Raw genomic sequence first — 57671 nt, forward strand, 5'->3', positions numbered from 1 at the left:
GGCGAGTACGTCGTCACCGAGCAGTTGCAGAAGCAGTTCCGCAAGGCGCTCGGTCTGGTCGCCGACGCCGTGCGCACGGGCGACTCGCACGCCGCCTATCTGCACGGTTCGTTCGGCGCCGGTAAGAGCCACTTCCTGACCGTGCTGCACGCGGCGCTCAACAACCACCCGGCGGCGCAGGCCAAGCCCCGCCTCGCTGAAGTCCTGGCCGAGCACCAGGACTGGCTGCCGAGCAGCCGCTTCCTGATGGTGCCCTACCACCTGGTCGGCTCCGCGGACCTGGACTCCGCGCTGCTCGGCGGATACGTGCACACCGTGCGTCGGCTCCACCCCGAAGCGCCGACGCCTGCCGTCTACCGGGCCGATGCGCTGCTCGCCGATGCGCAGCGGCAGCGCGAGTTCCTCGCCGATGACGACAAGTTCCGGCAGTGGCTCGGAGTCGGAGCGCCGACGGCGCGGGCCGCTGTGACGAACGAGGACGATGCCGACGATGTGCCACTGATCGACGCGGGCACGGGCGACATCGCCGTCCCGGTCGACTGGAGCACCGCCGAGCTGGACGAGGCCTTTGCGGCGAAGGCCGGCGATCCAGAACGCGACCGTTTGGTGTCCGCCCTGGTCAGCGGCCCCATGGCGGCGTACGCCCAAGCGGCCCGCGGTGACAAGGACTCCTTCATCCCGCTGGAGAACGGCCTGAAGGTCATCTCACGGCACGCCAAGGACCGCGGCTACGACGGCGTCGTTCTCTTCCTCGACGAGCTGATCCTCTGGCTCCAGGCGCACATGGGGGAGCAGGACTTCGTCCGGGACCAGGTGCAGCGGCTGGTCAAGCTGATCGAGTCCGGCGACGGGGACCGGCCGGTGCCGATCGTGTCGTTCATCTCCCGCCAGCGTGACCTGTCCCAGTTGATCGGTGCGGACGTCGCGGGCGCCGAAGTGCAGAACCTCGAGCAGCAGATCGACTACCTCGCGGGGCGGATCGACGTCGTCGAGCTGGAGGACAGCAACCTCGTCGAGATCATCAAGCACCGGGTCCTCGCCCCGCGGCCCGGTATGGAGCAGGCGCGCGACGACGCGTTCAAGCTCGTCGAGTCCTCCCGGGACGAGGTGCGGCAGGTCCTGCTCGACGCACAAGGCCGCACCGAGGCGAACTGGGACGACTTCCGCACGCTCTACCCCTTGTCGCCCGCCCTGCTCAACGTCCTGGTCGACCTCTCCGGGGCGCTGCAGCGAGAGCGGACCGGTCTCAAGCTCGTACAGGAACTCCTCGGGCGCCGCCTCGACGACCTCAAGCTCGGCGAACTCATCCCGATAGGGGACCTGTGGGACGTCATCGCACAGCGCACCGGCGAGGCGTTCACGGCCAAGCTGAAGGCGGAGGCGGAGACCGCCCGGCGCTTCCACGAGCGGGTACGCGACCACCTCCTGACGAAGTACGGATCGGCCGACGACAAGCGGTTCCAGACCGACGACCGGCTCGTCAAGACGCTGCTTCTCGCCGCCCTCGCCCCGCACGTGCCCGCTCTGTCCCGGCTCACCGGCGGCAAGCTCGCAGCCCTGAACCACGGAACGATCCGGACCCGGGTCGGGGACGCGGGCTCGGTCGCGGTCAAGCGACTCCTCGAGCTGCAGTCGGAGGGCTTCGACGGTGAACTGCGCAGCGAGGGCGACAGCACCGATCCGGTGTTCCATCTGCACCTGTCCGACCTCGATGTCGAACCGCTCCTCGAAGAGGTGCAAGGTGTCGCCGACCAGCTCGGCTACCGGCGTCAGTGGATCAAGGACCAGCTGTGGGCTGCGCTCGGAGTCCCCGACACTCAGGCGTTCGTCTGCATACGGGAGGTCGTGTGGCGCGGGACGAAGCGCACGGCCGAGTTCGTCTTCGGCAATGTCCGCGACCCCCATCTGCCCGACGAGCAGTTCAGGCCGCAGCTGGGCAGCGACCTGAGGATCGTCATCGACTACCCCTTCGACGACGGCGACCACTCGCCGATGGACGACGTACAGCGGGTCGACCGGATGAAGCGGGCCGGAAAGTCCGCCCCCACCGTCGTCTGGCTGTCCGACTTCCTTTCCGAGCAGAAGAGCCGCAACCTCGGACGCCTCCTCAAGATCAACTACCTGCTTGAGCGGGACCGGCTCGAGGAGCACACCGCCACGCGCCCTGCCGACGAACGCGCCCAGATCCGTAACCAGCTCAAGGCGTCCAGGGACAATCTCACCGGTCAGCTCACCGAGGCGCTCCAGCAGGTGTACGGCATCGCCCGGGCCGAGCCCGGCACCACAGGAGCCGAGGTCCCCGAAGGGAAGCACCTGCTCACCCTCCAGCCCGGTTTCACCCGCACCAACCCCGAGGCAGCCGTCAGCTTCGAGGAGAACCTCTACTTTGTCGCGGACGGCATCCTCGCAGCCCGCCACCCCAAGCACCCGGACTTCGACCCGCGCCTCACCCGCAAGGCCATCACCAAAGCAGAGCTGAAGACCACGCTGACATGGATCAACCGGGCCATGGCGGACGGCAGTCGCCGCGTCGTCGTCGACGGACACCAGCTGGCCGGCGTACGGAAGATCGTCCACGCCCTTGGTCTCGGCGAGGTGCACGACGGACCGCTCAACGTCACCAACGACTGGCGGCTGCGGATCAACAAGAAGGCCGCGGAGAACCCTGACGTCGGCCCCGACCTGTCGGTGGAGGACATCCGTACCTGGATCGAGGAGCTCGGGTACACCGGCCTGGACCGCAACGTCAGCAACTTGATCATCGCGACCTACGCCCTGCTCGACGACCGCACCTGGGTCTATCAGACCTCGCCGCTGACCGAGGCCCCCGACCTCGAACGGATCGGGCAGGGGTATGGCCTCAGAGCGGTGGAACTCCCCAGCGAGGAAGAATTCACCACTGCCCTGGGACGCGCGGGGAAGATCTTCGGCAAGACCGTCTCACGGGTGCTGTTCGCCCGGAACGTCGCCAGTCTTGCGGAGAAGGTCCGGAAGGTCGCCGAGGACAATCAGCGGGCGGTCGGCGATGCGCGCACCCTGCTGCAGGACAACGCGGCACGTCTCGGCCTGGCAGGGCCGGGGGGCGCGGACGCCCCGCGCATCAAGTCCATGAAGGCGGCGGCCGATCTCGTCGCGCGCCTGCTGCGCGCCGATTCCCCTGCCGCCCTGGTGAGGGAGCTGGCTGCCGCGGCGTATGACGTCACAGACGGAGAGATCGGGGCAGCGCTTGTTCAGGCCCCCGAAGTGCTCACCGCGCTGCGCTCGCCCGACTGGACGGAGGACCTCGACACGGTCCGCTCCCTCACGAACCGGGGCGACAGCGTCGGTGACCGAGCCGGCCGGCTCCTCGACCAGGTGTCCCGGACCGCAAATGAGCACGAGGAGGAGTCCTCGCTCGTTCCCGTACTGGACGGGCTGCGGGACAGCACGAAGGCGCTGATGCGCGAGGTGGCCCGGCTCGCACAGGCAGCCCCACCCGTCATGCCTCCGGAGCCTACGGTGTCGTCGGAGCGCACGGCTCAGGACGTCAGTCTCACCGAGCATGGGAATCCGCGTGTCCCCACGCCTCCCGTCACGGCACCTCCCACCGACGGTGCGGGCACCGGGTCCGCGCCCGCGCACCCGGGCCTCTCGGATACCTCCCACCCTGTGCATGTGGTGGAACCCAGGCGGCTCGAAGCGACTCTGGCCGCCACGGTCACCCGCATCGAGGACGAGATCCGTACCTTTCTGGTAGCCCATCCTGACAGTCGGGTCCAGGTCACCTGGAAGCCGATCGCCGCCGAGGGCAGCGATAGTGAAGGGACCGGAAACTGATGGCCCCTGCCGCGCCGCGGGTCGGGCGACGCACCGTCGAAGCGCTCCTGACCGCGCACAAGGACAGCCTGCGCGAACGCAGCCTGGTCCTGATCCACGGCCGCTACCTCCCAGGAGCGCCCACCCGGTTCACGACGGCCGTCGAGGATGAGCCCCGCCGCGTGCAAGTCCGGGACGAATCCTCTGTCCTCGGCGTGACGGCCGCCTGGCACGATCACCGGGACACGGCCGGACCGGGCGACGTCCTCGTGGTCACCACCGGGGTCGACGACGAGCAGCTCGGCTGGGACCTGCGCGGGCAGGCCATTCTTCGCCGCACGCTCACCGTCGAGAATGCGGAGGTCGTCACCCAGCGATTCGGCGCCACCGGCCTCGATGTCCGCATGTACGGCATGGAGTGGCTCCTCGAAGCGCTCCTGGAAGCCGAACCCTCCGACACCGGTTGGCCGCGCGTTGGGGGGCTGCTCACCCTTGACACGGCACTGCGTGTCCTGGCCATACAGCGGCTCGGCCTCGGCTCCGGCGAGGGCGGACCCGGGGCTGGTCCCCAGGCGCAGCCGCCCACGCTCGACACCGACACCCTGCTCGCCTGGTCGCGTACGCCGGCGGGCCCACTCCGCTTTGCCGAACTCCCCGTCATCGAACGCACCGAACTGAAGAAGTGGCTCGGCGACACGGCAGGCCCTGCGGCACCAGTGCTTCTCTCCCTCGCGGAAGCCGGACTCGGCCACGACGCCATGGCGCTCGGCGTCCTCGCGGCGGTCTTGAGGGACCCTGCTGTGGCTCCCGACACCGCCCTCACGATCGGCAGCCTCTTCGGCCAGGTCATGCCCCGCCGGGCAGCCCTCAGCGCCTTCACCGACGCGGTGGAAGGGACGCTGACCCGCTGGATCGCCCAGGCCAGGACCAGCCCGGCCGCCCGGCGACAGGTCTTCGCCGTACTGGATCGTGCCGACCAGCTGGCCGAAACAGCAGGCCTGGCCGAGACCCTCACCAGGAGCCGGTTCCTGCCCACCGGATTCGCCGCGCAACTCGGCAGGACCGTCGCCGAAGCACGCCGTTCCTCCACGGCAGGAGAGACGGCGCTCGCCGACCTGGCAGGACACGGCCTTGCCGCGCTCTACCCGGACCGGGTGCAGGTGGCGGAGATGGCGGTGCGCATCGCCCGCTGGCTGGAACAGCCCGAACCGGCCGTGCCCACGGTGGAGAGCGGCATCCGCTCCCAGATCACCGACTGGGGCTGGGCCGACCGCGCGCTCACCCTCCTGTGGGCAGGGGACCCCGGCGGCGATCTGGCCACAGGCCGCGAACTGCAGGGCCTCTACGAGCAGGGCCGGGCGCGCAGAGAACGCCTCGACGAGCAGTTCGCCCGCCACCTCGCGGCCTGGTCCGCGCACGCCACCGCGCACCAGCCGAACGGCGCCCTGGTCATCGAGAACGTACTGGAGACGGCCGTACGTCCGCTGGCCGGTGCGGGAGCGCCCCTGGTCGTCGTACTCGACGGGATGAGCTGCGCGGTCGCCATACAGCTCGGTGAGGAGACGGAGCGCGAAGGCTGGCGGGAGGTCGTGCCGCGACCTGCCGACGGACAGTCGGCAGGCCGGATGGCTGCGGTGTCCATGCTGCCCTCCGTCACCCGGACGAGCCGTGCCTCGCTCCTCACCGGAGAAGCCGTCCAGGGCGGGCAGTCCGTGGAGGCCGCAGGCTTCCGCGACTTCTGGAAGCGGCACCGCAAGGAAGCCGCCCTCTTCCACAAGGCGGACATCGGTGGCGAGACGGGCCACGCCCTTGCCCACGAGCTCATGGGTGCACTCGCTTCCGAGGCGGTCGTCGGCGTGGTCCTGAACACCATCGACGACGCGCTCGACAAGGGACAACAGGGACGTGGTACAACCTGGGGCCTCGACGACATCACCCATCTGCGGGACCTACTGTCCGCGGCCAGGAGCTACGGACGTCCGGTCGTGCTGGTCGCCGACCACGGACACGTCCTGGAGCGGGGCGGCCGCAGCGGGAGCGCGGAGGTGCCGGCAGCCGGAGCAGTCTCGCCGCGCTGGCGTACCGGAGGACCGGCGCAGGACGGAGAGATCGAGATCCGGGGCGACCGGGTTCTCGAAGGAGGCGGAAGTGTTGTTCTGGCGTGGCGTGAGGACATCCGGTACACCGCACGCAAGGCTGGCTACCACGGAGGCGCGTCTCTCGCGGAGGTGACCGTTCCTGTGCTCACCCTGGTCGCCGTCGCCGAGCAGACGCCCAAAGGCTGGGTCGGCCTGCCGCGGGAGCGGTCGACTCCCTCGTGGTGGAGCGAACCCCTGCAGGGAGCCGATCCCGCACGGGAGACGCTTCCCGCAGCCGGGAACGGGGGAGCCGCGGTGGAGACAGTGTCTCGTCAGGACACGCCCGGTACCGAGGCCCGCAAGAGTTCTTCCACGGTCCCCCAAGCCACTGTCGGCTTGGGCAGCGAGGTAGTGGCGAGTGAGGTCTATGCCGCACAGAAGGAATACGTCCGCAAAGCGCCGGAAGCGAAGGTTGTCTCCGCGGTCATCGACGCTCTCGTCGCCGCAGGCGGCACCATGTCCCCGGCGGCACTCGCCGCGGAGATCTCCGCGACCGGACGGGTTCGGCGCAACATTGAGGGATTCGTCGCAACCGTGCAACGACTGCTGAACGTCGAGGGCTACCCCGTCCTCGGATTCGTCGACGCCGGACACGCGGTGAAGCTCGATGTTCCGCTGCTGCGGGAGCAGTTTTTGCCGCAACCGAAGCCGAAGGAGTAACGAGATGTCGCCGTCCGCCCCGGTGAGCGTGGCCAGACGCCGCGAGGTCATCGACGCGCTGCGACGAGGCACCGTACCGCAGGCCGGTCTCGATCTGTTCGCCGTGGGACTCGGACGGTTCGAAAGCTCCCTCGACGAGGACCTCGCCACCGTAACCCGCGGAGGTGCCGCCTTCCACGCGATCCGCGGCGACTACGGTTCCGGCAAGACGTTCTTCGCACGCTGGCTGACCGAGCGCGCCAAGAGGGCCGGCCTGGCCACCGCGGAAGTACAGATCTCTGAGACGGAAACACCTCTGCACCGGCTGGAGACGGTTTACCGAAGGCTCACCGAACGCCTGGCCACCGCCACGCACCAACCCAGCGCACTGCGTGCGGTGATCGACTCCTGGTTCTACACGCTGGAGGAGGAGGTCCTCGACGGCGAGGACCTCGACGAGGAGGACGAGGCGGCGCTCTCCGAGGCCGTGACCGCACTGATGGAGCGACGGCTCTCCGATGTCGCGCGTACCACCCCCGCGTTCGCCGCAGCCCTCCGCGGCTACCGTGGAGCGGTCACGGAGGGGGACGGGGCCACCGCGGAAGCGCTGATCGCCTGGCTCGGCGGACAGAAGTCCGTCGCGGCGTCGGCACGCCGCTCGGCAGGAGTGCGCGGAGACCTCGACCACTTCGCCGCGCTTGGCTTTCTCCAGGGCCTGCTCACCGTGTTGCGGGACTGCGGCCATCCCGGTCTTCTTCTCGTACTCGACGAGATCGAGACACTTCAGCGGGTCCGCGGCGATGTCCGGGAGAAGGGCCTCAACGCACTACGGCAACTCCTCGACGAGATCGACGCGGGCCGGTTCCCCGGGCTTTTTCTCGTCATCACAGGCACCCCTGCCTTCTATGACGGTCAACAGGGCGCGCAGCGGCTGCCCCCGCTGGCCCAGCGCCTGGCCACCGACTTCACCACCGACCCGCGCTTTGACTCGCCGCGCGCGGTGCAACTCCGCCTGCCAGGCTTCGACTTGCCCAGGCTCGGCGAACTCGGCCGGAACGTCCGCGACCTCTACCAGGCAGCAGCGACCCATCCCGACCGGGTGGCCGCACGCGTCGACGACCGTTACGTTGACGAGCTGGCCACAGCTGTCACCGGTGGACTCGGTGGCAAAGTCGGCGTCGCACCGCGCGTCTACCTGCGCAAACTCGTCGCCGACGTCCTCGACAGGGTCGACGAGTTCGAGGACTTCGACCCGCGCGAGCACTATGCACTCACGATCGCGGAGGCCGAACTCAACAGCGCCGAGCGAAACGCCGCGGCCGGGGACGCCGACGACATCGCGCTGGAATTGCCATGAGCGCGGTCGGCGAACTGGAACCGGCGCTCGTCCACCACATCGTCAACACTCTTGGTTGGAAGGGACTGCGGCCACTCCAGGAAGCAGCGGTGGAGCCGTTGTCCCGAGGCGAGGACGCCCTCCTCCTCGCTCCTACCGCCGGTGGGAAGACGGAAGCGGCGTGCTTCCCGCTGCTGTCCCGGATGCACCGCTCCCGGTGGTCCGGCACGTCGGTGCTGTACCTCTGCCCCCTCAAGGCGCTGCTCAACAACCTGCTGCCCAGAGTCGAGACGTACACCTCCTGGCTCGGACGCAGCGCCGCACTCTGGCACGGCGACACCACCTCCGGTACCCGCAGGCGCGTCCTGGCCGGTCGGCCGGATGTCCTGCTCACCACCCCTGAGTCGCTCGAAGCGATGCTGGTGAGCGTCAATGTCGATCACGCGTCGTTCTTTTCGGGGCTCCGGGCGGTAGTGGTCGACGAGGTGCACGCCTTCGCCGGCGACGACCGGGGCTGGCACCTGCTGGCCGTACTGGAGCGACTGCAGCGCGTGGTGGGACGCCCACTCCAGCGCGTCGGGCTCTCGGCGACGGTCGGTAACCCCGGCGAACTTCTCACCTGGCTCCAGGGATCGGGGGCGGGCTCACGCCCCGGACAGGTCGTCGCCCCTCACCTGGACGCGCCGAGGGGTGCATCGAGTGGTGCAACCCCTGTCTCCGTACCGCCCGGGGACATTCAGCTTGACTACGTGGGCTCGCTCGAGAACGCGGCAACTGTCATTAGCACCTTGCACCGCGGTGAGAAACGCCTGGTCTTCTGCGAGTCACGGCGCCTGGTCGAAGAACTGGGATCAGCGCTACGAGGCCGAGGGGTGACCACGTTCCTCTCTCACGCATCGCTCTCGCTCGACGAGCGCAGGCGGGCGGAAGCGGCTTTCGCCGAAGCGCGGGACTGCGTGATCGTGTCGACCAGTACGCTCGAACTCGGCATCGATGTCGGTGACCTAGACCGGGTCGTGCAGATCGACGCCCCGGCGTCGGTCGCGTCCTTCCTGCAACGGATCGGCCGTACCGGGCGCCGCTCCGGGACCTCACGGAACTGTCTCTTCCTCACCCTCGACAGCGCGGGCCTGCTGAGTGCGGCAGGGCTCCTGTTGCAGTGGTCGCGAGGCTGGGTCGAGCCGGTGGTCGCACCTCCCGAGCCGCGGCACATCGTGGCTCAGCAATTGCTTGCCCTCTGCCTCCAGGAGGGCGGCGTCGGAAGCAATCTGTGGCATGACGGGTGGAACGGTCTCGGGCCGTTCGGCCCGTCCGCGCAGCCGATTGCCAAACACCTGGTGGCAGAGGGGTATCTCGATCAAGACGACGGGTTGCTCTTCATCGGCCCGGAGGCCGAACGCCGCTTCGGGAACCGGCACTTCATGGACCTCACCGCGGTATTCACCGCCCCGCCCCAGTTCACCGTCCTGCAGGGCCGGACCGAGATCGGCCGTACCGACCCCAGCCTGCTCACCGAGCACATCGCGGGCCCCCGTCGGCTCCTGCTTGCCGGGCGGAACTGGCAGGTCACCTATATCGACTGGAAACGGAAGCGGTGCTTCGTCGAACCGGTCGACGGAGGTGGCAAAGCCAAATGGAGCGGGGCTGGGTTCGGCCAGGGTGCGTCCTTCCGGCTTGTCCGCGCGGTGCGTGAAGTGCTCCTCGGCACCGACCCCCCGGTGAATCTGACCCGGAGAGCTCAGGGCTGCCTGGAAGAAGCACGGGAGCACTTCATGGAGCAAGTGCATCCAGGAGGAACTCTGATCGTGCGGGAACAAGGAAGAGCAGACCAGCTGCGCTGGTGGACATGGGCCGGACACAGGGCGAATGCCACTCTGGCGGCCACCCTCGGTGGCGTCGCGGTGCCAGGACAGCGTCTCAATGATCACTGGATACGCCTACGGGACGACCTCACTCCGACGGATTGGAGACTGGTCCGACAGGATGTGACGGAGCGCCTGGCTTTGCCGGACATCGACGAGAAGGCCGTCCGAGGTCTGAAATTCGGGGATGCTCTTCCCTCGCGACTGGCCGAGGCGACACTGGCGATCAGACTCGCGGACCTCGAATCTGCGGCTGCTGTGCTGTCCGAGCAAGTGCGCTTCGCCGGAGGGGGCGTCTGAACTGCATGGTGCTGGGATGAAGCTCCCGTGCTGGGATCGTGCTGGGATGACCCCCTCCAGAATCATGTTTCCGCAGGTGGGAGTCCTGCCTTGCGGATTCCGCTTCAACGTCTAGTCACCGATCCGGCAAACACGCAGATCAGAAGGGGTCCGGCCGTTTCACGGCCGGACCTCTGGTCTTTTCCGGCGTCTCTGCCTCTGTCCGCGTGTGTTGCTAACATGAATGTTAGTAACGTCGCTGTTAGTCGAGTCGGGTCGGGTCGAGTCGGGTCGGGTCGGGGGCTGGAGGTCGGTGGGCGTGGTGGACTTCGTGGGACGTCGGCACGAGCTGGCGACGTTGGAGCGGGAGCTTCAGAAGGTGGCGGCGGGGCTCGGCGGGGAGCGGCCCGGGCGGTGCGTGATGCTGCGCGGGCGGCGCCGGGTGGGGAAGTCGCGGCTGGTCGAGCGGTTCGTGGAGCGCTCCGGAGCGCCGTTCCTGTTCTACGCGGCCACGGGTGCGTCACCCGGTGACGATCTGGCCCGGCTGGCCCGGGACGCCCAGGCGTCGACGCTTCCGCTGGCGCGGCTGGTGGCGGCCGCGCGCCCGGAGAGCTGGGACGCCGCCTTCGATGTGCTGGCCGCGGCGCTGCCCTCCGACCGGGCGAGTGTGCTGGTCATCGACGAGGTGCCGTATCTGATGGACGCCGGCGGGGCCTTCGAGGGGATGCTTCAGCGGGCCTGGGACCGGGTGCTGGAGACCAAGCCCGTACTGCTCGTCCTCATCGGCTCGGATCTGTCGATGATGGAGGCGCTGAACAGCTATGGACGCCCCTTCCACCAGCGCGGTCGCGAGATGGTGCTCGGGCCGCTGAACCCCGCGGAGGTGGGGCGGATGCTGGGACTGGAGCCGGCGGCCGCCTTCGACGCCGCGCTCGTCACCGGCGGGCTGCCGCTGATCTGCGCCGAGTGGCCGCAAGGGGCGGGACTGTGGGACTTCCTAGGCGAGGCGCTGAGCGACCCGGTGTCGGCCCTGCTCGTGTCGGCAGAGCGCTCGCTGGCCGCCGAATTCCCCCCGCAGGCGCAGGCACGTACGGTGCTGGCGGCGATCGGCAGCGGCGAGCGGACCTTCACCAACATCGCCCGCGCGGCCGGCGGGATCGGTGCCACGCCACTGCAACGGGCGCTGGAACTGCTCACGGAGAAGCGGATCGTCGCCGCGGAGCTGCCCGTGTCGCTGCGGGCGTCGAAGGACCGCCGCTACCGGGTGACGGATCCCTACCTGCGGTTCTGGCTGCACCAGCTCGGGCCGTCCATGCAGGAGATCGAGCGGGGGCGGGGCGATCTGACCCTGGCACGAATCCGGGAGAACTGGACCACCTGGCGCGGCCGGGCGGTCGAACCGCTCGTCCGCGAGGCGCTGGCCCGGATCCTGCCAGACGACCGGCTCCCGGCGGCCCCCGCGGTGGGCGGCTACTGGACCCGCACCAACGACGTCGAGATCGACATCGTCGGTGCCGACCGCGCCCCCGTCGCAAGGGAGTTGCTCTTCGTCGGCTCCATCAAGTGGCTGGAGCGATCCCCCTTCGACCGACACGACCTGGCAGCTCTCCACCGCCACCGGGCCGCCCTCACCGACGAACCCGTGCCGGTCGTGGCGGTGTCGCGGCGGGGGGTGGACTGCGCGGGACTGGACGCGGCGTACGGGCCTGCTGATCTGCTGGCTGCCTGGCCGTTGTGAGCGGCGGAGCACCTGTGTGCGGGCATCAGGTCGGTGTGGAGCGCCGCGGTGTGTTCTGTTCGGGGACGCCGTCGGCGTGCTGGGTGGTGTGCCAGGCGGATCTGCGCAGGTGACGCTCGGGGTCGCGGATGCCCGCGATCTCGCCGAGACCGATGATGTACGGCCGCAGGTTCCGCTGGAGTTCGCGCAGGGACCGGCGGAACTCCGCGTTGTCGGGCCACGCCGTCTCGTCCTCGTCGGGGTGGGCCTCCTCGAAGGCGCGCAGTCGGGGGTGCCAGGTGGCGAGGAACGGCGCGAGCTCGAAGTTGAGGATGTCCAGGACGAGTTCATGGACGGAGTCGCCCTCGGCCGGCGGAGGCGGGGAACCCTCGGACTCCAGAGGCTCGCGGTACATGTCGAACAGCGTCTTCAAAGACGTCAGGGTCTCGCGCAGATTGCCGCTTCCGTCGTCCAGCGGACGGGTCGCCACGCGTGTCGCGGCCTGGAAGAACATGCGCAGGGCCGCCTGCCGCATGTCCGTGTTGGTCCGGAACGTCATCTCGCTGCCCGGGAGGACGAGCCGCACCTCGGTCAACTGGACCGACTTGCGGTAGACGTCGGCGCCCAGTACCAGGGCGATGCCCACCACACCGCCGACCACGACGGAGAGCAGCTGGCCCCCCGTCTGGCTGATGGAGTACGCGGCGACACCGACGACGCCGCCCACGGCCGCGGCCAGTACCGCCCGCCCGGCCGTACGTACCGCCGCAGCGACGGTCCACCTCCCTCGTACCGTCACCTTTCGCGCCCCTTCCCCAACTCGTAGCGCCTCACCGATAGTTCATGCCTACCGGTGGGGAACCTACCTGGTCAGGTGCCGCGGCGCAGTCGCCCCAGACCGAGGCTCGCCAGCTCGGCGATCTCGCCGGGGGACCGGGAGCCGGTGAGCCGTTCGTTCTCGTCGGCGGTGAGGCCGTTGCGCAGGCCCGCCCAGTCGGGCGCGGCGGTGAACTGCCGCAGCCGGCCGAGACCGTCGAGGAGACGGGGGTCCGGGGGTGTGGCGTCGGACGGCCCGGGGATCTCCGGTGCGCCGTCGACGCCCAGTGCCCCGGCGATGTCGGCGGTGACTCCGCCGTAGCCGGCCGCCGGGTAGACGGGCAGGCCCGCCTCGAGGGCCAGCAGTGCCTCCTCCACGAGCCCCGGCAGAGTCCCCAGGAAGCCGCCGCGCCTGCCGCCGAGGAGCAGGTGCGCGTCCACCTGGCGCATGAGGTGGCGGCGCATGCCGGTCAGAGAGCGACGAGCCGTCTCGGGGTCGGAGTCGGGTACGGGGTCCTCGCCCCGGCCCTCGGCGGGATCCACAGGGTCGCCGTCGATGCTCAGGCACACGATCTCGGCGTACCGGCCGAACCGCTCGCGCTGGTCGGTGAGTTCCGACAACGGCAGCTTGCGATGCTCGGTCCAGGCGAGGGTGTTGAGCAGGGGGCGGGAGGACGGAGCGTGCTCCCGCAGCTCCTCGACCAGGAACCGGGTGTAGCCGCCCTGCCCCAGATTTCCGCCGTAAGCCAGCCCGCCGCCCGCCGAGACGACGAGGCGCGCGAGTTCACCGAGGAGCGTGCGGAAACGGGGCTCCTCCAGACCGAGTCGGTCCAGGTCCGCACTCGCGCCGACCGAGATGCCGATCCGCAGGCCCTTCAGGGCCCCGGGCGGCGGGACATCGGCCGAGGGAACACCAGGCATTGACGGGGCATCAGGCATCTTCGTCCCTCCGTTCTCGCACGCGGTCCCTTCCAGGGGTACCCCCGGGTTCCGAACTGCCGCGCGCGGTGGCCGATTCGTCGTCGTGCCGAAGGAGCACGGCCCGGCGCCCGGCCCCAGAGCGTACGACAGGGAGCCGTGCACCACCCGGTCCCGGTGGCTCGTGGTGATGGCGAGCCCGTCAGCGGCAGCGTTTCTGTGGGTGAGGCAGGAGATTCGCTGGTGGCTCATCCACCGGTCGGTTGACTTCCTGCTGATCGGCTGGACCGACGGCACGCTGGTCTGGGACGCCGAGCGGGCGGCGTTCGACCGCGCGCAGCAGCCGGACGGCGGCGAACCGCATCGGCAGTCGCCGCTCGCGCATGGTCGTGACCGCTGGTGCGAACCGCCGGGCGACGTCCGTCGACCCAGGGGTGGCAGGATGCGGGGACGCGGTGGGAGGGGCGAGAGGGGCGGGGCGTCATGGGGCGGAGCGAGCGGGAGGCGGTGGCCCGGGGCCGGCGGCTGTTCGAGGCGGCGCAGGCCGTCGTGGACGATCACGCGCGGGCCGTCGAGGCCGTACACGCCGCCCTGGCACCGATCCACGACGACCTGGCCCGCACCGAACTGGACGCCATCCCGGTCGCCCGGCTGAAGGACCTCACCGAGGGCCGACTGCGGCTGGGCGAGGTGGAGAAAGGCGGGTTCCGCACGGTCGGGCAGGTCCTGGACGCAGGTTCCTACCGGCTGCGGCAACTGCCCGGCGTCGGACAGCAGACGGCCGACCAGACGGTGGCCGCCGCCCGCCGGATCGCCGACGCCGTGCGCGAGACCATCGCCGTGCACATCGACGTGGACCGGCCGGAGCCCCGCACCACCGCACTGGTCGTAGCACTCAACGTCCTGGTGGAGGCCGGTCCCGAGGCGCGCCGCGCCGTCGACACGGCCGGCACGCTCACCCAGCGGCTCGGACCGCCGCTGGCCGACGCGGCACCGACGTCCGGGCGGCTGCGCATGCTGCTCGCGGGCCGGGCCGGACGGGAACGCGCGCTGACGGCCCTGGCCGAGGTCCGCGCCGTCACCGAGCAGGCCGACCGGGACGAGGTGCCGCAACTGCTCGCCCAGGCCTCGGTCGACCTGCTGCGCCGCCCGGAGTCCGAGGTGGCCGCGCTGGTCGACTTCGAGCTCCGTTCCGCCGAGTACTACGGGCTGCTCGCCGAGCTCTCGGGCCGCGCTCCCGACCCGGCGGCGGCCGAGGGGTTCCTGCCGGACGCGGTGGCCGAGCGGGTCAGGACCCAGACGCTCGACGACACCCACCGCCGGGTCTCCCTGCGCGGCTACCAGGCCTTCGGCACCCGCTTCGCGCTCGCCCAGCGCCGCGTGATCCTCGGCGACGAGATGGGACTCGGCAAGACGATCCAGGCCATCGCCGCGCTCGCGCACCTCGCCGGCGAGGGACAGAGCCACTTCCTGGTCGTCTGCCCGGCCAGCGTGCTCATCAACTGGACCCGGGAGATCGAGAAGCGCAGCGCGCTGCGGGTGACGCCGCTGCACGGCCCGGATCGGCAGGAGGCGTTCGCCGACTGGAAGGGGCGGGGCGGCGTCGCGGTCACCACCTTCGACGCCCTGCGCGGTTTCCCGGTGCCCGGCGGCGGCGAACTGGGCATGCTCGTCGTCGACGAGGCGCACTTCGTGAAGAACCCGCAGACCCGCCGCTCGATGGCGGTCTCCGAGTGGGCGGGGCACTGCGACCGGGTGCTGTTCCTGACCGGTACGCCCATGGAGAACCGCGTCGAGGAGTTCCGCTGCCTGGTGCGGATACTCCAGCCCGAGCTGGCCGAGAGCGTCGACGAGCACGACGGCGTGGCGGGCTCCAAGGCGTTCCGGAAGGCGGTCGCCCCGGTCTATCTGCGCCGCAACCAGCAGGACGTCCTCACCGAACTCCCCGCGCTCCAGCACACGGACGAGTGGGAGGAGCCCAGCGCGGCGGACCAGGAGGCGTACCGCGAGGCCGTGCGAGCCGGCAACTTCATGGCCATGCGCAGGGCGGCGTACGCGCGTCCGGAGCGGTCGGCGAAGCTGGACCGGCTGCGCGAGATCGCCGCCGAGGCCGCCGAGAACGGCCTCAAGGTCGTGGTGTTCTCGGCCTTCCGCGACGTACTGGCAGCGGCACAGAAGGCTCTCGCGGACGGCACGCTTCCGGAGGCAGCGGAGGCAGCGGAGGCAGCGGAGGCAGCGGAGGCAGCGGAGGCAGCAGAGACGGTGGACGCCGACGAGACGGACGCCGACGAGACGGACGCCGACAAGACGGCCCGGCTGTTCGGACCCATCTCCGGCAGCGTGCCGCCCGCGCGGCGGCAGCAGCTCGTCGACGACTTCGCGGCCGCGCCCGGCCACGCCGTGCTGCTCGCGCAGATCGAGGCCGGTGGCGTGGGCCTCAACATGCAGGCCGCCTCCGTCGTCATCCTCTGCGAGCCGCAGCTCAAGCCCACCGTCGAACACCAGGCGGTCGCCCGCGCCCACCGCATGGGCCAGGTCCGCTCGGTCCAGGTGCACCGACTGCTCTGCACGGGTGGCGTGGACGAACGCCTGGTGCGGATGCTGGAGAACAAGTCCCGCCTGTTCGACGCCTACGCCCGCCGCAGCGCGGTCGCCGAGGCCACTCCGGACGCCGTCGACATCTCGGACATCAACCTGGCCCGCCGTATCGTCGAGGAGGAACAGGCACGGCTGGGCACGACACCGGCCAAGACACCGACCAGGACACCGACCGAGCCCGCGGCGGAACGGGCGTGACGGAGAAAGCCGCGCCGCGTACGGCCGTACTGATTACCGCGACCGATCACCGCGGCCGTACCGATCACGACCCTCCCGATCACGGCCCTCCCGCCACCCGCCTGCAAGCCTCCGCATAGGCCCGTACAAGAGGCCGCCGGGCGTCCTCCCGGCGCCAAGCCAGCGCGAAACGGCTCGGCGCGAGCCCCCGTACCGGACGTGTCACCACCCCGCCCAGGGTGATCAGCGGAGCGTTGCCCGTGGCCACCAGGCACACCCCGAGGCCAGCGACCAGCGCCTCGTACGTCTCCTCGGTGCCGGCGATCTCCGCTCCGATGCGGGGTGGCCGCCCGGCCCGTTCCTCCAGGGCCAGCCAGTAGTCCCGCAACGGCCCCGCGCCGGCCGGCAGGGCGAGGAAGGGTTCGTCCAGCAGGTCCGCGAAGTCGATCTCCGGACGGGAGGCGAGGCGGTGGGTCTGCGGGAGGGCGACCAGCCGGGGCTCCTCCGCGACGACCGTCCAGCCGTAGCGCTCGGCGTCCGGCAGCGGCAGCCAGACGAAGGCGATGTCGGCGTCCCCGTCGGCCAGCCCGGCGGTGGGGTCCTCCCAGCTCACCTGCCGCAGCCGCAGCACGGTGTCCGGGTGGGCGGCCGTGAAACGGGAGCGGATCGCGGGCAGCAGGCCGCCCCGGCCGGGGCTGGTGCTCATGCCCACGACCAGCGTGCTCCGCGCCGCCGCCCGGGCGGCCTCCAGCGCCGCCGACCCCTCCGACCAGGCGTCCAACACCCGCCGGGCGTGCGGCAGCAGTGCCTCGCCCGCCGCGGTGAGCGTCACGCCCTGCGGATCGCGGCGGAACAGCTCCACGCCCAGGTGCCGCTCCAGCGCGCGCACCTGCTTGCTGAGCGCGGGCTGCGAGACGTACAGCCGCTCGGCCGCCCGGGTGAAATGCAGTTCCTCGGCCACCGCCACGAAGTAACGCAGGTCCCGTACATGAACGTCCATCGCCATAACCATCGGTTATCAGTACGGGTCTTGGACGGGCAACCGCATTCGGAAGCAGGGTGGTCCGTGCAAGCCCTTGCAAACGACATGTGACGAGGAGCTGTCATGAACAAGGTGTGGCTGATCACGGGCGCGAGCAGCGGTTTCGGCCGTGCCGTCGCGGACGCGGCCCTCGCCGAGGGCGATGTCGTGGTGGGTGCGGTACGGCGTCCCGAGGGCCTGGACGATCTAGTGGCCGCCCACCCCGATCAGGTGGAGGCGCTGCGTCTGGACGTCGGCGACACGGGGGCCGCGGAGGCCGCCGTACGGGATGTGATCGCCCGGCACGGCAGGATCGACGTCCTGGTCAACAACGCGGGCCGCACTCACGTCGGTGCCTTCGAGGAGACCACCGAGCAGGAGCTGCGCGAGCTGTTCGAGGTGCATGTCTTCGGGCCGGCCGCCCTCACCCGGGCCGTGCTGCCGCACATGCGGGAGCGCCGGTCGGGGGCGATCGTGCAGATGAGCAGCATGGGCGGGCAGATGTCCTTCGCGGGCTTCTCGGCGTACAGCGGAACCAAGTTCGCGCTGGAGGGGCTGTCCGAGGGGCTCGCGGACGAGGTCGCCGAGTTCGGCATCAAGGTGCTGATCGTGGAGCCGGGCTCCTTCCGCACCTCGCTGTTCGAGACGGGGCGGGCCGGCACGAGCACGGACAGCGGCCTGTACCCCAAGGTGAGCCGGACCCGCGGGCTTGTCTCCGGCGGCGACGGCACGCAGCCCGGCGACCCGGCGAAGGCGGCGGCGCTCATCCTGGCCGCGCTGGAGGCCGAGGACACCCCGCTGCGGCTGCCGTTGGGCGACGACGGCGTCGACGCGGTCCTCGGCCACCTCGACCAGGTCCGCACGGACGTCGCGGCCTGGGAAAAGCGCACCCGAGCAACAGCCTTCGACAACTGACCCGGCTCGCCTCCAAACAACCGCCCTGCACAGCAGCTCGATCCCGCTGTGCAGGGCGAAGACCTGCCCCGACTCTCCGCGCACTCACCGCCCGGCATACCTGGCGGCGCCTCGCCTGCGCTGAAGGCGCGTCAGGTTCGCCGTGCAGGGCCCTTGTGTAATTCCTGTGGAGCCCTCAATCTTTCGCTGGCGCACAGGTGCGACACAGGAATTTGACATGTTCCTGCCCAAATTCACATTCACATTCCTTCTCGGCCCGTGCTCCCCCCACCGACGCACCACCGATTGAGGAGGATCCCTCAGATGGCAGTGATGCGTAACTCCCGCAGAGACAGCAGGCGAAGACTCGCCGCCCTCAGCCTCACGGCCACGGCGGCGCTCGCCGCGAGCCTCGTCTCCGCGCTCCCCGCAGCGGCCGCCCCCGAGGGCCGCGTCCAGTACGCCGGGGCGGCGAACGCCGTCGCCGACAGCTACATCGTGACGCTCCGGGCGGACCACGCCCGCTCCGGCTCCCAGGCCGGCCGCGCCCTCGTCGAGCGGTACGGCGCCGGCATCGAGCGGACGTACAGGAAGGCCCTGAACGGCTACGCGATCGAGGCCTCCGCGACCGAGGCGAAGCGGCTCGCCGCCGACCCGGCGGTCGCCTCCGTCGTGCAGAACCGCACGTTCAGCATCGACGCCACCCAGACCAACCCGCCCTCCTGGGGTCTGGACCGCATCGACCAGAAGAACCTGCCGCTGAACAGCTCCTACACCTACCCGGACTCCGCCGGGCAGGGTGTGACCGCGTACGTCATCGACACCGGCGTCCGCATCACCCACGGCGACTTCGGCGGCCGTGCCTCCTACGGCTACGACGCCATCGACAACGACAACACCGCCCAGGACGGCAACGGCCACGGCACGCACGTCGCCGGCACGGTCGCGGGCAACGCCTACGGTGTCGCCAAGAAGGCCAAGGTCGTCGGCGTGCGCGTGCTGAACAACTCCGGTTCCGGCACGACCGCCCAGGTCGTCGCCGGCATCGACTGGGTCGCGCAGAACGCCGTCAAGCCGGCCGTCGCCAACATGTCCCTCGGCGGCGGCGCCGACACCGCCCTCGACACGGCCGTGCGCAACGCCATCGCCTCCGGCGTCACCTTCGCCGTCGCGGCCGGCAACGAGACGACCAACGCCTCAACCAGGTCCCCCGCACGCGTCACCGAGGCCATCACGGTCGGCGCGACCACCTCGACCGACGCCAAGGCCAGCTACTCCAACTACGGCTCGGTGCTCGACCTGTTCGCGCCGGGTTCGTCCATCACCTCGGCCTGGAACTCCGGCGACTCGGCGACCAACACCATCTCCGGTACGTCGATGGCGACCCCGCACGTCGCCGGCGCGGCGGCGCTCTACCTCGCCGACCACCCGACCTCGACCCCGGCCCAGGTCTCCTCGGCCCTGACGTCCGCCGCCACCACCGGCGTCGTCACCAGCCCGGGCACCGGCTCGCCCAACCGGCTGCTCTACGTCGGCGGCGGCACGACCACCCCGCCGGGCCCGCGCTTCGAGAACACCGGTGACTACGCCATCGCCGACAACTCCACCGTCGAGTCCCCGGTGACGGTCTCCGGCGTGTCCGGCAACGCCCCCTCGGCCCTGGCCGTCGAGGTCCACATCGTCCACACCTACATCGGCGACCTCCAGGTCCAGCTGATCGCCCCCGACGGAACGGCGTACACGCTGAAGTCGTACGGCACCGGCGGCAGTTCGGACAACATCGACACCACGTACTCGGTGAACGCCTCCTCGGAGGCCGCCAACGGCACGTGGAAGCTCCGCGTCAGCGACAACGCGAACCTGGACACCGGGCGGATCGACGCCTGGGCGCTCCAGTTCTGAGCGGGTAGTGCCGCGCACGGCCGCCAGTTGTGAAGGAGGCGGCCGAACCGGCGATCAGTAGAGCTCCTCGTCCTCGCGGTACGGCTCAGGGTCGCTGACCCAGCCCGCCGCGAGGACCAGGCGTGTGTGGCGGTGCAGGGCGAGGAAGCCGAAGGGGCGGTCGAAGACGGCCCGGACGCTCGTGGTCACCCAGCGGAGCTGCGGTACACCGCCCGCCGGGAAGCCGAACGCCGTCACCGCGGCCGCGCGGAAGCCCACTGCGCCGAACTGCGCCGTGGCGGACTGCCGGGCCGACCCGACGGCCAGCGGGAAGCCGCTGATGCCGGGGAAGTGGCCGCGGCCGACGTCCCTCGCCGTGGTGAGGCCGAAGACGCGGTGCAGCGCGAGCAGGTCGTGGTGCGCGCGCAGGTCGAACGCCGCCGTGGTCACGTCCAGGGTCGGCGGCAGGGGCCGTTCACTGCGCTTCCTCACCACCCGCAGGCCCGGTCCCACCTCCCCGTAGGGCAGCCGCGGCCCCGACACCACGGGAAGCCTGCGCGCCAGGACGTCCACCCCGGCCCTCAGCACCTGCCCCCGCGTCATCCCCTCCTCGCCCAGCAGCAGATGGACGTCGATCGCGTTGTCGCCCAGCACGCGCAGCTCGGTGACGTGCCCCTCGGGCGTGTCTGCGACCCCGACCCGATCCAGCAGCTCGCTCTGCCGGTACAGGCCGACCAGCCGCCGGTCGGCCCACGGTCCGGTCTCCGGCGTCATCGGAAAGTCCCGGAAGCGCCGGAGCCAGTTCGTCCGCATCGCCAGCGCGCTCGCCAGCACCATCTCGGTGTCCGTCTCCAGCGCGACGGGCATCTCCCCGATCAGCCCGCCCGTCCGCTTCGCCGCCCACGCGTCCAACGCCCCCTTGTCGGCCGCCGGATCCCCCGTGAGCACGCCGTGCGCCTCGGCCGGCAGCCCCGCCTCCCAGCGCTCCCGCAGCTGAAGCGTCCGCTTCGTCCAGATCCCGAGCGCCGAGTCCAGCCCCCGCATCGTGCCCGCCGCGCCGAGCAACTCCCGTGCCGCGCCCGCCGCCCCACCCGCCGGGAGGCCGACCGCGTCGGCCAGTTCCGTCCGTGCCGGGCCGTCCGCGCCGTCCGCCAGGAAGGCGAGCAGCGGCCACACGCCCACCGCCGAGAAGACGGTGCCGTCGCCCGCGGCGGGGTCCGACGCCTGCGCCCAGCGCGCGGTCAGCTCGTTCACCGCCCGGATCGTGGCATTCGTAACCGGCATGACAATCCCCCTCGTTCCCCGCTTACCATTCGCCCAGTCGTACGCCCGTTCCCACCGCCTGAACCAGGAGCACGGTACTCGTGTCCATACCTCCGCCTCCCGGACCTCACCAGCCACAAGGGTCCCCGGAGCCGGCCCAGGGGCCGTCCGCGCAGGGGCCGTACGCACCGCCGTCGCCGTACGGCCATGGCGTGCCCGGTGCCCAGGGGCTGTACGCGTACCACCCCTACGGCGCCTACGGCCCGTACGGCCGCCCCGTGCCCGTCAACGGCGTCGCCATCGGTGCCCTCGTCCTCGGCATCCTCTGCTTCGTGCCGGCCGTGGGTCTGGTGCTGGGACTGATAGCGCTGGCGCAGATCAAGAAGCGGGGCGAGCGCGGCAAGGGCATGGCGATCGCCGGCTGCGTCCTGTCCTCCGTCGGACTCGTGCTGTGGGCGCTGGCACTGTCCACGGGCGGTGCCTCCGACTTCTGGGACGGCTTCCGGGAGGCGGCGGGCGGCGAGGGCACCGCCTACTCGCTCGAAACGGGCGACTGCTTCGACTCGCCGGGCGGCGACCTGGAGGGCGAGACCTACGACATCGACGAGGTGCCGTGCTCCGGTGCGCACGAGGCCGAGGTCTTCGCGATCCTCGGGCTGCCCGACAACACCTACCCGTCCTACCCCGGTGACGACGAGATGTCCCGGATCGCGGACGACAAGTGCTTCGGGCTCCAGGACCGTTACGCCATGGACCCCTGGGCCCTGCCGGACGACGCGGCCGTGTACTACTTCGTCCCGTCACGGGAGAGCTGGCGCTTCGGCGACCGCGCGATCACCTGCATGTTCGGCAGTACCAAGGACAACGGCAAGCTGACCGGTTCCCTGCACAACGACGCGTCGATGCTCGACGCCGATCAGGTCGCCTTCCTCACCGCCGTCAACGCCGTCGACGTCACCCTGTACGAGGAACCCGAGGAGTACCCCGAGGAGGACCTGGCGGCCAACCGGGCCTGGGCGAAGGACGTGCACGCCGTCCTCGGCGAACAGATCGACGAACTGCGCGGGCACCGCTGGGAGGGGGACACCGAGCAGCCGGTCACCGACCTGATCGACGAGATGGAGGACGCCCGCAAGGAGTGGGCGAAGGCGGCAGCGGCGAAGGACGCGGACACGTACTACGCGCACTACGACAACGGGTACGAATACATCGACGGCCCCACGACGGTCACCGCGCGCGAGGCTCTGGGCCTGGACACCACCGTGCCGATGTACGAGGACGACTCCTCCGGCGGCGAGGAGAGCGCCGGTGCCGGCGGTATCGATGTCTGAACCGAGGTGTGAGCGCGGCTATAACGGGGAGAAAGTGCCTGCGTAAAGCCCCCGGGGGGCACAAGTCATCACATCGAGTGATTCTCTGGCCTTTGCTTGCGTGAGACAACTCATGGTTGCCAGGCTGTTGCTGTCTGTACAACCTGATGGGAGCGGCCAGTGACTTTCGGTGAGCAGCCGGCGTACCTGCGCGTCGCGGGTGATCTCCGCAAGAAGATCGTCGACGGTTCACTGCCACCGCACACCCGCCTCCCGTCCCAGGCCAGGATCCGCGAGGAGTACGGCGTCTCGGACACCGTCGCGCTGGAGGCCCGCAAGGTGCTGATGGCCGAAGGTCTGGTCGAGGGCCGCTCCGGCTCCGGGACCTATGTGCGGGAGCGCCCCGTGCCCCGCAGGGTCGCCCGCTCCGGCTTCCGCCCGCCGAACGGCGCCACGCCGTTCCGTCAGGAGCAGGCCGACGGCGAGGTGCGCGGCACCTGGGAGTCCAGGAGCGAGCAGGCCGAGGCCAGCGGCGCAGTCGCCGAGCGGCTCGCCATCCGGCCCGGCGACCGCGTGATGTGCACCCGCTATCTCTTCCGGGACGCCGGCGAGGCGATGATGCTGTCGACCTCCTGGGAGCCCCTGGCCGTCACCGGCCGCACCCCCGTGATGCTGCCCGAGGAGGGCCCGCTCGGCGGCATGGGCGTCGTCGAGCGGATGGCCGCCATCGACGTCGTCGTGGACAACGTGACCGAGGAAGTGGGCGCGCGCCCCGGCCTCGCGGAGGAACTGCTGGCGCTGGGCGGCGTCCCCGGCCACGTGGTCCTCGTCATCCAGCGCACCTACTACGCGTCGGGCCGTCCGGTGGAGACGGCGGACGTGGTCGTCCCCGCCGACCGTTACCGGGTCTCGTACCACCTACCGGTGAAGTAGAGCGCCCATTGGTGAGGTAGCGCACACCTGCACCGCAGTTGCCGCCGGCCGAACCTCAACTCCCGCCCCTTCCGCAGCCGTTGGAATCTGGCCGTTCTCGCAGGTCGCCACCGGCGTGCGTGGCATGTCTGCGACCGGAAGCACCGAGGTCCCCGCACGGCGCGTTCGATGCCGTGCGCCCCCTACGACTTGGCTGGTTGCGTACCTCTTTGTGAAAAGGCGTATTCGCTGCGTAAAGGTTAGGCGTAGGCTCGGGCATATGCGGATTGCGGTTTCCTTAGCGGGCGGGGCACGGCACACGCCGCGAGCGGTACCCGGGCGGCGGGAGGCGGGAAGGGGCGGTGGGGCGCGATGAACGACAGCACGATCACTCTTCCCTGGCTCGTCGTCCGGCAGGACGACAACGGCAATCGCTATCGCGTGGGCCGATACGCGACCCGGGCCGAGGCCCAGAAGATCGCGGACAGCCTCGACAGCCGCGGCCACAAGCAGTTGTACTGGGTCGAGCGGATCGCGCAGAACGGCGACAGCGCGGACAACTGACTCCCCCTGAGCTCCCGTAGGCTCCGGCGCATGACGGAACGGATCGTGGTCGGCGCCGCCCTGCTGGACGGAGAGCGCCTTCTCGCCGCGCGCCGCAGCGCGCCCGAGGAGCTCGCCGGGCGCTGGGAGTTGCCCGGCGGCAAGGTCGAGCCCGGCGAGACGCCCGAGGCGGCGCTCGTACGCGAGCTGCGCGAGGAACTCGGTGTGGACACCGAGGTGATCGAGCGCGTACCGGGGGCATGGCCCCTGAAATCCCCCTACGTCCTGCATGTGTGGACGGCCCGTCTGCTCCCCGGAACGGGTGAACCGGGGCCCCTGGAGGACCACGACGAGCTGCGCTGGCTGGGTCCCGGGGAACTCTGGGACGTGGACTGGCTGGACCAGGATGTACCTGCGGTCCGCGAGGTGGCGGCGCGGCTCTGGTCCTGAGGAACTTCCCGGATTCCTGACGTGTCCTCTACGTTTCGCGCGGTACCGCCCCATGAATATCGGGTATGTGGTCATTAACCCTGCGAAACCGGACACGGGTGAATCCATTGGCCTGGGAAGTGATCGGCGTGATCGACACCGAAGGCGACTGTGCCGAGTGGAGCTTCCCCGCGGAGGCCGGCGCCGTGCGCGCGGCCCGAGTCGCCGTTCGGAACAGGCTGCGCGACTGGGGGCTCGACAGCCTCGCCGACATCGCGGCCCTGCTGGTCAGCGAACTGGTGACCAACTCCCTGCGGCACGCCACCGGCCCCATCGGCGTACGGCTGGTGCGCCCCGTCCGTCTCGGTGACGTCCTTCTGGTCGAGGTCTCCGACCCCCTTCCGGACCCGCCCCGCGAACGCGTCGCCCACCTGGAGGACGAGAGCGGCCGCGGCCTCCAGCTGGTGGCGCACTCCTCGCGCCGCTGGGGCACCAGACCCGGGCGGAACACGGGCAAGACGGTGTGGTTCGAGCTCGCGGTGCCGGACTGACCTCGCGGGTTTCGCGCGGTGCTCCCGGGCCCTGTACAACCCGTCAGTAGCCGTCCATCACGGTGTACGCCCCCTCTTGCCCTGTCGAACGGATGGTTCAGGCCAGTGGCAGTTGCAGATCAGGGTGGTTCGACTGCGTGTCCGCTGGTTAGAAGTCTGGAAGTGTTTCTGCGGCCGGGACCGAAAACCATCGGGACCGTGCTGTGATCGTGAACACCGTGTTGTGCGGGGCCGTAGTGCTGGATACTGCGGGCAGCCGCCGCCGGTGACCGGTGCCGGACGCGGTGAGCTGGAGGGGACGGTTCGCGTGAGCGAGATACCAGCGAAGGCCACGGAGTCCGAGGACCCGTCGGACGGCGCGAGGACGAGGGCCGCGGGACAGCGGTCCGGCGGCACACGATCCTCGCAAGCCTCTCAGGACACACGGGCCTCTCAGGACCCACAGAACTCCGGCGACGTATCGAACTCCCGTGACGGGCAAGGCTCCAGCGACCGGCGGGAATCCGGCCCGGTGTTCGCGTTCGACGAGACCCGGCCCGGCGACCCCGTCTGGCAGAGCAGTCCGCCCGGCTCGATCTACGACTACATCAAGGTCGCGTCTTTCTCCATCGGCCCCGACGGCCTGGTCGACCAGTGGAGCCTGCGCGCCGAGCAGATCTTCGGCATCCCCGCCGGGCGTGCCGTCGGCATGGACCCCATCGAGGCGTTCGTCGACCCGGACCTGCGCGAGCAGGGCCAGCGCAAGATGGCGGAGATCCTGGACGGGCGGGAGTGGACCGGCGTGGTCCCCTTCCGCGTGCCCGACGACGCCGACGGCCGGCCCGGTGAGGACGGCCTCGCCGAGGTCTACGTCATGCCGACGCAGACCGAGGACGGCGAGCGGGCCGCCGTGTGCATCGTCGTCGACGTGCGCACCCTGCGCCGGATGGAGACCGACCTCGCCGCCTCTCAGGCGATTTTCGGTCAATCTCCCTTCGGGTTCCTGCTGATCGACCCCGATCTGCGGGTGCGGCGCGCCAATCAGCGGTTCGCCTCACTGTTCGGCGGACGGCCCGACGACCACCGCGGCAAGGACGTCCACGACTATCTGTCGCGCCCCGAGGCCGAGCGCGTCTCGGCCACCCTGCGCCGGGTCCTGGAGAGCGGCGACTCCATCACGGACATGCATGTCACCGGCTTTCTGCCGGGTTCCGACGAGCGCCGGCACTGGTCCGTCAACCTCTACCGGGTGCACAGCGGCAGCGGCCGCCCCATCGGCATCGCCTGGCTCGGAATCGACATCACCGCGCGCCGCGCCGCCGCCCGCGAGGCCGCCGCCGCCCGGCGCAACCTCGCCCTGCTGAACGAGGCCGGCGCCCGCATAGGCAACTCCCTCGACCTGGAGACCACAGCCCGAGAACTCCTCGACGTCGTCGTCCCCGGCTTCTGCGACCTCGCCACGGTCGACCTCTACCAAGGGCTGCTGGCCGGCGACGAGGCCCCGCCCGGCCTCGCCGACGGCAGCGCGGAACTGCGCCGGGTCGCCTTCGCCAGCGCGGTCTCCGACGCGCCCTTCGTCGGCGACGGCGCACCCGTCGCGGTCGGCGCCGTCCACCACTACCCCTTCAACTCGCCCTGCGCGGACGCCCTGCGCACCGCCCGGCCGCAGCACGTGCCCGGCGAGGAGGGCGGGCTCGTCCAGTCCACGCTCGCCGTGCCGATGGTCGCCCACGACACGGTCGTAGGACTGGCTCAGTTCGCGCGGACCAAGGGCAGCGAGCCGTTCGGGGACCGGGACCGGGACCTGGCGGTCGAACTCGCCGCGCGGGCCGCGGTCTGCATCGACAACGCGCGGCTGTACCGGCGCGAGCACGAGCGGGCGCTGATACTGCAGCGGTCGCTGCTGCCGCCGGGGGACCCCGTCGCCTCCGGCCTGGACATCGCCTGCCGCTATCTGCCCGGCGACTCCTCGTCCGACCGGCCCAGCGAGGTGGGCGGCGACTGGTTCGACGTCATCGAACTGCCCGGCCACCGCACGGCGTTGGTGGTGGGCGACGTGATGGGCCGCGGTCTCCGTGCCGCCGTGGCGATGGGCGAACTGCGCTCCGCCGTGCGCACGCTGGCCCTGCTGGACCTCGAACCCGCCGAGGTCCTCTCCGCCCTGGACGAGATCGCCCGCGGCCTCGGCGCACCCGGCGGCGTCCAGCAGGCCACCCGCGCCGCCCGCCGGCCCCGCGAGGCGGACCTGTCCGAGGTGTACCTCGCGACCTGTGTGTACGCGGTCTACGACTCCGTCACACGCCGCTGCACCTTCGCCAACGCCGGACATCTGCCGCCGGTCCTCGTCGAGCCCGGCGAGGCGGCGCTGATGCTCGACGTGCCGCCGGGTATGCCGCTCGGCGTGGGCGGGGAGCCGTTCGAGGAGGTCGAGGTCGAGCTGGCGGAGGGCGCGCTGCTGGCGCTCTACACGGATGGACTCGTCGAGTCCCGCGACCATCCCCTGGACGAGGGCCTCCAGGCCTTCGTCGGCGCGCTGACCGACCCCTCCGAGCCATTGGAGGACGTCTGCGACCACGTCCTCAACACCCTCGACACCCACCACGGCGAGGACGACATCGCGTTGCTGATGGCACGTGTCCAGGGGCTGCCCGCCGACTCGGTCGGCGACTGGACCCTGCCGCGCGAGCCCCGCAGCGTGGGCCGGGCCCGCGAGTACGCCCGCGGCCGGCTGCTGTCCTGGGACCTCGAACCCCTGGTCGACACCACGGAACTCCTCGTCAGCGAACTGGTCACCAACGCCCTGCGCTACGGCGAGGGCGAGATCAGACTGCGCCTCCTCCTGGACCGCACCCTGGTCTGCGAGGTCTGGGACTCCGGCCTGGTCCAGCCCCGCCGCCGCCGCGCCCGCGACACGGACGAGGGCGGCCGTGGCCTCCAACTGGTCGGCCTGCTCAGCGCGGCCTGGGGCTCCCGACGCACCCCCCGCGGCAAGACGGTGTGGTTCGAACTGCCCCTGCCGGACGGCGAGCACGGCCTGACGGACCCGGCGGAGGCGTTGCTGAGCCTGTTCTGAGCCGCCCCCCGGCGGTCCCGGACGTCAGCCGGCTGCCGCCGGGCGGCGTGCCCGGGTGCGCGGGCCGCCGAAGCTGGGGGCCGGGCCGTCGGCGGGCAGCAGGACGCCGCCCAGGACCGCTCCGGTCAGACCGCTGATGTCGTGGCCCGGGCCGTCGGCGGGGTGGCCGTGCAGGCGGACGTCCTGTTCGGCCAGTTCGTGGGCCTGCCGGCCCAGGGTGTCGGCGGAGACGAGGTCGGCGAGTACCTCACGCGGCCCCCGCCCCGCCGGTGCGGGCACCGGGGGAGCGAGCAGTCGCCGTGCCTCGGCCAGCCGGGTGCGCGCCTCGCCGCCCACCGCGGCCCGGTGCGTCGCGACGACGTCGTCCGCACCGCCGACCGCACTGCGGGCGCACACCGCCGCGGCCGCCGGGAGCACCCCGGCCCGCCCCGCCACGACGGGCGCGACACCCCGCACGATCCGCCGCAGCAGGTCCAGCGGGTCGTACCGCCGCCCCGAGGCCAGCTCCTCGCGCACGCCGGCCAGGGTGGCGTCGGCGTGGGCGACCCGGGAGCGCAGTTCACCGGCCGGGATGTCGGCGTACGGGGCACCCGCCGGCGCCGGCTCCCGCGCCCCCGCGATCTCCACCTCGCTGCCGGTCAGCGCGGCCGGGACCATCGCCGCGGCGGTCGAGAGCTCCCCGGCGAGCCGCTCGATGCCGTCGATGAGGACGGCCGCCTGGGCGATGGCGCCCTCGGCGGCGCGCAGCCGGCCCCCGGCACGTTCGTTTTCGCCCAAGTCGGCCGCCTGGCGGGCGTGGTTGAGCTGTGTCGTGGCGAACACCAGCCGGTCCTTGGCCTGCTCGACATGGCCCGCGACGGCGGTGGTCGCGGAGGCGGCGAACCGCTCGCCGAGCTCGCTCAGTGCCGTCCCCGCGGCCCCGGTCCGCCAGGTCAGCTCCCGGAACCTGCCCTCGGCGACGACCAGGGCATGCCCCAGACCGCCGCCCAGCCCCTCCTCCAGCCCGCGCGACTGGTCGAACGCGGCGGCCTGTCCGTCCAGCAGCCGCCCCACTTCCTCGCACCGCCCGACGATCCCCGCCAGCGCATGCCGACGGGCCGCCGGCTCCTGAGGCACCCCGTCCTCGTACTGCCACCGCATCCGGAACGCGACCGCCAACTCGCCCCGCGCGTCCCGCAGAACCCGGGTGAACGGCTCCACGTGCTCGGCGTCCCCCACCCCGAACCGCCCCACGACGAACGCCAGCTCCTCCGCGCTGACCCGCACCGAGTCGTCGGCCTCCACCAGCGCGGTCCGCGCCCGCTCGTCGAGCTCGGCGGCGGGCGGCTCCGCGGCCTGGACCTGCGCCCCCGAGGGAGTCGTACGGTCCCGCGCCCGCCGTCTGCGCCGCAGGAACCCGTAGCTCGCCATGAGGCCCGTGGCGGCCAGGACCGCCACGGGCAGCACGAGATCGGTGGCGGAGGTCTCCCCGTCCTGCGCGTTCCCCGCGCCCTCCCCCTGCTCCATCGCCCCTGCGACGGGCCGTTGCGCCCCGCCCGCAACCGCGCCCCCGCCGTTGATCGTCATGCCGGGCAACACCAGCCACACCACCCCGACCAGACCGCCGACCACGGCGTGCGCCACCCGCACGGATATGTGCGAGCGCCCACGCCGCGGCCGGCCCCGGATCAAGGATGACGTCACATTTCGGAGCGTATGAGCAGCAATGCCCCCGCGCGACCGGGATGCGTCCAGGGTGGTGTGGAGGGACACAGGACGACGGATGAGGGGACCCGGCGATGGACCGACAGCGGAGCGAGCAACCGACCACCGACCCCGGGCCCGCCGAGCAGGAGGGTTCCGTCCCGGCCGAGGTCGAGGCCGGAGACGAGAGCGAAGCCCCGGCCGGGCGGCGCACGGACGCCGAACGCCGTGCCCGTCGCCGTCGCCTCCTGCGCCGCACCGCCCTCGCCCTCGCCCTGCTCCTCGTCGTCCCCGTCCTCGGCGCCGCGCTCGCCCTGCGCCTGAACTACACCGGCGACCTCGCGGAAGGCACCCACACCAGAAACCGGGACGCCATCTGGCTCGGCCACGCCTGGGTCGACGGCCGCAAGAAGGACGCCGACGTCGAGGCCCTGGCCCGCCGCCTGCAAGGCACCGGCATCCGTGACCTCTACGTCCACGCCGGCCCACTCGAACACGACGGGACCCTTCCCGCCTCGGCGTACCCGAGAGCCCGCTGGCTCATAGCGGCCGTGCACCGGGAGATCCCCGCCGTCCGGGTCCAGGCGTGGCTCGGCGACAAGCTGGCGACCGAGGACGACGACGGCCTGCGCCTGAGCCGCCCGGCGACCCGCGAGGCGGTCGTCGACTCCACCCGCCGGATCCTCGCCACCGGGTTCGACGGCGCCCACTTCGACCTCGAACCCCTCCACTCGGGCGACCGGAACTACCTCACCCTCCTCGACGCCCTGCACAGGCTCACCCGCGCACACGACGCCCCGCTCTCGGTCGCCGCGCACCAGATCGACCCGCTCCCGGCGATCCACTCCGTCGCCGGCGCCCTCACCGGTCACCCCAAGTGGTGGTCGCAGGAGTTCTTCGGCGAGGTGGCACGCCGTGTCGACCAGATCGCGGTGATGTCGTACGACACGGCCACGCCGCTTCAGAGCCTGTACGGCGGCTATGTCGCCCAGCAGACGTCACTCGCCCTGGAGGTCACCCCGCCCGGCACCGACCTGCTGATGGGCCTGCCGTTCTTCCACGACAACACGATCGGCCACCGGGCGGCCGCCGAGACCGTCCCCGCGGCCGTCCGCGGCGTGCGCCTCGGCCTGTCCCGCACGGACGCCGACCGGGCCGCCTTCGGCGTCGCCCTCTACGTCGACTTCGCGGCGACAGAGGGCGACTGGACGGCGTACGAAGAGGGCTGGGTCCGCTGAGAGCGCGGGCGCTCACTCCGCCGAGGAGCGCCTCCTGATCTTCGAGCCCAGCCACACCAGCGGGTCGTACTTGCGGTCCACGGCCCGCTCCTTCAGGGGGATCAGCGCGTTGTCGGTGATCTTGATGCCCTCTGGGCAGACCTCCGTGCAGCACTTGGTGATGTTGCAGTAGCCGAGGCCGTGTTCGTCCTGTGCGGTCTTCTTGCGGTCCAGGCCGCTCTCGCCGGCCGCGTCCAGCGGGTGCATGTCCAGTTCGGCGACCCGCATCAGGAAGCGCGGGCCCGCGAACGCCGGTTTGTTCTCCTCGTGGTCACGCACCACATGGCAGGTGTCCTGGCACAGGAAGCACTCGATGCACTTGCGGAACTCCTGCGAGCGGTCCACGTCCTCCTGCATCATCCGGTACTCGCCCGGACCCAGGTCCTTGGGCGGCACGAAGGCCGGGACCTCGCGCGCCTTCTCGTAGTTGAAGCCGACGTTCGTGACCAGGTCCCGCACGACGGGGAAGGCGCGCAGCGGGGTGACGGTGATCGTCTCCTCGCGGGTGAACACCGACATCCGCGTCATGCACAGCAGCCGTGGCCGCCCGTTGATCTCGGCCGAGCACGAACCGCACTTGCCCGCCTTGCAGTTCCAGCGGACGGCGAGATCGGGCGCCTGGGTGGCCTGGAGGCGGTGGATGATGTCGAGGACCACCTCGCCGTCGTTCACCTCGACCTTGAAGTCCTCCAGGTCCCCGCCCTGCACATCGCCCCGCCACACCTTGAAGCGGGCCTCGTAGCTGCTCACTGGTAGAGCTCCTCCTCGGCGAGGTACTTGACCAGCTCCTCCTTGTCGAAGAGAGCCAGCAGGTCCTGGCGGACGGGATCGGTGGTCTCACGTGCGAGATCGATCTGGCCGCGCTCGGGGTCGGTGGCCGCGAGGCCGCCCGTCGGGTCGGCGAGCCGGCACAGCAGGTTGATGTTGCGCCACCTGCGGTCCATCGTCGGATGGTCCTCGCGGGTGTGGCCGCCTCGCGACTCCGTGCGCTCCAGCGCGGCCCGCGCCACGCACTCGCTGACCAGCAGCATGTTGCGCAGGTCGAGCGCGAGGTGCCAGCCCGGGTTGAACTGCCGGTGCCCCTCGACCCCGGCCCGGCGGGCCCGTACGCGCAGATCGGCCAGCTTCTCCAGCGCCCGCTCCATCTCGGCCTCGCGGCGGATGATGCCGACCAGGTCGTTCATCGCCTGCTGGAGTTCCTGGTGGAGTGTGTAGGGGTTCTCCGGCGGGCGGCCCTCGTCCTCGGCGCCGGGCGGGCCCTCCGCCGAGAACGGGCGCAGCGCCTCCGCGGCCGCCGTGTCGATCTCCAGATCGCTGACCTCGGGGCGTTCGAAGGCCCGTGCCGCCGCGTGCTCGGCGGCGTGCCAACCGGCCCGGCGGCCGAACACCAGCAGGTCGGACAGCGAGTTGCCGCCCAGCCGGTTCGAGCCGTGCATGCCGCCGGCCACCTCGCCGGCCGCGAACAGTCCCGGCACCCCGCGCGCCGCCGCCGTGTCCGACTCGACCGCGATGCCGCCCATGACGTAGTGGCAGGTCGGCCCGACCTCCATCGCCTCGGCCGTGATGTCGACGTCCGCCAGCTCCTTGAACTGGTGGTACATCGAGGGCAGCCGGCGCCGGATGACGTCCGCCGGCATCCGGGTCGACACGTCCAGGAGGACGCCGCCGTGCGGGGAGCCGCGGCCCGCCTTCACCTCGGCGTTGATGGCCCGGGCCACCTCGTCACGGGGGAGCAGTTCGGGGGGCCGGCGGTTGTTGTCCGGGTCCTCGTACCAGCGGTCGCCCTCCTCCTCCGACTCGGCGTACTTCTCCTTGAAGACGTCGGGGATGTAGTCGAACATGAACCGCTTGCCCTCGGAGTTGCGCAGCACCCCTCCGTCGCCACGCACCGACTCCGTGACCAGGATCCCCTTCACCGACGGCGGCCAGACCATGCCCGTCGGGTGGAACTGCACGAACTCCATGTTCAGCAGGGGTGCCCCGGCGAGCAGCGCCAGCGCGTGGCCGTCGCCCGTGTACTCCCAGGAGTTCGACGTCACCTTGAAGGACTTGCCGATCCCGCCGGTCGCGATGACCACGGACGGCGCTTCGAGGACGAAGAAGCGGCCCGTCTCGCGCTCGTAGGCGAAGACCCCGGAGACCCGGCTGCCGTCCTTGAGGACCCGGGTGACCGTGCACTCCTGGTAGACCTTCAGCCGGGACTCGTAGTCCCCGGTCTCCTTCTTGTCCTCCTGCTGCAACGCCACGATCTTCTGCTGCAGCGTGCGGATCAGCTCCAGGCCGGTGCGGTCACCGACGTGCGCCAGGCGCGGGTACTCGTGCCCGCCGAAGTTGCGCTGGGAGATCCGGCCGTCCTTCGTACGGTCGAAGAGCGCGCCCCAGGTCTCCAGCTCCCAGACCCGGTCCGGTGCCTCCTGCGCGTGCAGTTCGGCCATCCGCCACTGGTTGAGGAACTTGCCGCCGCGCATGGTGTCGCGGAAGTGGACCTGCCAGTTGTCGTGCTCGTTGGCGTTGGCCATGGCCGCCGCGATGCCGCCCTCGGCCATCACGGTGTGCGCCTTGCCGAAGAGCGATTTGCAGATCACGGCCGTACGGGCGCCTCGCTCCCGTGCCTCGATCGCCGCCCGGAGGCCCGCGCCCCCCGCGCCGATCACGACGACGTCCCACTCCTGCCGTTCGACCACGGACATCTGTTCAGTCCCCACTCACGATTAGAAGAAGCGCGGATCGTCGAAGACCCCGGACGCGACGAGATAGACGTAGAAGTCGGCGAGCGCCACGCTCACCAGGGACGCCCACGCCAGCTGCATGTGGCGGGCGTTGAGCTTCCCGATCCACTGCCACATGCGGTAGCGCACGGGGTGTTTGGAGAAGTGCTTGAGCTTGCCGCCGACGATGTGCCGGCAGGAGTGGCAGGACGCCGTGTACGCCCAGATCAGCACGATGTTGACGAGGAACACGAGGGTGCCGAGGCCCATGTGGCCCCACTCGTAGTGCTCGTCGCGGAAGGCGAGCACGGTGTCGTACGTCAGGATCCCGGCGACCAGGAGCGCGGCGTAGAAGAAGTACCGGTGGATGTTCTGCAGGATCAGCGGGAAGCGGGTCTCTCCGGAGTACTTCTTGTGCGGCTCCGCCACCGCGCAGGCCGGGGGCGACATCCAGAAGCCGCGGTAGTAGGCCTTGCGGTAGTAGTAGCAGGTCAGACGGAAGCCGAGCGGGAAGATCAGGATGATGATCGCGGGGGAGATGCCCCACCAGCTCCCGAAGAGGTCCCAGTTCGGCCCGCCGCGCATGGTCTCGCAGTTCTCCGCCAGACACGGCGAGTAGAACGGGGAGACGTACGGCGCCGCGTAGTAGTCCGCGTTCGCGAAGGCCCGCCAGGTCGAGTACACGATGAACGCCAGCAGACCGGCCGCGGTGGCGGCCGGGGCCAGCCACCAGCGGTCGGTCCGCAGGTGCGGGGCGGTGATCGCGGCGCGCGTACCGGTTCGTACGCCGCCGCTGTTCAGATGGGGTTCCGTACCAGTGGCCAATGCATGACTCCGGTCGGGTCAAGGGGAGGGATCAGGGGGCGCGGCGGTCCCGGGCGCCGAGACCCTCGTCATCCGTGTCGATCCACAGAGAGTCGTCGTACGGCGTGTCGGGGATGGAGACGAGCTCCGGCCTGCGCTGCGCGCCGGGGGACGCGGCGGATTCCCGCAGCAGCGCCACGCTCTCGCGCAGGTGGTCGGCGTCGGTGCGCACACGGCGCATCTCCAGCCCGCCGGTGCCCAGCTGCTGCTCGAGGCGGCCCACGGACCGGGCCAGGTCGTCGAGGCAACGCTGGACAGCTGTCAGGTCGTCTTGCACGGACATGACGTGACCTCACTTCCGTGGGCCCTTCGGCCCTGGGTGGCAACGTTCATGCGCCTGCGAGTGTTGCGCGTCACACCTGTCGCTGTGAAGGCATGTGCAGCGATTGGCGGATTGCACGCCTCCGACGCGCGCTCGCGAGCGCCCTGTGTACGCCGGGGAGCCGAAGGGGCGAGAGGGGGTGCCTTTACTCCGGACGGGTGGGGTTGCCCGCCCCCCTCGCCGTGTCGTCTCCGCCGGGCGAACCCTTTCCTCTTCAGTGGGGGGCCATAGATCTGATCAACTCCAAAATACCGCCAAACGTGATCAGAACGCACTAATTGTCACCGGCGGGAGCTGCGCCACGGAGGTACCAGAGATGTCCCACGAAGGCATCGCCACCCGCTCGGTCATGCGCTCGGTCGCCTTTCTCGGGGCGAGCGCACTCGCGGTGTCCGTACTCGCCGGGTGCAGCGACCCCGACCCGGCCGGGAAGCCGCTAGCCGGCCAGGACATCGCCCCGGCCGCCCGGGCCGAGATCGCCGACGGCGGCACGCTGCACTGGGCCGTGGACGCCGTGCCGGAGACGCTGAACACCTTCCAGTCGGACGCCGACACCGCCACGACCCGGATCGCGCAGGCCACGCTGCCCTCGATGTTCCGGTTCGACGCCGCAGGCCGCCCGGAGCGCAATCCGGCCTATCTGGAGTCGGCCAAGGTCGTCGAGACCGAGCCCAAGCAGGTCGTCCTGTACAAGCTCAACCAGCAGGCGGTCTGGAGCGACGGCCGCGAGATCGGCGCCGCCGACTTCGCCGCCCAGTGGCGGGCCCTGTCCGGCAAGGACAGCGCGTACTGGACCGCCCGCAACGCCGGTTACGACCGTATCGAGAAGATCCAGCGCGGCGACAACGACCTGGAGGTGCGGGTCACCTTCGGGCAGCCCTACGCGGACTGGCGGTCGCTGTTCTCGCCGCTGTACCCGAAGGAGGTCATGGGCACGCCGGACTCCTTCAACGACGGGGCGCGGCGAAAGCTCAAGGTCAGCGCCGGGCCGTTCGTCCTGAAGTCGATCGACCGCAAGGCCGGTGAGGTCCTCCTGACCCGCAATCCGCGCTGGTGGGGCGAGCGGGCCAAGCTGAACGAGATCGTGCTGCGGGCCGTGCCGCGCGACGAGCGGGCGGCCGCGCTGGCCGCCGGGGACCTGGACCTGGCCGAGGTCGACCCGGCCGCGGCCAAGCGCATCGCCCTCGCCGCCCCGCCGCGCCCGCAGTCACCGTCGGCAGGCGGGTCCGCCACACCGCTGATGGGCCCGGAGCGGCGCAAGCTGACCCCCGCGCAGAAGCGCGACAAGGCGAGGTTCCGGGGCTTCGAGGTACGCAAGTCGCTGGAGCCTGCGTACACCCAGCTCGCCCTCAACGGCGGCGAGGGTCCGCTCGCCGACGAGCGGGTGCGGCGCGGGGTGGCCCGTGCGCTCGACCGCGAGAAGCTGGCGAAGCTGGTCCTCTCCCCGCTCGGGCTGCCCGCCGAGCCCGTCGGCAGCCACCTCGCGCTGTCCGGCCAGGCCGCCTACGCCGACAACAGCGGCGCGATCGGCGGCCAGGACACGGCCGAGGCCCAGGCACTGCTCGCGGACGCGGGCTGGGTGCCGGGTGGCCCGGTCGAGGAGCGGAAGAAGGGGGAGAAGGCGGCCGGGAGCGAGGCGGACAAGCCCAAGAAGGGCTCCAAGTCGGAGAAGGCCGAGAAGGACTCGGAGAAGGAGTCCGGGAAGAAGGCCGAGAAGGACTCGGACAAGGAGTCCGGCAAGAAGGCCGAGAGGGACTCGGACAAGGAGTCCGGGAAGAAGGGCGACAAGGACTCGGAGAAGGAGTCCGGCAAGAAGGACTCGGCGAAGGACTCCGAGGGCGGGGACGACGGGGCCTACATCGTCGGCGAGGACAACAAGGCCGACGGCGACGAGGGCGAGCACCTCGCCCAGGACGGCAAGCAGTACGGCAGCAAGCAGCTTCAGCAGGGCGGCGTACCCGGCGCCTACGCCCCGCAGGGCACCGCGGCCCCGGCGGGCGCGGCGGTGCGGCCGCTGGCGAAGGACGGCAAGGCGCTGACCCTGCGGTTCGTGGTGCCGCAGGGCGAGGGCTCGCAGTCCCTGCGCACGGTGGCCGACCGGATCGGGATCATGCTGGAGCGGGTCGGGATCCGTACCGAGATCAGCAAGGTCTCGGACGAGAGCTACTTCAAGGACCACATCGCCTCCGGCCAGTACGACCTCGCCCTCTACTCCTGGCCGACGTCCGCCTACCCCGCGACCGACGCCCGCCCGATCTACGCCAAGCCGGTCCCGGCGGCCGACGGCTCCCTGAACGTCGAGCAGAACTACACGCGCGTCGGCACCGACCAGGTCGACCAGCTCTTCGACCAGGCCATCGCCACGCTGGACGAGTCGGAGTCCCGCTCCCTGATCCGCAAGGCCGACTCCCGTATCTGGGCGGCGGCCGGCTCGATCCCCCTGTACCAGCGCCCCCAGCTGACCGCGGCCAGGACGAACATCGCCAACGCGGGCGCCTTCGGCTTCGGGACGCCGCTCTACGAGGACATGGGCTTCCTGAAGAAGGGGTCGGGCGCCCCGGCGCCTTCGTCCCAGGGATGAGAGACGTGACACCCCGAGGCCGGGCGCGGACGGATCGTCGCAGGTAGAGGCCGGGGCGGTGCCGCACAGCGGCACCGCCCCGCACCCCTTGGGGGTCGGCCCGGCGAGCCCAGGTCGCTGAGGGCACGTAACATGGGGTGAGGCCGTGGCGTGTCAAGCCCGGCAGGCCCGCGTCACACGGACGTACGCAGCAGGGTCTTCTCATCTCTCCGGGAGTACGCCGCAATATGGCCACGCGCCACGACATCCGCAACGTCGCCATCGTCGCCCACGTCGACCACGGCAAGACGACCCTCGTCGACGCCATGCTGAAGCAGGCCGGTGCCTTCGCGGCGCACGCCGCCGAGTCGCTCGACGACCGCATGATGGACTCGAACGACCTGGAGCGTGAGAAGGGCATCACGATCCTGGCCAAGAACACGGCCGTGAAGTACCACCCCAAGGATGGCGGCGACGTCATCACCATCAACATCATCGACACCCCGGGCCACGCCGACTTCGGTGGCGAGGTCGAGCGCGGTCTGTCGATGGTGGACGCGGTCGTCCTGCTGGTCGACGCCTCCGAGGGCCCGCTGCCGCAGACCCGCTTCGTGCTGCGCAAGGCGCTCCAGGCCCGCCTGCCCGTCATCCTGTGCATCAACAAGACGGACCGCCCCGACTCGCGCATCGACGAGGTCGTGAACGAGGCGTACGACCTCTTCCTCGACCTCGACGCCGACGAGGACCAGATCGAGTTCCCGATCGTCTACGCCTGCGCGCGCGACGGCGTGGCCTCGCTGACCAAGCCCGAGGACGGCACGGTCCCGCAGGACAGCGACAGCCTGGAGCCGTTCTTCTCCACGATCCTGTCCCACGTCCCGGCGCCGGAGTACGACGAGCAGGCGCCGCTCCAGGCGCACGTCACCAACCTGGACGCCGACAACTTCCTCGGCCGTATCGCGCTGCTCCGCGTCGAGCAGGGCGAGCTGCGCAAGGGCCAGACCGTCACGTGGATCAAGCGCGACGGCTCCATGTCCAACGTGCGCATCACCGAGCTGCTGATGACCGAGGCGCTCACCCGCAAGCCCGCCGAGGTGGCCGGCCCCGGTGACATCTGTGCCGTCGCCGGTATCTCGGACATCATGATCGGCGAGACCCTCGCCGACACCGAGAACCCGATCCCGCTGCCGCTGATCACGGTCGACGAGCCGGCGATCTCGATGACGATCGGTACGAACACCTCGCCGCTGGTCGGCCGCGGCGGCACCGGCAAGGGTGCCGACAACAAGGCCGCGGTCAAGGACCGCAAGGTGACCGCCCGCCAGGTCAAGGACCGCCTGGACCGCGAGCTGATCGGTAACGTCTCCCTCCGCGTGCTCGACACCGAGCGCCCGGACGCCTGGGAGGTCCAGGGCCGTGGTGAGCTGGCGCTCGCCATCCTGGTCGAGCAGATGCGCCGCGAGGGCTTCGAGCTGACCATCGGCAAGCCCCAGGTCGTCACCAAGGACGTCGACGGCAAGGTCTACGAGCCCGTCGAGCGCATGACGATCGACGTGCCCGAGGAGCACATGGGCGCGGTCACGCAGCTCATGGGTGTCCGCAAGGGCCGTATGGACAACATGTCGAACCACGGCTCCGGCTGGGTGCGCATGGAGTTCGTCGTGCCGTCCCGCGGCCTCATCGGCTTCCGGACCGAGTTCCTGACGCAGACCCGTGGCACGGGCATCGGGCACTCCATCCACGAGGGTCACGAGCCCTGGTTCGGTGCGCTCCAGACCCGTAACAACGGCTCGCTGGTCGCCGACCGCGCCGGTGCCGTCACCGCGTTCGCGATGACGAATCTCCAGGAGCGCGGTGTGCTGTTCACGGACCCGGGCACCGAGGTGTACGAGGGCATGATCGTCGGCGAGAACTCGCGCTCCGACGACATGGACGTGAACATCACCAAGGAGAAGAAGCTCACGAACATGCGGTCGTCCTCGGCCGACTCCTTCGAGGCGATCGTCCCGCCGCGCAAGCTCTCCCTGGAGCAGTCCCTGGAGTTCTGCCGCGACGACGAGTGCGTCGAGGTGACCCCGGAGGCCGTCCGTATCCGCAAGGTGAACCTGGACGCCCGCGAGCGCGCCCGCGCCGCGAGCCGCGCCAAGCACGGCTGATTCCCCGGCACTTGAGCCCGGGCTCCCCCACTGGGGGAGCCCGGGCTTTTTTGCAAGCCGTTTTTTACTGGCTGAGACTCGCCCCCATGTCCGAAATGCGGAGATCCTCGCACGATACCCATGTAACACGTCCGTTTCGCGGCCTTCTCCCCGCAAACAGTTTGTCCGGATTTTGGAAGATCTAGGCGCGAGCTGTGACTGAATTGAGATTTAAAGACGGTGGTCGGTAGTTGGCTCATGGCAGATAGTTAGCCGCAGCGCTCGGGTCAATGGGTCTCGCACTGTGGGGACAGTGCCGACTCACGAGCACAGGCGGTTGCCTGATCCTTCGTCAGGGGTGTCGGAGGGTGGGGCGAACACCTCCTACGCGCGTCCGGCTGCGGACTTCCGTACGCCTCGCTTTGGCATACCCATACCAGCGAAACGGGCGAAACGTGACAAGTCGTATCGGTATTGAGGGTGGCGGGACCTCGGTCGTCGCGGACGGTGAACCACCTTCCGTGGTGAAGGCCGAGGACGAGGAACTCGTCGGCCGGTCTCCCGGCCAGTTGATGTGGATCCGCTTCAAGCGCGATCGCACCGGCGTGATCTCGGCCTATGTCGTCCTCTTCTTCTTTCTGATCGGCCTGCTCGCCCCGGTCATCTCCTGGCTGTACGGCAAGAATCCCTACACGGTGTACGCCGACGAACGCCCCGAGCTCTTCGACAGCGCGGGTGTGCCCGTGCAGCCCAATGGCGGCATCAGCGGCGAGTTCTGGTTCGGCCTCGAACCGGGCAACGGATACGACGTCTTCACCAAGTTGCTCTACGGCATCCGCACTTCGCTCGGTATCTCGGTCGCCGTCACGCTCGCGACCGTCCTCACCGGAATCGTCCTCGGCGTCACGGCCGGCTATCTCGGCGGCAGAACGGACTACTGGCTCAGCCGGATCATCGACTTCCTGCTCGCCTTCCCGGCCCAGCTGTTCTTCATCGCCAGCATGCCGGTCGTGGTCTCACTGTTCGTCAGTCCACGCGACGAGACCCCCGTCTACGTGCGGGTCGTCGCCCTCATCCTGGTGCAGTGGTTCCTGGGCTGGATGAGCCTCGGACGGATCCTCAGAGGCACCACACTCGCCCTTCGAGAACGGGAGTTCATCGAAGCGGCCAAGGTCAGCGGGGCACCGCCGTGGCGGATCATCCGCAAGGAGATCCTGCCGAACGTGGTCACGCCGATCCTCGTGCAGGGCACCTACATGCTCCCCAACTTCGTCACGGCCGAGGCCGGTCTGTCCTTCCTCGGCGTGGGCATCGTCGAACCGACGCCGGACTGGGGGCAGATGTTCTCCAAGGCGTCCACCGAACTCGTGATGCAGAACGACATCACATACATGTTCTTCCCCGGCATCTCGATGATCATCTTCATCGTCGCTTTCAACCTGCTCGGGGATTCCGTCAGGGACGCCTTCGACCCCAAGACGGCGCGCTGACGGCCTGGTTGGCACTTGGCACTTCCAAGCACTTGGCACTTCTTAGCACTGGTGACACACAGATGGGTGGAAACTGAGTGATGAGTAGGGGCGGACGCCACACATACGCGGCAGTCTCGGTGCTCGCGGCCGGCGCACTGGTGCTGACCGGGTGCAGCGAGGGCGGCAGCAAGAGCGGCGGCAACGACAAGGAACAGCAGGAGAACGCCGAACGGCAGCAGGCGGCCATCAAGTTCGGGGACGAGGCGGCCTCCAAGGGACCCGCCGCGGAGGTCCCCGGAGCCAAGCCCGGCGGCACCATCTCGGTGCTGGCCCGCGACAGTTACGCCCACCTCGACCCCGGACAGATCTACGTCCAGGACGAGATGGCCGTGTCCCAGCTGCTGCACAGAGGACTGACCGGCTACAAGTCCACCAGCAACGACGGCAGCAAGCACGAGGTCGTCGGCGACCTCGCCACCGACTCCGGCACCACCACGGACGGCGGCAAGACCTGGAAGTACACGCTGAAGGACGGCGTCAAGTTCGAGGACGGCTCCGCCATCACCTCGGCCGACGTGCGCCACACCTTCGAGCGGCAGTTCGCCGCCTTCGTCAATCAGGGCCCGCCGTACATCCAGCAGTGGCTCGCCGACACCCCGGGCGCCGACTACCGCAAACTGCTGCCGGACGGCCCGTTCAAGGGCAAGCACCTGCCGGACAGCATCATCGAGACCCCGGACGACAAGACGGTCGTCTTCAAGTTCAAGCAGCCGCACGCCGACCTGCCGTACGCCCTCGCGATGACGGGGTACGCCATCGTCTCCGAAAAGGGCGACACCAAGGAGAAGTACGACAAGAAGCCGGTGGTGACCGGCCCGTACAAGATCCAGGAGTTCAAGTCCGGCAAGTCCATGGTGCTCGTGAAGAACACGAACTGGGACCCGGCCACCGACCCGCTGCGGCACCAGTACGTCGACAAGTTCAACATCACCTTCAACCAGCAGTACGAGGACTCCACCAAGGCGCTCCTCGCCGACAGCGGCACCGACCGGACCGGCGTCAGCTTCAGCAACCAGGTCGACGCGGGCAACCTGTCCAAGGTCCTCAGCGACCCGAAGATGAAGTCCCGCACGGTCTCCGGCTTCCAGCCCTACGTCGGCCAGATGAACATCAACCTGGCCCACCCGGAGATGAAGGACATCAAGGTCCGCCAGGCCATCGCCTACGCCCTCCCGGTCACGCCGTTCGTGCGTGCCTACGGCGGCACCGACGCGATGGAGGTCGCGGGCGGCATCATCAGCCCGACCGTCACCGGCTACGACCCCGCCTTCGACCCGTGGGGCAAGAAGAAGAAGCCCGCCGGTGACCCGGCCAAGGCCAAGGCGCTCCTGGAGGAGGCCGGCAAGACCGGTCTGAAGCTGACCTTCGGCTACATCAACACCCCCGAGGGCCAGCAGTACTCCACCGCCATGGCGGCGGGCCTGGAGAAGGCCGGCTTCGACGTCCAGCGCCAGGAGATCCCGGCCGAGACCTACTACGACCAGGTCAGCAAGCTGGACAACAACTACGACATCTTCCACACCGCGTGGGGCGCCGACTGGCCGTCCGCCTCGACCGTGATCCCGCCGCTGTACGACGGCCGCGCGATCGCCGAGGGCGCGCAGAACTACTCGCAGGTCAACGACTCCAAGGTCAACAGCGAGATCGACCGGATCAACAAGATCACCGACCCGGCCAAGGCGTCGGCGGAGTGGGGCAAGCTCAACGAGTACCTGGTCAAGGACGTCGTCAACGTCGTCCCGACCGCGTACTACAAGCAGACCCAGATCGCCGGGACCAAGGTCGGCGGACTCGTCTACGACGACATCATCGCCGGCGTCGACCCGCGCCGCCTGTACGTCAAGTAACCCCGTCCGCCCCGGCACCCGGTGCGCCCGTCCTCGGTGACGGCCGCGCCGGGTGCCGCCGGAGGGGCTCCAGAGCCCGCCGACGTCTGAGAGCTGCCTGCCATGCTGCGCTTCCTGGTCCGCCGGTCCCTCGGCGCCGTGATCATCCTCTTCCTGCTGAGCATCGTCGCGTTCCTGCTCTTCTTCGGGATGCCGCGCGACCCGGCGCTGCTGATGTGCGGCAAGACGTGCACCCCGGCCAACCTCGAGAACCTGCACCGGGTGCTCGGCCTCGACAAGCCGATCCCCGAGCAGTACTGGATCTTCCTGACCAACCTCGTCTCGGGCAGCGACGACTTCGCCCAGGGCCCCTGCCCCGCCCCCTGCTTCGGCTACTCGTACCACTCCAACGAACAGGTCTGGGGCACCCTGATGGACCGGCTGCCCACCACCGTCTCGCTCACCCTCGGCGGGGCCGTCTGCTTCCTGATCGTCGGCCTCGGCACCGGCCTGATCGCCGCCTGGAAGCGCGGCACCCTCGTCGACAAGAGCTTCACGGCCGGCGCGATGGTGATCAGCTCGATGCAGATCTACTTCCTCGGCCCGCTGGCCCTCGCGATCCTCGTCTACCAGACCCAGCTCTTCGACAAACCGGCCTACAACCCGCTCACCGAGAACCCGGGCGCCTGGTTCACGGGCCTGATCATCCCCTGGGTCGTCCTGTCCACGATCTTCGCCTCGCAGTACACCCGTATGTCCCGCTCGTCGATGATCGAACAGCTCCAGGAGGAACACGTACGCACCGCCCGCGCCAAGGGCATGTCCCGGCGGTACGTCTTCTTCCGCTACGCCTGGCGCGGTTCGCTGATCCCCATCGTCACCATCTTCGGCATCGACCTCGGTTCACTGCTCGGCGGCGCCATCATCACCGAGTACACCTTCGGGCTTCCGGGGATCGGGCGGCTGGCGGTGGAGTCGGTGTTCTTCAGCGATCTGCCGCTCCTCTTGGGCGTGATGCTGTTCTCCGCCACCATGATTCTGCTGTGCAACATCGTCGTCGACGCCACGTACGCCTTCATCGACCCGCGTGTGCGGCTGGCCTAGGCCGCGCCGAGGAACAGGCTGAGGAGCACTGACGTGACCACTCTGACCAAGGAGGCCGGCGCCCCGGTCCCGGCCGACGGGGGCGCGTTCCTCTCGGTGCGGGACCTGCACGTCAGCTTCCGGACCGAGGACGGCGTCGTACGGGCCGTGGACGGGCTCTCCTTCGACCTGGAGCGCGGCAGGACGCTGGGCATCGTGGGCGAGTCGGGCTCGGGGAAGTCGGTGACGAACCTGACGATCCTCGGCCTGCACAACCCGATGTTCACCTCCGTCGAGGGCGAGATCCTGCTGGACGGCAAGGAGCTGACGACCGCCCGGGAGTCCGAGCTGGAGAAGCTGCGCGGCAACAAGGCCGCCATGATCTTCCAGGACCCGCTCACCGCGCTGTCGCCGTACTACACGGTGGGCCGGCAGATCGCCGAGCCGTACATGAAGCACATGCGCGCCTCGAAGAAGGCCGCCTGGGAGCGGGCCGTGGACATGCTGGGGAAGGTCGGCATCCCCAACCCGAAGCAGCGGGCGAAGGACTACCCGCACCAGTTCTCCGGCGGTATGCGCCAGCGCGCGATGATCGCGATGGCGCTGGTCTGCGACCCCGACCTGCTGATCGCCGACGAGCCGACCACGGCTCTCGACGTCACCGTCCAGGCGCAGATCCTGGACCTGCTGAAGGAACTCCAGCGGGAGTTCGGCTCGGCGATCATCTTCATCACCCATGACCTCGGGGTGATCGCCGACACGGCCGACGACATCATGGTGATGTACGCGGGCCGCGCGGTGGAGCGGGGCTCCGTCGACGAGGTGCTGCGGGCGCCGCAACACCCGTACACCTGGGGCCTGCTGAACTCCATGCCCCGGCTGGACTCCGACCCGCACATCCCGCTCGCGCCCATCCCGGGCACCCCGCCGTCGCTGCTGCGGCCGCCCTCCGGCTGCCGTTTCCATCCCCGCTGCACCTTCCAGGAGCGGGTCGGCGGCACGCGCTGTGTCACCGAGGTCCCGTTGCTCGGCCCGGACCGCGACTCGGCCTGCCATCTCACGGCGGACCAGAAGCGGACCATCTTCGTAGAAGAGATCAAGCCCCGACTCGGCTAGCGCACCCGATCAGCCACGTCTGAGGAGGACTACGGCTATGACAGAGGACCTCGTCCTCCCGGCTCCCCGCGAGGCCACCGCCGACACGCCCGGCGAACCGCTGCTGGTGGTGGAGAAGCTCGTCAAGCACTTCCCGGTCAAGGGCGGCTTCCCGATCCGCCGCACGGTCGGTCAGGTGCAGGCGGTGGACGGTATCGACCTGACCGTGCACGTCGGCGAGAGCTTCGGTCTGGTGGGGGAGTCGGGCTGCGGCAAGTCGACGACGGGCCGGCTGATCACCAAGCTGGTGGAGCCGACGAGCGGCCGGATCTCCTACCGCGGCCAGGACATCACGCACGCCACGCGCAGGCAGCTGGCGCCGATCAGGTCCGAGATCCAGATGATCTTCCAGGACCCGTACTCCTCGCTGAACCCGCGGCAGACGGTCGGCAAGATCATCTCGGGACCGATGGAGATCAACGGGATCGAGCCCTCGGGCGGCCGGGAGAAACGGGTCCGTGAGCTGCTGGAGATCGTCGGTCTGAACCCCGAGCACTTCAACCGCTTCCCGCACGAGTTCTCGGGAGGCCAGCGCCAGCGCATCGGAGTGGCACGGGCGCTGGCCCTGGAACCGAAGTTGATCGTGGCGGACGAACCGGTCTCGGCGCTGGACGTCTCCATCCAGGCGCAGGTGGTGAACCTGCTCCAGAAGGTGCAGCAGGAACTCGGCATCGCGTTCCTGTTCATCGCCCACGACCTCGCTGTCGTACGGCACTTCTCGCAGCGCGTGGCGGTCATGTACCTCGGCAAGGTCATCGAGGTCGGCGACCGCGACTCCATCTACACCCGGCCCCGGCACCCCTACACCCACGCCCTGCTGTCGGCGGTGCCCGAGGTGAATGTGGCCGGTGAGGAGGCCGCGCAGCGGGAGCGGATCCGGCTGGCCGGCGACGTGCCGTCCCCCATCTCGCCGCCGTCCGGCTGCCGCTTCCGGACGCGGTGCTGGAAGGCGCAGGACAAGTGCGCGACGGAGGAACCGCCGCTGGTCCGGATCTCCGGCAACCACGACGGCCATCTGACGGCCTGCCACTTCCCGGAGGAGCCGTCGATCGAGGCCCGGGACGAGGACATCGTGCTGGACCCGGCGCTGGCGGCGCTGGAGGAGGGGACGGACGGCGACTAGGGCCTGGCGCCGGCGGAAGGGGCGGACGGCGGCTGGCGCCCGGCCTCGGCCACGGTGATGATCTCGGAGGCGGCTGGGGTGAGCGGGCCTCGCTCCCAGTCGCCGTACTGCTCGACGACGGTGAACCCGGCCGCGCCGAGGAAGCGGTTCAGGTGGTCGGGGCCGAGGAAGCGCAGGGTGGTGCGGCTGACGCGGGGCCGCTTCCAGGTGTCGCTGTCGAAGGTCTCCGTGAACGTCACCCGGTCCCCGAGAACGGGTCGTTCCACCTCGTTCCAGACCCGTACGGCGCACCCTTCCGGGTCCGTGACCTCCCGCACCCGCTCGGGCGTCCAGCCCTCCCAGGCCCGCGCCTTGGGGTTCCGGGTCTCGAACACGAACCGGCCGCCTGGACGCAGGGATCCGCGCACCGCCTCCAGGGCCGCACGCAGCTCCTCGTCGCAGAGCAGCACCTGAAAGGCGTGCCCGGTCATCACGACGAGGTCGAACTCCTTTGCCCAGTCCCGGGTCCGCAGATCCCCGAGCACCCACTCGACCTCATCGGCGCACTGCCGGGCCTGTACGAGCATGGCGGCGGCGGGATCCAGCCCGACGAGCCGCCCACGATGCCCGTCGTCCCGGGCCCGCCGAAGCAACTGCCCCGTCCCACATCCGACATCGAGCACCGCATCGGCACCCTTCACGAACCCGAGGTAGAAGTCGTCACCCGGCCCCCACGGGTTGAGGATGTCGTACAACGCGGCAAGCGAGAGATCCGCGAACGAACGATCGACCACGCGCGGAAGTCTGCCACACCGAAGCGCAACACGAGGGAGAGGCGAAGCAGTTGCTGCATCACGTCGAGCTGTGGGTGCCGGACCTGGGGCGTGCGGTGGAGTCGTGGGGGTGGCTGCTTGAGCGGCTCGGCCATGAGCCCTGTCAGGACTGGCCGACGGGCCGCAGCTGGCGCGCGGGAGCGACGTACGTCGTCGTGGAGCAGTCCCCGGCGATGACGGCCGGCCACCACGACCGACTGCGCCCAGGGCTCAACCACCTGGCCTTCCACGCGCCCGGTGACCGCGGCGACCTCGACGCGCTGGTCGCGGAGGCGGCCGAGCACGGTTGGCGGTTGCTCTTCCCGGACCGGCACCCCTACGCGGGCGGACCGGAGCACTGTGCGGCGTATCTGGAGAACACGGACGGTTTCGAGGTGGAGTTGGTGGTGGGGAACGCCTGACGAGGTGTTCCTTATGATCGTTTGATGATTGAGGGCAGGCTTGTTCGGCTTCGGGCTCTGCGGTCCGGGGATCTTGATGATCATGTGCGGTGGCGGAACGATCCGGAGGTGGTGCACTGGGCCACCGGCGGGGATCCGTTGTTCGGGCCGGTCACGCGGGAGGCCGTGGCGGGGTTTCACGAGGCGCGGTTGCGGGACAACCCGCGCGGCGAGACCACGTTCACCGTGGAGGAGGTCGCCGACGGGCGGGCGATCGGGATGGCCGACTACCGGGACCTCGACCCGTTCACGGGACAGGCGACCGTCGGGATCACCATCGGCGAGCGCGACCGCTGGGGCGGCGGCTACGGCTCCGAGGCGCTGGAGCTGCTTGCGGGCCATCTGTTCGGCGCCTGCCGGCTCCGCAGGATCGAGCTGGAGACCTGGAGCGGCAACGAACGCGCGATGCGGGCCTTCCGCAGGGTCGGGTTCGTCGAGGAGGGGCGCCGACGGGCCGCCGTCCGGGTGGGGGACCAGTGGTACGACGGCGTGCTGTTCGGGATGCTCCTGGAGGAATGGACGGCACGCACCAGGAGGACCTGAGTCGGGCGGGCGTCTCCGGTCAGCGGCGCAGGACCCGGCCCCGCAGCACGATCCGGCGCGGGTGCCGCAGCACCGCCGGCTCGCGTCGCGGGTCCGCGTCGTACACCGTGACGTCGGCGAGACCGCCCTCGGTCAGGCCCGGCAGGCCCAGGAACTCCCGGGCCGTCCAGCTCGCCGCACCGACCGCCGCGCCGGCCGGCAGCCCGGCCGCGATGAGGTGCTCGACCTCGGTGGCGACGTTCCCGAAGGGGGCGGAGTCGGTGCCCGCGAGGACGGTGACACCGGCGTCGTACGCCTCGCGCACCCGGCGGATCATGACGCCGTGGCCCTCGTGCCAGAGCCGGCCGCGCGGGTTGTCGATGATCTGGGGCGCCCGGCGGGCGAAGGCGGTGAGCGTGGGGACGTAGCTCGTCCCGTGCGCGCCCATCAGCTCCACGCACTCCTCCGGCATCGCCATCCCGTGCTCGATCGAATCGACCCTCGCGGAAACGGCGTTGAGCACCCCCTGGGCGGACATACAGTGCGCGGCGACCCGTCCTCCCGCCGCGTGCACCGCGTCGGTGACCGCCCGCAGGAGGTCGTACGGCACCGGGTCCGCCTCGAAGTCCCAGTCGCCCATCAGCTTGCACCAGCCGTCGTGCGCCTTCGCCTCGGCGACCGCGGCGGCGACGAGGTCGTCGGTCACCAGGTGGAAGTCGGCGCTCCTGGACAGCCCGGCCCACGCCAGCCACCGCCCCGCCGTGATCATGCGCGGCGCGTCCGGAGCCTCGCGCAGGTCCGGCGGGATCTCCCCCAGCAGGCCCGGAAACCGCAGCGCCGTCGTCCCCGCGTCCCGGTGCGCGGCGATCTGCTCGCCGAACGCCTCCGGATCCCAGCGCGGCTCGTCCTCGGACGGCGACCCCGGATGCGTGTGCACATCGACCAGCCCCGGCAGCAGAAACCCACCGTCGGCCACCGTCTCCGCCTCTGCGGAAGGGCGCTCGAAGGTGATCCGGTCGCCGAGGATCCACAGGTCCCGGACGATGCCGTGGGGCAGGAGGGTGCCGCGCAGGTGAAGGGCCACCCGCCTCAACCTAGCCGAACGGCAGGGGAGTTGCCGTAGGGAAAAGGGAGAGGGCCCGCGCCGGGGAGGCGCGGGCCCTCGGTCCCCTGGAACCGGACGTTCAAGGGCTCGGGTCAATGGGCCGGAGAAAGTCCGTTCCGTGCACGGCGACCGACGAAAAGGGGTGTGTCAGGCCGCCGGCTGGGGGTCCTTGGCGAGACGCGGCGCGGGGACGGTCTCGTCCGTCTCCGGGTAGTGGCAGGCGGTCAGGTGACCCGGCTTGTTGCCCTCGACCTGGACCAGCGGCGGCGCCTCGCTCGCGCACTTCTCCGTCGCCTTCCAGCAGCGGGTGCGGAAGCGGCAGCCGGAGGGCGGGTTGATGGGGGAGGGGACGTCGCCCTGGAGGCGGATGCGCTCCCGGGGGGTCTCCTCCACCGTCGCCTCGGGCACCGCGGACAGCAGCGCCCTGGTGTACGGGTGGCGCGGGTTCTCGTACAGGTCGTCCCGGTCTGCGATCTCGACGATCTTGCCGAGGTACATGACCGCCACGCGCTGCGAGAAGTGCCGTACGACAGCGAGGTCGTGGGCGATGAAGACGAAGGCGATGCCGAGTTCCTGCTGGACCTTCTGGAGAAGGTTCACCACCTGCGCCTGGATGGAGACGTCCAGGGCGGAGACCGGCTCGTCCGCGACGATCAGCTTCGGCTCCAGGGCGAGCGCGCGGGCGACGCCGATGCGCTGGCGCTGGCCGCCGGAGAACTCGTGCGGGAAGCGGTTGAAGTGCTCGGGGTTCAGGCCGACGATCTCCAGCAGCTCACGGACGCGCTTCTCGCGCCCGCCGGCCGGGTTGATGTCGTTGATCTCCATCGGACCGGAGATGATCTTGCCGACCGTCTGCCGCGGGTTCAGCGACGCATACGGGTCCTGGAAGATCATCTGGATCTCGGACCGGATCGGCGCCAGCTGCTTGCGGCCCGCGTGCGTGATGTCCTGGCCGCGGTAGGAGACCTTGCCGCCCGTCGGCTCCAGGAGCCGGGTGATCAGCCGGCCCGTCGTCGACTTGCCGCAGCCCGACTCGCCGACCAGACCGAGGGCCTCACCCTCGGCCACCTGGAAGTCGAGGCCGTCCACGGCCTTGACGGCACCGACCGTGCGCTTGATCGGGAAGCCGCCCTTGATGGGGAAGTGCTTGGTCAGACCGCTGACGTCCAGGAGCGGTTGCGCGTTGCTCATGATGGTGAAGTCCCGTCTCGTGTACGTCAGTCAGTGCCGGGATGCGGCGAAGTCGGCGAAGAGGTCCGTGCGCTGCTCCAGCGGCAGGTGGCAGGCGGAACCCCGGCCCTCCACCACGTCCAGCGCGGGCCGCTCGGTGGAGCACAGTCCGCCCGGGACCTTCTCGGCGAAGGTGCACCGCGGGTGGAAACGGCAGCCCGAGGGCGGGTTCAGCAGTGACGGCGGGGAACCCGGGATCGGCGACAGCGGCACGTCGACCGGGCCGTCCAGGCTCGGCATGGAGCTGAGCAGGCCCAGGGTGTAGGGGTGCTGCGGCGTCGCCAGCACCTCCTTCTTGGTGCCCCGCTCCACACAGCGTCCGCCGTACATCACCAGCACGTCGTCCGCGATGTCGGCGATGACACCGAGGTCGTGCGTGATGAAGACGATCGCCGTGCCGAACTCCTGCTGGAGGTCCTTGAGCAGGTCCATGATCTGGGCCTGGACCGTCACGTCGAGGGCCGTGGTCGGCTCGTCGGCGATCAGCAGCTCGGGGTCGCAGACCAGCGCCATCGCGATCATCGCGCGCTGGCGCATACCGCCGGAGAACTGGTGCGGGTAGTCGTCCACCCGCATGTCCGGCTGCGGGATCCCGACCCGGCGCAGCATCTCGATCGCCCGCGCCCGGGCCTCCTTGCGGGAGGCACCGGTGTGCTTGCGGTACGTCTCGCCGATCTGCGTGCCGATGGTGTGGTACGGCGACAGCGAGGCGAGCGCGTCCTGGAAGATCATGGACATCTTGTTGCCGCGCAGCCGCTCCATCTCCCGCTCGGAGGCGGTGAGCAGTTCCTTGCCGTCCAGCAGGATCTCGCCGTCGATCTTGGTGCGGAACGGGTCGTGCAGACCCAGGATCGTCAGGTTGGTGACGGACTTGCCGGATCCCGACTCACCCACGATGCCGAGCGTCTTGCCCTTGGCCAGGTCGAAGGAGAGCCCGTCGACGGCCTTGACGATGCCGTCCTCGGTGGAGAAGTGGACCTGAAGGTCCCTGACGGAGAGGAAGGGCTGCTGATCGGTGCTCGTCACGGGGACGCTCCTGGAGGGGTGATGCGAGGGGATCGCCCGGTGGGGCGGTGGGAGGGATGCCGGTGGGTGGTCGGTGGCACGCCGGGCGGGGTCAGGCGAGCCGGATCCGCGGGTCGATGAGGGCGTAGACGGCGTCGACGATGATGTTGGCGAAGACGATCGCGCCGGCCGCCAGAAGGGTCACCCCGAGCAGCATCGGCAGGTCGCTCTGGTCGACCGACTTCACCGCGAGCCGGCCGATGCCCGGGAGGCTGAAGGTCGACTCGGTGATGATGGCACCACCGATCAGCGTGCCCAGGTCGATGCCGAACACCGTGACGATGGGGCCCATCGCGCCGCGCCAGGCGAACCGGAAGAAGACGTTCGACCGGGACAGGCCCTTGGCGCGTGCCGTACGGACGTAGTCCTCGCTGAGCTGCTCCACGAGCTGGGAGCGCGTCATACGGGTGTAGTTGGCCGTGAAGATGATCGCGAGGACCAGCCAGGGCAACAGCAGTCCGGAGAACCAGGCGGCCGGGTTGTCGGTGAGCGGGGTCCACTGCGGCTGGTCGAGCCACTGCAGCTGCGCGACGAAGAAGAACATCGCGATGTAACCGACGAAGTAGATCTGGAGCGAGGAGCCGAGCAGCGAGGCCGAGCTGGCGAACTTGTCCAGGAACTTGCCCTGCTTGAGGGCCGCGATCATGCCGGCGCCGACGCCGAGGATCAGGAAGACGACAGCCGCGCCGAAGGCGAGCGAGAGGGTCGTCGGCAGACGGTCCATGATCGTGCCGAAGACGGGCTCGTTGTTCGAGAAGGAGTACCCGAGGCACGGGGCGTCGCAGTGGCCCCAGGTGGTGTAGTCGCGTCCGACGAAGACGCCGACGAGCCACAGCCAGTACTGCACCGGGATCGGCTTGTCGATGCCCAGGTTCTGCCGGATCTGCGCCAGGTTCTCGGGCGTGCAGTTCTTGCCGCAGGACATCATCGCGGGGTCACGCGGCACGGCGTAGAAGAGCCAGAAGGTGATGGCGCTGATGATCAACAGAATGACCAGCGCGCCGGTGACTCGGCGGACAAGGAAGCGGAACATGAGGCGTGACTTTCCGGACGGGGCGCCGTCGCCGGGGGGAAGTAGAGGGGGGTGGGCCGCAGGGGCGGCCATACGGGATGGCCGCCCCCAAGGGGTCGTGCTCGCTTACTTCTTGGCGTAGAGCTTGGTGAGCGCGACGCAGGTGTTGCCGGCGTCCCACAGCACGTTGCCGACCTTGGAGCCGTACATGTAGTTCCGGATCTTGTGGTAGTCCGGGACGACCGCGGCGAGCTCCATGATCATCTTGTCGACGTTGCCCCAGGCCTTGTTGGCCTCCTCCACGTCCGCGATCTTGCCCGCGGCGTCGATGGCCTTGTTGACGCCCGGGTCGTTCAGCTGGGCGTAGTTGCTGCGGCCGTCGCCGATGTTCTTGCCGCTCCAGCAGGGGTAGAACTGCGAGTAGCCACCCGGCCAGTCCGGGCTCCAGCCCGCGGCGAACAGGTCGAAGTCGTTGTCGATCTTGCCGATCTGGGTGTAGAACGTCGACTTGTCGACCTGCTTGTTGACGACCGTGAAGCCGGCCTCCTCCAGCGCGTTCTTGATCGCGACGGCGGTCTTCACCGCGGTGTCCGACTGCTGGTAGGCGATGACCAGCTTCTGGCCGACCTTGCCGGCCTCCTTCAGCAGGGCCTTGGCCTTCTCGGGGTTGCCGCCCGGCTTCTTGTCGACGCCGTACAGGTCGAACTTGGTGTAACCGGGCGTCACCGGGGCGAAGATCGTGGTGGCGATCTCCTGGGACGCGGCACCGCCGCCGATGGTCTGGAGCTGCTGGTGCGGCCAGGCGTAGTTGATGGCCTGGCGGACCTTGACGTCCTTGATGCGGGTCGTGTTGATCGGCCAGTAGTAGGTGACCGTGTCGACCGCGGTGAGGACGCGCTTCTTGAGCTCGGCGTTGGTGAGGACCTGGGCGAGGCGCTCGGGGGCGACCTCGTTGAAGATCGGCACCGCGTACTGGTCGTTGCCCTGGTCCGCGATCCAGCGGTCGGTGGACGCCACCAGCTCGTAGCCGAACTGGAAGAGGAACTTGTCCGGGTAGGCGTTGCGGATCGGGTCCGTCTTCGCGTCCCAGTGCTCGTTGCGCACGAAGGTCATCGACTTGCCGATGCTACGGCTGTCGACCTTGTACGGGCCGCAGGAGAACGGCTTCTTGTCGTACTTCTCCTTGGTGTCCTGCTTCTTGGGCACCAGGGAGTAGCCACGCATCGCGAGCGTGTAGTTGAAGTCGACGCGGGCTTCCTTGAGACGGAAGGTGATGTTCTTGCCGTCGATCTCGATGGAGTCGAGGCTCTTGCCGTCGTAGGGGCCCTTGTACTTGTCGCCGCCCTCGAGGAAGTCCTGGACGTAACGCGGACCCTCGGTCACGAAGGACGCGAAGAGGCGCTCGAAGGTGTGACGGACGTCGTCCATGGAGAGGTCGGAGCCGTCCTCCCACTTGATGCCGTCCTTGATGGTGTACGTCCAGGTCTTGCCGCCGTCCTTCATGGTGCCGGCGTCGGTCGCGGCGTCGCCGACCAGGACCGCGTTGCCCTTGTCGTCCAGCTTGTAGCCGGTCAGACCGCGCATGATCGGAACGGTGATGGCGCCCTCGGTCGAGACGTAGATCTGCGCCGGGTCCATGTGGTCCATGTCGAACTGCTGGAGCGAGTAGATCGTCCCGCCCTTGACCGCGCCCTTGACCTCGGGGGCCGGGCCGGTGGAGTCGGCCTTGGTGCCGACGGGGATCTCCGTGGTCTTGGAGCCCGTCACCTTCGGGGCCTTGTCCTGCGAGCCGCCCTCGCTGCCGCTGCTGCACGCGCTCAGCACCGAGGTGGACGCCGCGGCCACGCCGGTGGCGATCAGGAAGTTTCTACGCGAGAAGGACATCGCATCCTGCCTTGTTGGGTTGATGAGAGAGATCCGGCACCCGGCGACTTTGCCGTGGTCCTGAAAAGAGCCGGAGTCAGCGCTTGGACTTCGGGTCGAGTGCGTCACGCACCGAGTCACCGAGGAGGTTGAACGCGAGCACGAAGATCACCATGGACAGGCCCGGGAAGAGCATGAAGGTGAGGTCCTCGGTGTAGAACTGGGCGCCTCGCTGGATCATGACGCCCCAGTCCGGGGTCGGGTCGATCATGCCGACGCCGAGGAAGGCGAGACCCGCCTCCGCGGTCACAAAGGCCGGGAGCATCAGCGTGGACTGGATGATGATCGGCGTCCACAGGTTGGGCAGCAGTTCCTTGAAGACGATACGCCGCGGTGATGCGCCCGTGACCTTGGCGGCCTCGACGAACTCCCGCTCGCGCAGGCCGAGTACCTGGCCGCGCAGCAGACGGGCGATGGACGCCCAGCCGAAGGCGGAGAGCACGATGATCAGGCCCGCGGCACGCAGCCAGGTCGGGATGTTCTCGTCCGGAGCCACGAAGAGCCCGTACACGACAGGCATGAAGGCGATGAAGAAGAGGGTGGACGGGAACGACAGAAGGATGTCGATGATCCGGCCCACGAGGTAGTCCGTCTTGCCGCCGAGATAGCCCGCGGTGACACCGATGACCACGCCGACGACGACGGTGAGCACGGTGGCGGCGAGGGCGATGCCCAGCGAGGTGCGGATCGCGTAGAGCAGGAAGGTGAAGACGTCACGGCCGAGCTGCGGCTCGACGCCGAACCAGAAGTCCGAGCTGATGCCGCCGTTCGGGCCCGCCGGGTACGCGAAGGCGTTGAGCAGCTCGGGCTGCTTGCTCGCGTAGGTGGTGTACGGATCCTTCCCGTACAGCTTCGCTATGAGCGGAGCACCGAGCGCGATCGCGAAGAAGAAGATCACGACGTACGCCGATATGACGCCCGTGCGGTCCCGCTTGAAGCGGTTCCACGCCAGCCGTCCCGGCGAGCGGCTCTCGCTGCCCTTATGGGTGGAGGGCGAAGGCGACTTCTCGATGCTCTCGTCAGTCGCCTCAAGCGGGGCAGCCGCGGATGGAGTTGGGGGGGTCATGGTGCTCCTGGCCCAAGGGAGGGTCTGATGACTCCGCAGGGCACGCTCCCCTACGGGCTACGCCGGACTTTTTCAACGCAATTCATTCAAGGTCAATAAATTCTCGGCCGACTTGGTTGTCTCTTTACGTTCTTTACCCTGCCTTGACCATTCCGTAGCTACGCGGGTAGCGCAACGTGATGGAGTCGTGCCTTGACTCGGACCAACTGGACTATTCGGGCAACGAGTTCGTTATGCGGACGGTCCAGTACCGAAATGTGTACATCCAAGGGTCGTAATCCAACGGTTCGGCATCGGATGGCGAAGATCCATTGCGTGCTCCGTCAAAGATCGGCGGACCGGGTGAAGGGGGTGGGTGGGAGAAGTCCGTTTCGTCGCACGCGCCGATGCGTGCATCCGGATGGTGTGTCGCCCCATTGGCTTGAGCCCGTGTGCGCTATGCGGCTTTTGACTCGATATTGGCCCGTAACGGATCAGCGCCAGAGGAGGCACTCCATGCGTGGAGCGACGCACGCCCGATGGGCCGCATGCGCGATGGCGGTTGCGCTCGCGACGACCGCCTGCGGGGGCGGGGGTGACACCACCGGCGCCGGCGGCGCGGTGCTGAGCTCCTCGTGGACCGATCCGCAGAACCCGCTGGAGCCGGCCAACACCAACGAGGTGCAGGGCGGCAAGGTGCTCAACATGATCTTCCGGGGGCTGAAGCAGTACGACCCCCGGACCGGCGAGGCCGAGGACGTGCTCGCCGAGCGGATCGAGACCACCGACTCGCGGAACTACACGATCACCGTCAAGGACGGCTGGACCTTCAGCAACGGCGAGAAGGTCACCGCCCGGTCCTTCGTGGACGCCTGGAACTACGGGGCGAGCCTGAGGAACAACCAGAAGAACGCGTACTTCTTCGGGTACATCGAGGGCTACGACCAGGTCCACCCGGAACAGGGCGAGCAGAGTGCCGCCACCATGTCCGGCCTGAAGGTGGTCGACGAGCGGACCTTCACCGTCGCGCTCAGCCAGAAGTTCTCCAGCTTCCCCGACACCCTCGGCTACAACGCCTTCGTCCCGCTGCCCCGGGCGTTCTTCGACGACCACGCCGCCTGGCTGTCCAAGCCCGTCGGGAACGGCCCCTACACCGTTCAGTCGTACACCAAGGGCTCCGAGATGGAGCTGGCGAAGTGGGGCGGCTACCCGGGCGAGGACGCGGCACGCAACGACGGCGTCACCCTGAAGGTCTACACGGACAACAACACGGCCTACACCGACCTCATGGCCGGCAACCTCGACCTCGTCGACGACGTACCGGCCCAGCAGCTGAAGAACGTCCGCGGCGACCTCGGCGACCGCTACCTCAACACCCCGGCCGGCATCATCCAGACCCTGTCCTTCCCCCACTACGACAAGGAGTGGAACAAGGCCGGCTCGGTCAAGGTCCGCCAGGGGCTCTCCCGGGCGATCGACCGCGACCAGATCACCCGGACGATCTTCCAGGGGACCCGCACCCCCGCCACCGACTGGACCTCACCCGTCCTCGGCGCCGAGGGCGGCTACAAGGCGGGGCTGTGCGGTCAGTGGTGCGAGTACGACGCCGCGGCGGCCAAGAAGCTGATCGCCGAGGGCGGCGGGCTGCCCGGCGGCCAGGTCAAGATCACGTACAACGCGGACACCGGCTCCCACAAGCTGTGGGTGGACGCCGTCTGCAACTCCATCAACAACGCCCTGGACAACGACCGGGCCTGTGTCGGCAACCCGATCGGCACCTTCGCCGACTTCCGCAGCAAGTCCACGACCCAGAAGCTCGCCGGTCCCTTCCGGGCGGGCTGGCAGATGGACTACCCGCTGCCCCAGAACTTCCTCCAGCCGCTCTACTACACCAACGCCTCCTCCAACGACGGCAAGTGGTCCAACGAGGAGTTCGACAAGCTCATCGACCGGGCGAACGCCGAGACCGACGCCGCCAAGGCCGTCCAGACCTTCCAGAAGGCCGAGGAGGTCGTCCGGGACAACATGGCGTCCATCCCGCTCTGGTACCAGAACGGCAGCGCCGGCTGGTCGGAGCGGCTCTCGAACGTGGCCCTCAACCCGTTCAGCGTCCCCGTC

At 69.8% G+C, this 57671-nt stretch carries 41 protein-coding genes (2 of these 41 only partly in view); 25 read left to right on the forward strand and 16 right to left on the reverse strand.

Annotated features, from left to right (window positions below; translation table 11 throughout):
• The 5 genes from PGH47_RS27530 to PGH47_RS27550 form a co-directional block, all read left to right on the forward strand.
• Positions 1-3816, forward strand: the 3' portion of a protein-coding gene (locus PGH47_RS27530; protein WP_271665636.1) for a PglY protein. The gene continues 114 nt to the left of window position 1, outside the view; only the last 3816 of its 3930 coding nucleotides appear in the window; its start codon lies off the left edge, out of view; its stop codon occupies positions 3814-3816.
• Positions 3816-6593, forward strand: a complete 2778-nt coding sequence (gene pglZ / locus PGH47_RS27535; protein WP_271665637.1) for a BREX-2 system phosphatase PglZ — start codon at positions 3816-3818, stop codon at positions 6591-6593. Before PGH47_RS27530 ends, pglZ begins: the two co-directional genes overlap by 1 nt.
• 4 nt (positions 6594-6597) lie before the next feature.
• Entirely contained in the window at positions 6598-7929 is a 1332-nt protein-coding gene (brxD, locus tag PGH47_RS27540; RefSeq protein ID WP_165263662.1) for a BREX system ATP-binding protein BrxD, read from the forward strand.
• Positions 7926-10070: a DEAD/DEAH box helicase gene (locus PGH47_RS27545; RefSeq protein ID WP_271665638.1), complete on the forward strand. Its 2145-nt coding sequence runs from the start codon at positions 7926-7928 to the stop codon at positions 10068-10070. The genes brxD and PGH47_RS27545 overlap by 4 nt, the downstream gene beginning before the upstream one ends.
• A 298-nt stretch (positions 10071-10368) precedes the next feature.
• Positions 10369-11787 carry an ATP-binding protein gene (locus PGH47_RS27550; protein ID WP_271665639.1) on the forward strand — a complete coding sequence of 473 codons (1419 nt, stop codon included), beginning with the start codon at positions 10369-10371 and terminating at the stop codon, positions 11785-11787.
• A gap of 25 nt (positions 11788-11812) precedes the next feature.
• Here PGH47_RS27550 and PGH47_RS27555 read toward each other — a convergent pair whose 3' ends face one another.
• Both PGH47_RS27555 and PGH47_RS27560 read right to left on the reverse strand, forming a co-directional pair.
• A complete protein-coding gene (locus PGH47_RS27555) occupies positions 11813-12565 on the reverse strand; it encodes a hypothetical protein (protein ID WP_271665640.1) in 753 nt (250 codons plus the stop codon).
• A 71-nt stretch (positions 12566-12636) separates the two neighbouring features.
• Positions 12637-13503 (reverse strand): hypothetical protein, encoded by an 867-nt coding sequence (locus tag PGH47_RS27560; protein ID WP_271665641.1) that lies wholly within the window; start codon positions 13501-13503, stop codon positions 12637-12639.
• A gap of 480 nt (positions 13504-13983) precedes the next feature.
• Here PGH47_RS27560 and PGH47_RS27565 point away from each other — a divergent pair, with 480 nt between their 5' ends.
• The gene (locus PGH47_RS27565) at positions 13984-16296 is read left to right on the forward strand and encodes a DEAD/DEAH box helicase (protein WP_271665642.1); all 2313 of its coding nucleotides are present in this window, start codon (positions 13984-13986) and stop codon (positions 16294-16296) included.
• Positions 16297-16375: 79 nt separating this feature from the next.
• Here the strand turns inward: PGH47_RS27565 and PGH47_RS27570 are convergent, their stop codons facing one another.
• Complete coding sequence (locus tag PGH47_RS27570; RefSeq protein WP_271665643.1) at positions 16376-17281, reverse strand: LysR family transcriptional regulator; 906 nt, start codon at positions 17279-17281, stop codon at positions 16376-16378.
• Between the two features lie 99 nt (positions 17282-17380).
• Here PGH47_RS27570 and PGH47_RS27575 point away from each other — a divergent pair, with 99 nt between their 5' ends.
• Positions 17381-18211, forward strand: a complete 831-nt coding sequence (locus tag PGH47_RS27575; RefSeq protein WP_271665644.1) for an oxidoreductase — start codon at positions 17381-17383, stop codon at positions 18209-18211.
• A gap of 303 nt (positions 18212-18514) precedes the next feature.
• Positions 18515-20092, forward strand: a complete 1578-nt coding sequence (locus tag PGH47_RS27580) for a S8 family peptidase (protein ID WP_271665645.1) — start codon at positions 18515-18517, stop codon at positions 20090-20092.
• Positions 20093-20146: 54 nt separating this feature from the next.
• On the opposite strand, the gene PGH47_RS27585 is transcribed toward PGH47_RS27580, so the two are convergent.
• Positions 20147-21355, reverse strand: coding sequence for a serpin family protein (locus tag PGH47_RS27585; RefSeq protein WP_271665646.1), 1209 nt, complete (start codon positions 21353-21355; stop codon positions 20147-20149).
• 80 nt (positions 21356-21435) lie between these two features.
• Between PGH47_RS27585 and PGH47_RS27590 the strand changes: the two genes are divergently transcribed.
• The 6 genes from PGH47_RS27590 to PGH47_RS27615 all read left to right on the forward strand — a co-directional run bounded on the left by PGH47_RS27590 (position 21436) and on the right by PGH47_RS27615 (position 28131).
• A complete protein-coding gene (locus tag PGH47_RS27590) occupies positions 21436-22665 on the forward strand; it encodes a DUF4190 domain-containing protein (protein WP_271665647.1) in 1230 nt (409 codons plus the stop codon).
• Positions 22666-22824: 159 nt separating this feature from the next.
• A complete protein-coding gene (locus PGH47_RS27595) occupies positions 22825-23577 on the forward strand; it encodes a GntR family transcriptional regulator (RefSeq protein WP_271665648.1) in 753 nt (250 codons plus the stop codon).
• Between the two features lie 351 nt (positions 23578-23928).
• A complete protein-coding gene (locus PGH47_RS27600; RefSeq protein WP_030967771.1) occupies positions 23929-24120 on the forward strand; it encodes an SPOR domain-containing protein in 192 nt (63 codons plus the stop codon).
• A 30-nt stretch (positions 24121-24150) separates the two neighbouring features.
• Positions 24151-24549: a (deoxy)nucleoside triphosphate pyrophosphohydrolase gene (locus tag PGH47_RS27605; RefSeq protein ID WP_271665649.1), complete on the forward strand. Its 399-nt coding sequence runs from the start codon at positions 24151-24153 to the stop codon at positions 24547-24549.
• A gap of 98 nt (positions 24550-24647) precedes the next feature.
• On the forward strand, positions 24648-25079 hold the full coding sequence (locus PGH47_RS27610) for an ATP-binding protein (protein ID WP_271665650.1): 432 nt from the start codon (positions 24648-24650) through the stop codon (positions 25077-25079).
• Between the two features lie 307 nt (positions 25080-25386).
• The gene (locus PGH47_RS27615; protein ID WP_271665651.1) at positions 25387-28131 is read left to right on the forward strand and encodes a SpoIIE family protein phosphatase; all 2745 of its coding nucleotides are present in this window, start codon (positions 25387-25389) and stop codon (positions 28129-28131) included.
• Between the two features lie 24 nt (positions 28132-28155).
• Here the strand turns inward: PGH47_RS27615 and PGH47_RS27620 are convergent, their stop codons facing one another.
• Entirely contained in the window at positions 28156-29814 is a 1659-nt protein-coding gene (locus tag PGH47_RS27620) for a hypothetical protein (protein WP_271665652.1), read from the reverse strand.
• Between the two features lie 95 nt (positions 29815-29909).
• Here PGH47_RS27620 and PGH47_RS27625 point away from each other — a divergent pair, with 95 nt between their 5' ends.
• Positions 29910-31052 carry a hypothetical protein gene (locus tag PGH47_RS27625; RefSeq protein ID WP_271665653.1) on the forward strand — a complete coding sequence of 381 codons (1143 nt, stop codon included), beginning with the start codon at positions 29910-29912 and terminating at the stop codon, positions 31050-31052.
• A 12-nt stretch (positions 31053-31064) separates the two neighbouring features.
• On the opposite strand, the gene PGH47_RS27630 is transcribed toward PGH47_RS27625, so the two are convergent.
• From PGH47_RS27630 to PGH47_RS27645, 4 genes are read right to left on the reverse strand one after another with little or no spacing between them, the layout of a single operon-like run.
• A complete protein-coding gene (locus tag PGH47_RS27630) occupies positions 31065-31841 on the reverse strand; it encodes a succinate dehydrogenase/fumarate reductase iron-sulfur subunit (protein WP_271665654.1) in 777 nt (258 codons plus the stop codon).
• Positions 31838-33781 (reverse strand): fumarate reductase/succinate dehydrogenase flavoprotein subunit, encoded by a 1944-nt coding sequence (locus PGH47_RS27635; RefSeq protein WP_271665655.1) that lies wholly within the window; start codon positions 33779-33781, stop codon positions 31838-31840. Before PGH47_RS27635 ends, PGH47_RS27630 begins: the two co-directional genes overlap by 4 nt.
• A gap of 21 nt (positions 33782-33802) precedes the next feature.
• Positions 33803-34624: a hypothetical protein gene (locus PGH47_RS27640; RefSeq protein WP_030953966.1), complete on the reverse strand. Its 822-nt coding sequence runs from the start codon at positions 34622-34624 to the stop codon at positions 33803-33805.
• A gap of 31 nt (positions 34625-34655) precedes the next feature.
• Positions 34656-34946: a hypothetical protein gene (locus PGH47_RS27645; protein ID WP_093747175.1), complete on the reverse strand. Its 291-nt coding sequence runs from the start codon at positions 34944-34946 to the stop codon at positions 34656-34658.
• Between the two features lie 355 nt (positions 34947-35301).
• Here PGH47_RS27645 and PGH47_RS27650 point away from each other — a divergent pair, with 355 nt between their 5' ends.
• The 7 genes from PGH47_RS27650 (at position 35302) to PGH47_RS27680 (ending at position 46399) form a co-directional block, all read left to right on the forward strand.
• A complete protein-coding gene (locus tag PGH47_RS27650; protein WP_271665656.1) occupies positions 35302-37566 on the forward strand; it encodes an ABC transporter family substrate-binding protein in 2265 nt (754 codons plus the stop codon).
• 227 nt (positions 37567-37793) lie between these two features.
• The gene (gene typA, locus PGH47_RS27655; RefSeq protein ID WP_271665657.1) at positions 37794-39701 is read left to right on the forward strand and encodes a translational GTPase TypA; all 1908 of its coding nucleotides are present in this window, start codon (positions 37794-37796) and stop codon (positions 39699-39701) included.
• A 434-nt stretch (positions 39702-40135) separates the two neighbouring features.
• A complete protein-coding gene (locus PGH47_RS27660) occupies positions 40136-41170 on the forward strand; it encodes an ABC transporter permease (protein ID WP_126901355.1) in 1035 nt (344 codons plus the stop codon).
• An 80-nt stretch (positions 41171-41250) separates the two neighbouring features.
• Positions 41251-43059 carry an ABC transporter substrate-binding protein gene (locus tag PGH47_RS27665; RefSeq protein WP_271665658.1) on the forward strand — a complete coding sequence of 603 codons (1809 nt, stop codon included), beginning with the start codon at positions 41251-41253 and terminating at the stop codon, positions 43057-43059.
• A gap of 102 nt (positions 43060-43161) precedes the next feature.
• The gene (locus PGH47_RS27670) at positions 43162-44142 is read left to right on the forward strand and encodes an ABC transporter permease (RefSeq protein WP_271665659.1); all 981 of its coding nucleotides are present in this window, start codon (positions 43162-43164) and stop codon (positions 44140-44142) included.
• A gap of 33 nt (positions 44143-44175) precedes the next feature.
• Complete coding sequence (locus PGH47_RS27675; RefSeq protein WP_271665660.1) at positions 44176-45237, forward strand: ABC transporter ATP-binding protein; 1062 nt, start codon at positions 44176-44178, stop codon at positions 45235-45237.
• Between the two features lie 37 nt (positions 45238-45274).
• A complete protein-coding gene (locus PGH47_RS27680; RefSeq protein WP_271665661.1) occupies positions 45275-46399 on the forward strand; it encodes an ABC transporter ATP-binding protein in 1125 nt (374 codons plus the stop codon).
• Here PGH47_RS27680 and PGH47_RS27685 read toward each other — a convergent pair.
• On the reverse strand, positions 46396-47172 hold the full coding sequence (locus PGH47_RS27685) for a class I SAM-dependent methyltransferase (RefSeq protein ID WP_271665662.1): 777 nt from the start codon (positions 47170-47172) through the stop codon (positions 46396-46398). The genes PGH47_RS27680 and PGH47_RS27685 overlap by 4 nt on opposite strands.
• A 50-nt stretch (positions 47173-47222) precedes the next feature.
• Between PGH47_RS27685 and PGH47_RS27690 the strand changes: the two genes are divergently transcribed.
• Both PGH47_RS27690 and PGH47_RS27695 read left to right on the forward strand, forming a co-directional pair.
• The gene (locus PGH47_RS27690; RefSeq protein WP_271665663.1) at positions 47223-47612 is read left to right on the forward strand and encodes a VOC family protein; all 390 of its coding nucleotides are present in this window, start codon (positions 47223-47225) and stop codon (positions 47610-47612) included.
• A 24-nt stretch (positions 47613-47636) separates the two neighbouring features.
• Entirely contained in the window at positions 47637-48194 is a 558-nt protein-coding gene (locus tag PGH47_RS27695) for a GNAT family N-acetyltransferase (RefSeq protein WP_271665664.1), read from the forward strand.
• Positions 48195-48213: 19 nt separating this feature from the next.
• On the opposite strand, the gene PGH47_RS27700 is transcribed toward PGH47_RS27695, so the two are convergent.
• The 6 genes from PGH47_RS27700 to PGH47_RS27725 all read right to left on the reverse strand — a co-directional run bounded on the left by PGH47_RS27700 (position 48214) and on the right by PGH47_RS27725 (position 55574).
• A complete protein-coding gene (locus tag PGH47_RS27700; RefSeq protein WP_271665665.1) occupies positions 48214-49257 on the reverse strand; it encodes an amidohydrolase family protein in 1044 nt (347 codons plus the stop codon).
• Between the two features lie 168 nt (positions 49258-49425).
• Positions 49426-50469 carry an ABC transporter ATP-binding protein gene (locus PGH47_RS27705; RefSeq protein WP_271665666.1) on the reverse strand — a complete coding sequence of 348 codons (1044 nt, stop codon included), beginning with the start codon at positions 50467-50469 and terminating at the stop codon, positions 49426-49428.
• 30 nt (positions 50470-50499) lie between these two features.
• Positions 50500-51534, reverse strand: coding sequence for an ABC transporter ATP-binding protein (locus PGH47_RS27710; RefSeq protein WP_093747183.1), 1035 nt, complete (start codon positions 51532-51534; stop codon positions 50500-50502).
• A 91-nt stretch (positions 51535-51625) separates the two neighbouring features.
• Positions 51626-52606 (reverse strand): ABC transporter permease, encoded by a 981-nt coding sequence (locus PGH47_RS27715; RefSeq protein WP_107903188.1) that lies wholly within the window; start codon positions 52604-52606, stop codon positions 51626-51628.
• Positions 52607-52711: 105 nt separating this feature from the next.
• Positions 52712-54469 (reverse strand): ABC transporter substrate-binding protein, encoded by a 1758-nt coding sequence (locus PGH47_RS27720; RefSeq protein ID WP_271665667.1) that lies wholly within the window; start codon positions 54467-54469, stop codon positions 52712-52714.
• 76 nt (positions 54470-54545) lie between these two features.
• Positions 54546-55574, reverse strand: coding sequence for an ABC transporter permease (locus PGH47_RS27725; RefSeq protein WP_030967057.1), 1029 nt, complete (start codon positions 55572-55574; stop codon positions 54546-54548).
• 495 nt (positions 55575-56069) lie between these two features.
• Here PGH47_RS27725 and PGH47_RS27730 point away from each other — a divergent pair, with 495 nt between their 5' ends.
• Positions 56070-57671, forward strand: the 5' portion of a protein-coding gene (locus tag PGH47_RS27730; RefSeq protein WP_271665668.1) for a peptide ABC transporter substrate-binding protein. Its footprint extends 24 nt past the window's final position; 1602 of the gene's 1626 nt are visible here — the first part of the coding sequence; it begins with the start codon at positions 56070-56072; its stop codon lies beyond the right edge, outside the window.

Origin of the sequence: Streptomyces sp. HUAS 31, assembly GCF_028198125.1 — a bacterium.
Classification (GTDB): domain Bacteria; phylum Actinomycetota; class Actinomycetes; order Streptomycetales; family Streptomycetaceae; genus Streptomyces; species Streptomyces chartreusis.

What these genes read in the sequence shown, in the direction of transcription:
- PGH47_RS27635 (WP_271665655.1), bottom strand. Translation starts at nt 33,781, where the DNA reads ATGTCCGTGGTCGAACGGCAGGAGTGGGACGTCGTCGTGATCGGCGCG.
- pglZ (WP_271665637.1), top strand. Translation starts at nt 3,816, where the DNA reads ATGGCCCCTGCCGCGCCGCGGGTCGGGCGACGCACCGTCGAAGCGCTC.
- PGH47_RS27715 (WP_107903188.1), bottom strand. Translation starts at nt 52,606, where the DNA reads ATGTTCCGCTTCCTTGTCCGCCGAGTCACCGGCGCGCTGGTCATTCTG.
- PGH47_RS27725 (WP_030967057.1), bottom strand. Translation starts at nt 55,574, where the DNA reads ATGACCCCCCCAACTCCATCCGCGGCTGCCCCGCTTGAGGCGACTGAC.
- PGH47_RS27545 (WP_271665638.1), top strand. Translation starts at nt 7,926, where the DNA reads ATGAGCGCGGTCGGCGAACTGGAACCGGCGCTCGTCCACCACATCGTC.
- PGH47_RS27565 (WP_271665642.1), top strand. Translation starts at nt 13,984, where the DNA reads ATGGGGCGGAGCGAGCGGGAGGCGGTGGCCCGGGGCCGGCGGCTGTTC.
- PGH47_RS27625 (WP_271665653.1), top strand. Translation starts at nt 29,910, where the DNA reads ATGGACCGACAGCGGAGCGAGCAACCGACCACCGACCCCGGGCCCGCC.
- PGH47_RS27585 (WP_271665646.1), bottom strand. Translation starts at nt 21,355, where the DNA reads ATGCCGGTTACGAATGCCACGATCCGGGCGGTGAACGAGCTGACCGCG.
- typA (WP_271665657.1), top strand. Translation starts at nt 37,794, where the DNA reads ATGGCCACGCGCCACGACATCCGCAACGTCGCCATCGTCGCCCACGTC.
- PGH47_RS27665 (WP_271665658.1), top strand. Translation starts at nt 41,251, where the DNA reads ATGAGTAGGGGCGGACGCCACACATACGCGGCAGTCTCGGTGCTCGCG.
- PGH47_RS27600 (WP_030967771.1), top strand. Translation starts at nt 23,929, where the DNA reads ATGAACGACAGCACGATCACTCTTCCCTGGCTCGTCGTCCGGCAGGAC.
- PGH47_RS27705 (WP_271665666.1), bottom strand. Translation starts at nt 50,469, where the DNA reads ATGAGCAACGCGCAACCGCTCCTGGACGTCAGCGGTCTGACCAAGCAC.
- PGH47_RS27570 (WP_271665643.1), bottom strand. Translation starts at nt 17,281, where the DNA reads ATGGCGATGGACGTTCATGTACGGGACCTGCGTTACTTCGTGGCGGTG.
- PGH47_RS27645 (WP_093747175.1), bottom strand. Translation starts at nt 34,946, where the DNA reads ATGTCCGTGCAAGACGACCTGACAGCTGTCCAGCGTTGCCTCGACGAC.
- PGH47_RS27560 (WP_271665641.1), bottom strand. Translation starts at nt 13,503, where the DNA reads ATGCCTGGTGTTCCCTCGGCCGATGTCCCGCCGCCCGGGGCCCTGAAG.
- PGH47_RS27575 (WP_271665644.1), top strand. Translation starts at nt 17,381, where the DNA reads ATGAACAAGGTGTGGCTGATCACGGGCGCGAGCAGCGGTTTCGGCCGT.
- PGH47_RS27650 (WP_271665656.1), top strand. Translation starts at nt 35,302, where the DNA reads ATGTCCCACGAAGGCATCGCCACCCGCTCGGTCATGCGCTCGGTCGCC.
- PGH47_RS27580 (WP_271665645.1), top strand. Translation starts at nt 18,515, where the DNA reads ATGGCAGTGATGCGTAACTCCCGCAGAGACAGCAGGCGAAGACTCGCC.
- PGH47_RS27720 (WP_271665667.1), bottom strand. Translation starts at nt 54,469, where the DNA reads ATGTCCTTCTCGCGTAGAAACTTCCTGATCGCCACCGGCGTGGCCGCG.
- PGH47_RS27680 (WP_271665661.1), top strand. Translation starts at nt 45,275, where the DNA reads ATGACAGAGGACCTCGTCCTCCCGGCTCCCCGCGAGGCCACCGCCGAC.
- PGH47_RS27695 (WP_271665664.1), top strand. Translation starts at nt 47,637, where the DNA reads ATGATTGAGGGCAGGCTTGTTCGGCTTCGGGCTCTGCGGTCCGGGGAT.
- PGH47_RS27670 (WP_271665659.1), top strand. Translation starts at nt 43,162, where the DNA reads ATGCTGCGCTTCCTGGTCCGCCGGTCCCTCGGCGCCGTGATCATCCTC.
- PGH47_RS27605 (WP_271665649.1), top strand. Translation starts at nt 24,151, where the DNA reads ATGACGGAACGGATCGTGGTCGGCGCCGCCCTGCTGGACGGAGAGCGC.
- brxD (WP_165263662.1), top strand. Translation starts at nt 6,598, where the DNA reads ATGTCGCCGTCCGCCCCGGTGAGCGTGGCCAGACGCCGCGAGGTCATC.